This window comes from Robertmurraya beringensis (assembly GCF_042433785.1).
GTDB classification, from domain to species: Bacteria; Bacillota; Bacilli; order Bacillales; family Cytobacillaceae; genus Robertmurraya_A; species Robertmurraya_A beringensis.
Genome location: NZ_JBHLUU010000123.1, coordinates 1 through 57,671, shown reverse-complemented (window position 1 = coordinate 57,671; position 57,671 = coordinate 1). Strand labels below are relative to the sequence as shown.

General features: G+C 39.5%; 55 protein-coding genes, 3 riboswitches and 1 other annotated feature (1 of these 59 running past the window's edge). Of the genes, 20 read left to right on the top strand and 35 right to left on the bottom strand.

The window, feature by feature from the left end; all coding sequences use genetic code 11:
• The 4 genes from ACFFHF_RS20685 to mscL form a co-directional block, all read right to left on the bottom strand.
• Positions 1 to 1,122, bottom strand: partial view of an amino acid permease gene (locus tag ACFFHF_RS20685; protein ID WP_377058944.1) — the 5' portion only. It extends 303 nt beyond the left edge of the window; only the first 1,122 of its 1,425 coding nucleotides appear in the window; it begins with the start codon at positions 1,120 to 1,122; the stop codon falls past the left edge of the window.
• Positions 1,123 to 1,237: 115 nt separating this feature from the next.
• A riboswitch (Lysine riboswitch) is annotated at positions 1,238 to 1,417 on the bottom strand.
• Positions 1,418 to 1,498: 81 nt separating this feature from the next.
• Positions 1,499 to 2,038, bottom strand: coding sequence for a signal peptidase I (gene lepB / locus ACFFHF_RS20680; RefSeq protein WP_340902328.1), 540 nt, complete (start codon positions 2,036 to 2,038; stop codon positions 1,499 to 1,501).
• A 172-nt stretch (positions 2,039 to 2,210) separates the two neighbouring features.
• Positions 2,211 to 2,642 (bottom strand): DUF4395 domain-containing protein, encoded by a 432-nt coding sequence (locus ACFFHF_RS20675; protein ID WP_377058943.1) that lies wholly within the window; start codon positions 2,640 to 2,642, stop codon positions 2,211 to 2,213.
• A 346-nt stretch (positions 2,643 to 2,988) separates the two neighbouring features.
• On the bottom strand, positions 2,989 to 3,378 hold the full coding sequence (gene mscL / locus ACFFHF_RS20670) for a large conductance mechanosensitive channel protein MscL (RefSeq protein WP_160547260.1): 390 nt from the start codon (positions 3,376 to 3,378) through the stop codon (positions 2,989 to 2,991).
• Positions 3,379 to 3,628: 250 nt separating this feature from the next.
• Here mscL and desA point away from each other — a divergent pair, with 250 nt between their 5' ends.
• Positions 3,629 to 4,681 carry a Delta(5) desaturase DesA gene (gene desA / locus ACFFHF_RS20665; protein WP_377058942.1) on the top strand — a complete coding sequence of 351 codons (1,053 nt, stop codon included), beginning with the start codon at positions 3,629 to 3,631 and terminating at the stop codon, positions 4,679 to 4,681.
• Positions 4,682 to 4,716: 35 nt separating this feature from the next.
• Here the strand turns inward: desA and ACFFHF_RS20660 are convergent, their stop codons facing one another.
• Both ACFFHF_RS20660 and ACFFHF_RS20655 read right to left on the bottom strand, forming a co-directional pair.
• On the bottom strand, positions 4,717 to 5,058 hold the full coding sequence (locus ACFFHF_RS20660; protein WP_377058941.1) for a cupin domain-containing protein: 342 nt from the start codon (positions 5,056 to 5,058) through the stop codon (positions 4,717 to 4,719).
• A gap of 88 nt (positions 5,059 to 5,146) precedes the next feature.
• Positions 5,147 to 6,262 (bottom strand): NAD(P)/FAD-dependent oxidoreductase, encoded by a 1,116-nt coding sequence (locus tag ACFFHF_RS20655; protein ID WP_377058972.1) that lies wholly within the window; start codon positions 6,260 to 6,262, stop codon positions 5,147 to 5,149.
• A gap of 196 nt (positions 6,263 to 6,458) precedes the next feature.
• Here ACFFHF_RS20655 and ACFFHF_RS20650 point away from each other — a divergent pair, with 196 nt between their 5' ends.
• Positions 6,459 to 7,589 (top strand): MFS transporter, encoded by a 1,131-nt coding sequence (locus ACFFHF_RS20650; protein ID WP_377058940.1) that lies wholly within the window; start codon positions 6,459 to 6,461, stop codon positions 7,587 to 7,589.
• A gap of 93 nt (positions 7,590 to 7,682) precedes the next feature.
• On the opposite strand, the gene ACFFHF_RS20645 is transcribed toward ACFFHF_RS20650, so the two are convergent.
• From ACFFHF_RS20645 to ACFFHF_RS20610, 8 genes are all read right to left on the bottom strand, one after another.
• Positions 7,683 to 7,979 (bottom strand): 4a-hydroxytetrahydrobiopterin dehydratase, encoded by a 297-nt coding sequence (locus ACFFHF_RS20645; protein ID WP_160547263.1) that lies wholly within the window; start codon positions 7,977 to 7,979, stop codon positions 7,683 to 7,685.
• Between the two features lie 12 nt (positions 7,980 to 7,991).
• The gene (locus ACFFHF_RS20640) at positions 7,992 to 8,588 is read right to left on the bottom strand and encodes a class I SAM-dependent methyltransferase (protein ID WP_377058939.1); all 597 of its coding nucleotides are present in this window, start codon (positions 8,586 to 8,588) and stop codon (positions 7,992 to 7,994) included.
• A complete protein-coding gene (locus ACFFHF_RS20635; RefSeq protein ID WP_377058938.1) occupies positions 8,585 to 9,907 on the bottom strand; it encodes a glycosyl hydrolase family 28-related protein in 1,323 nt (440 codons plus the stop codon). The genes ACFFHF_RS20640 and ACFFHF_RS20635 overlap by 4 nt, the downstream gene beginning before the upstream one ends.
• A gap of 177 nt (positions 9,908 to 10,084) precedes the next feature.
• Positions 10,085 to 11,962, bottom strand: a complete 1,878-nt coding sequence (htpG, locus tag ACFFHF_RS20630) for a molecular chaperone HtpG (protein ID WP_160547265.1) — start codon at positions 11,960 to 11,962, stop codon at positions 10,085 to 10,087.
• Between the two features lie 229 nt (positions 11,963 to 12,191).
• On the bottom strand, positions 12,192 to 12,878 hold the full coding sequence (locus ACFFHF_RS20625) for a hypothetical protein (RefSeq protein ID WP_377058937.1): 687 nt from the start codon (positions 12,876 to 12,878) through the stop codon (positions 12,192 to 12,194).
• Positions 12,875 to 13,621 carry a hypothetical protein gene (locus ACFFHF_RS20620; protein ID WP_160547267.1) on the bottom strand — a complete coding sequence of 249 codons (747 nt, stop codon included), beginning with the start codon at positions 13,619 to 13,621 and terminating at the stop codon, positions 12,875 to 12,877. Before ACFFHF_RS20620 ends, ACFFHF_RS20625 begins: the two co-directional genes overlap by 4 nt.
• On the bottom strand, positions 13,602 to 14,498 hold the full coding sequence (locus tag ACFFHF_RS20615; RefSeq protein ID WP_160547268.1) for an ABC transporter ATP-binding protein: 897 nt from the start codon (positions 14,496 to 14,498) through the stop codon (positions 13,602 to 13,604). The genes ACFFHF_RS20620 and ACFFHF_RS20615 overlap by 20 nt, the downstream gene beginning before the upstream one ends.
• The gene (locus tag ACFFHF_RS20610; RefSeq protein ID WP_377058936.1) at positions 14,498 to 14,881 is read right to left on the bottom strand and encodes a GntR family transcriptional regulator; all 384 of its coding nucleotides are present in this window, start codon (positions 14,879 to 14,881) and stop codon (positions 14,498 to 14,500) included. The genes ACFFHF_RS20615 and ACFFHF_RS20610 overlap by 1 nt, the downstream gene beginning before the upstream one ends.
• A gap of 200 nt (positions 14,882 to 15,081) precedes the next feature.
• On the opposite strand from ACFFHF_RS20610, the gene ACFFHF_RS20605 reads away from it, so the two are divergent.
• Positions 15,082 to 15,570, top strand: coding sequence for a hypothetical protein (locus ACFFHF_RS20605; protein ID WP_160547269.1), 489 nt, complete (start codon positions 15,082 to 15,084; stop codon positions 15,568 to 15,570).
• A gap of 41 nt (positions 15,571 to 15,611) precedes the next feature.
• Here the strand turns inward: ACFFHF_RS20605 and ACFFHF_RS20600 are convergent, their stop codons facing one another.
• Positions 15,612 to 15,839: a DUF2922 domain-containing protein gene (locus ACFFHF_RS20600; RefSeq protein ID WP_377058935.1), complete on the bottom strand. Its 228-nt coding sequence runs from the start codon at positions 15,837 to 15,839 to the stop codon at positions 15,612 to 15,614.
• 28 nt (positions 15,840 to 15,867) lie between these two features.
• Positions 15,868 to 16,089 (bottom strand): DUF1659 domain-containing protein, encoded by a 222-nt coding sequence (locus ACFFHF_RS20595; protein ID WP_377058934.1) that lies wholly within the window; start codon positions 16,087 to 16,089, stop codon positions 15,868 to 15,870.
• A gap of 333 nt (positions 16,090 to 16,422) precedes the next feature.
• Between ACFFHF_RS20595 and ACFFHF_RS20590 the strand changes: the two genes are divergently transcribed.
• The 5 genes from ACFFHF_RS20590 (at position 16,423) to ACFFHF_RS20570 (ending at position 21,788) form a co-directional block, all read left to right on the top strand.
• Complete coding sequence (locus tag ACFFHF_RS20590) at positions 16,423 to 18,495, top strand: peptidoglycan D,D-transpeptidase FtsI family protein (RefSeq protein WP_377058933.1); 2,073 nt, start codon at positions 16,423 to 16,425, stop codon at positions 18,493 to 18,495.
• Positions 18,496 to 18,858: 363 nt separating this feature from the next.
• On the top strand, positions 18,859 to 19,227 hold the full coding sequence (locus ACFFHF_RS20585) for a VOC family protein (protein WP_377058932.1): 369 nt from the start codon (positions 18,859 to 18,861) through the stop codon (positions 19,225 to 19,227).
• A gap of 86 nt (positions 19,228 to 19,313) precedes the next feature.
• Positions 19,314 to 19,556: a binding site (T-box leader), on the top strand.
• Positions 19,557 to 19,606: 50 nt separating this feature from the next.
• On the top strand, positions 19,607 to 20,941 hold the full coding sequence (brnQ, locus tag ACFFHF_RS20580) for a branched-chain amino acid transport system II carrier protein (RefSeq protein WP_377058931.1): 1,335 nt from the start codon (positions 19,607 to 19,609) through the stop codon (positions 20,939 to 20,941).
• A gap of 125 nt (positions 20,942 to 21,066) precedes the next feature.
• The gene (locus ACFFHF_RS20575) at positions 21,067 to 21,513 is read left to right on the top strand and encodes a hypothetical protein (RefSeq protein ID WP_160547274.1); all 447 of its coding nucleotides are present in this window, start codon (positions 21,067 to 21,069) and stop codon (positions 21,511 to 21,513) included.
• Positions 21,501 to 21,788: a YxcD family protein gene (locus tag ACFFHF_RS20570; protein ID WP_160547275.1), complete on the top strand. Its 288-nt coding sequence runs from the start codon at positions 21,501 to 21,503 to the stop codon at positions 21,786 to 21,788. The genes ACFFHF_RS20575 and ACFFHF_RS20570 overlap by 13 nt, the downstream gene beginning before the upstream one ends.
• 34 nt (positions 21,789 to 21,822) lie before the next feature.
• On the opposite strand, the gene ACFFHF_RS20565 is transcribed toward ACFFHF_RS20570, so the two are convergent.
• The 6 genes from ACFFHF_RS20565 to ACFFHF_RS20540 form a co-directional block, all read right to left on the bottom strand.
• Positions 21,823 to 23,268: a PAS domain S-box protein gene (locus ACFFHF_RS20565; RefSeq protein WP_160547276.1), complete on the bottom strand. Its 1,446-nt coding sequence runs from the start codon at positions 23,266 to 23,268 to the stop codon at positions 21,823 to 21,825.
• 152 nt (positions 23,269 to 23,420) lie between these two features.
• Positions 23,421 to 23,567, bottom strand: a complete 147-nt coding sequence (gene sda, locus ACFFHF_RS20560; protein WP_160547277.1) for a sporulation histidine kinase inhibitor Sda — start codon at positions 23,565 to 23,567, stop codon at positions 23,421 to 23,423.
• Positions 23,568 to 24,097: 530 nt separating this feature from the next.
• Positions 24,098 to 24,574, bottom strand: coding sequence for a flavodoxin domain-containing protein (locus tag ACFFHF_RS20555; RefSeq protein WP_377058930.1), 477 nt, complete (start codon positions 24,572 to 24,574; stop codon positions 24,098 to 24,100).
• Positions 24,555 to 25,601, bottom strand: coding sequence for a ribonucleotide-diphosphate reductase subunit beta (locus ACFFHF_RS20550; RefSeq protein ID WP_377058929.1), 1,047 nt, complete (start codon positions 25,599 to 25,601; stop codon positions 24,555 to 24,557). Before ACFFHF_RS20550 ends, ACFFHF_RS20555 begins: the two co-directional genes overlap by 20 nt.
• A 20-nt stretch (positions 25,602 to 25,621) precedes the next feature.
• Positions 25,622 to 27,907 (bottom strand): ribonucleoside-diphosphate reductase subunit alpha, encoded by a 2,286-nt coding sequence (locus ACFFHF_RS20545; protein ID WP_377058971.1) that lies wholly within the window; start codon positions 27,905 to 27,907, stop codon positions 25,622 to 25,624.
• A 139-nt stretch (positions 27,908 to 28,046) separates the two neighbouring features.
• Positions 28,047 to 28,244: riboswitch (cobalamin riboswitch) on the bottom strand.
• 534 nt (positions 28,245 to 28,778) lie between these two features.
• Positions 28,779 to 30,320, bottom strand: a complete 1,542-nt coding sequence (locus ACFFHF_RS20540) for a DHA2 family efflux MFS transporter permease subunit (protein WP_340902302.1) — start codon at positions 30,318 to 30,320, stop codon at positions 28,779 to 28,781.
• Between the two features lie 183 nt (positions 30,321 to 30,503).
• On the opposite strand from ACFFHF_RS20540, the gene ACFFHF_RS20535 reads away from it, so the two are divergent.
• Positions 30,504 to 31,364 (top strand): TetR/AcrR family transcriptional regulator, encoded by an 861-nt coding sequence (locus tag ACFFHF_RS20535; protein WP_377058928.1) that lies wholly within the window; start codon positions 30,504 to 30,506, stop codon positions 31,362 to 31,364.
• A gap of 39 nt (positions 31,365 to 31,403) precedes the next feature.
• Here the strand turns inward: ACFFHF_RS20535 and ACFFHF_RS20530 are convergent, their stop codons facing one another.
• The 3 genes from ACFFHF_RS20530 to ACFFHF_RS20520 form a co-directional block, all read right to left on the bottom strand.
• A complete protein-coding gene (locus ACFFHF_RS20530; RefSeq protein ID WP_377058927.1) occupies positions 31,404 to 32,273 on the bottom strand; it encodes an amidase in 870 nt (289 codons plus the stop codon).
• Positions 32,274 to 32,316: 43 nt separating this feature from the next.
• Positions 32,317 to 32,405: riboswitch (cyclic di-GMP riboswitch) on the bottom strand.
• Between the two features lie 247 nt (positions 32,406 to 32,652).
• A complete protein-coding gene (locus ACFFHF_RS20525) occupies positions 32,653 to 33,423 on the bottom strand; it encodes a YhfC family intramembrane metalloprotease (protein ID WP_377058926.1) in 771 nt (256 codons plus the stop codon).
• Between the two features lie 121 nt (positions 33,424 to 33,544).
• Positions 33,545 to 34,981: a DEAD/DEAH box helicase gene (locus ACFFHF_RS20520; RefSeq protein ID WP_377058925.1), complete on the bottom strand. Its 1,437-nt coding sequence runs from the start codon at positions 34,979 to 34,981 to the stop codon at positions 33,545 to 33,547.
• A gap of 203 nt (positions 34,982 to 35,184) precedes the next feature.
• Between ACFFHF_RS20520 and ACFFHF_RS20515 the strand changes: the two genes are divergently transcribed.
• Complete coding sequence (locus tag ACFFHF_RS20515) at positions 35,185 to 36,513, top strand: flavin monoamine oxidase family protein (RefSeq protein ID WP_377058924.1); 1,329 nt, start codon at positions 35,185 to 35,187, stop codon at positions 36,511 to 36,513.
• 206 nt (positions 36,514 to 36,719) lie between these two features.
• On the opposite strand, the gene ACFFHF_RS20510 is transcribed toward ACFFHF_RS20515, so the two are convergent.
• Both ACFFHF_RS20510 and ACFFHF_RS20505 read right to left on the bottom strand, forming a co-directional pair.
• Positions 36,720 to 37,322 (bottom strand): GGDEF domain-containing protein, encoded by a 603-nt coding sequence (locus ACFFHF_RS20510; protein WP_377058923.1) that lies wholly within the window; start codon positions 37,320 to 37,322, stop codon positions 36,720 to 36,722.
• Entirely contained in the window at positions 37,322 to 37,618 is a 297-nt protein-coding gene (locus tag ACFFHF_RS20505) for a hypothetical protein (RefSeq protein ID WP_377058922.1), read from the bottom strand. Before ACFFHF_RS20505 ends, ACFFHF_RS20510 begins: the two co-directional genes overlap by 1 nt.
• A 207-nt stretch (positions 37,619 to 37,825) precedes the next feature.
• On the opposite strand from ACFFHF_RS20505, the gene ACFFHF_RS20500 reads away from it, so the two are divergent.
• The 4 genes from ACFFHF_RS20500 to ACFFHF_RS20485 all read left to right on the top strand — a co-directional run bounded on the left by ACFFHF_RS20500 (position 37,826) and on the right by ACFFHF_RS20485 (position 42,314).
• A complete protein-coding gene (locus ACFFHF_RS20500; RefSeq protein ID WP_377058921.1) occupies positions 37,826 to 38,518 on the top strand; it encodes a response regulator transcription factor in 693 nt (230 codons plus the stop codon).
• A complete protein-coding gene (locus ACFFHF_RS20495; protein ID WP_340902295.1) occupies positions 38,515 to 39,519 on the top strand; it encodes a sensor histidine kinase in 1,005 nt (334 codons plus the stop codon). Before ACFFHF_RS20500 ends, ACFFHF_RS20495 begins: the two co-directional genes overlap by 4 nt.
• A gap of 100 nt (positions 39,520 to 39,619) precedes the next feature.
• Complete coding sequence (locus ACFFHF_RS20490; protein WP_377058920.1) at positions 39,620 to 40,381, top strand: ABC transporter ATP-binding protein; 762 nt, start codon at positions 39,620 to 39,622, stop codon at positions 40,379 to 40,381.
• Entirely contained in the window at positions 40,371 to 42,314 is a 1,944-nt protein-coding gene (locus tag ACFFHF_RS20485; RefSeq protein WP_377058919.1) for an FtsX-like permease family protein, read from the top strand. The genes ACFFHF_RS20490 and ACFFHF_RS20485 overlap by 11 nt, the downstream gene beginning before the upstream one ends.
• Before the next feature lie 105 nt (positions 42,315 to 42,419).
• On the opposite strand, the gene ACFFHF_RS20480 is transcribed toward ACFFHF_RS20485, so the two are convergent.
• Positions 42,420 to 42,590 carry a Fe3+ hydroxamate ABC transporter substrate-binding protein gene (locus tag ACFFHF_RS20480; protein WP_377058970.1) on the bottom strand — a complete coding sequence of 57 codons (171 nt, stop codon included), beginning with the start codon at positions 42,588 to 42,590 and terminating at the stop codon, positions 42,420 to 42,422.
• Between the two features lie 138 nt (positions 42,591 to 42,728).
• Here ACFFHF_RS20480 and ACFFHF_RS20475 point away from each other — a divergent pair, with 138 nt between their 5' ends.
• Positions 42,729 to 42,980, top strand: a complete 252-nt coding sequence (locus ACFFHF_RS20475; protein ID WP_340902290.1) for a hypothetical protein — start codon at positions 42,729 to 42,731, stop codon at positions 42,978 to 42,980.
• A gap of 134 nt (positions 42,981 to 43,114) precedes the next feature.
• Here ACFFHF_RS20475 and ACFFHF_RS20470 read toward each other — a convergent pair whose 3' ends face one another.
• Positions 43,115 to 44,125: a phosphotransferase gene (locus ACFFHF_RS20470; RefSeq protein ID WP_340902288.1), complete on the bottom strand. Its 1,011-nt coding sequence runs from the start codon at positions 44,123 to 44,125 to the stop codon at positions 43,115 to 43,117.
• Positions 44,126 to 44,333: 208 nt separating this feature from the next.
• Between ACFFHF_RS20470 and ACFFHF_RS20465 the strand changes: the two genes are divergently transcribed.
• A complete protein-coding gene (locus ACFFHF_RS20465) occupies positions 44,334 to 45,314 on the top strand; it encodes an aldo/keto reductase (RefSeq protein WP_340902287.1) in 981 nt (326 codons plus the stop codon).
• A gap of 682 nt (positions 45,315 to 45,996) precedes the next feature.
• Here ACFFHF_RS20465 and ACFFHF_RS20460 read toward each other — a convergent pair.
• Positions 45,997 to 47,001, bottom strand: a complete 1,005-nt coding sequence (locus ACFFHF_RS20460) for a DUF3231 family protein (RefSeq protein WP_340902286.1) — start codon at positions 46,999 to 47,001, stop codon at positions 45,997 to 45,999.
• Between the two features lie 220 nt (positions 47,002 to 47,221).
• On the opposite strand from ACFFHF_RS20460, the gene ACFFHF_RS20455 reads away from it, so the two are divergent.
• The gene (locus ACFFHF_RS20455) at positions 47,222 to 47,506 is read left to right on the top strand and encodes a hypothetical protein (protein WP_340902283.1); all 285 of its coding nucleotides are present in this window, start codon (positions 47,222 to 47,224) and stop codon (positions 47,504 to 47,506) included.
• Between the two features lie 66 nt (positions 47,507 to 47,572).
• On the opposite strand, the gene ACFFHF_RS20450 is transcribed toward ACFFHF_RS20455, so the two are convergent.
• Entirely contained in the window at positions 47,573 to 48,130 is a 558-nt protein-coding gene (locus ACFFHF_RS20450; protein ID WP_340902282.1) for a DUF4256 domain-containing protein, read from the bottom strand.
• Positions 48,131 to 48,298: 168 nt separating this feature from the next.
• Positions 48,299 to 49,258, bottom strand: a complete 960-nt coding sequence (locus ACFFHF_RS20445; protein WP_340906148.1) for a tRNA dihydrouridine synthase — start codon at positions 49,256 to 49,258, stop codon at positions 48,299 to 48,301.
• A gap of 804 nt (positions 49,259 to 50,062) precedes the next feature.
• Here ACFFHF_RS20445 and ACFFHF_RS20440 point away from each other — a divergent pair.
• The 3 genes from ACFFHF_RS20440 to ACFFHF_RS20430 all read left to right on the top strand — a co-directional run bounded on the left by ACFFHF_RS20440 (position 50,063) and on the right by ACFFHF_RS20430 (position 52,409).
• Complete coding sequence (locus ACFFHF_RS20440; RefSeq protein ID WP_340902280.1) at positions 50,063 to 50,989, top strand: SGNH/GDSL hydrolase family protein; 927 nt, start codon at positions 50,063 to 50,065, stop codon at positions 50,987 to 50,989.
• 13 nt (positions 50,990 to 51,002) lie between these two features.
• A complete protein-coding gene (locus tag ACFFHF_RS20435) occupies positions 51,003 to 51,614 on the top strand; it encodes a YpmS family protein (RefSeq protein ID WP_340902279.1) in 612 nt (203 codons plus the stop codon).
• 516 nt (positions 51,615 to 52,130) lie between these two features.
• On the top strand, positions 52,131 to 52,409 hold the full coding sequence (locus ACFFHF_RS20430; protein WP_340902278.1) for a glycine zipper family protein: 279 nt from the start codon (positions 52,131 to 52,133) through the stop codon (positions 52,407 to 52,409).
• 907 nt (positions 52,410 to 53,316) lie between these two features.
• On the opposite strand, the gene ACFFHF_RS20425 is transcribed toward ACFFHF_RS20430, so the two are convergent.
• The 3 genes from ACFFHF_RS20425 to rhaB all read right to left on the bottom strand — a co-directional run bounded on the left by ACFFHF_RS20425 (position 53,317) and on the right by rhaB (position 56,919).
• Positions 53,317 to 54,081, bottom strand: coding sequence for a DeoR/GlpR family DNA-binding transcription regulator (locus ACFFHF_RS20425; protein WP_340902277.1), 765 nt, complete (start codon positions 54,079 to 54,081; stop codon positions 53,317 to 53,319).
• A gap of 144 nt (positions 54,082 to 54,225) precedes the next feature.
• Positions 54,226 to 55,479: an L-rhamnose isomerase gene (rhaA, locus tag ACFFHF_RS20420; protein ID WP_160547296.1), complete on the bottom strand. Its 1,254-nt coding sequence runs from the start codon at positions 55,477 to 55,479 to the stop codon at positions 54,226 to 54,228.
• 18 nt (positions 55,480 to 55,497) lie between these two features.
• Positions 55,498 to 56,919, bottom strand: a complete 1,422-nt coding sequence (rhaB, locus tag ACFFHF_RS20415) for a rhamnulokinase (protein WP_377058918.1) — start codon at positions 56,917 to 56,919, stop codon at positions 55,498 to 55,500.
• Positions 56,920 to 57,671 lie beyond the last annotated feature (752 nt).

Genomic DNA, 57,671 nt, shown 5'->3' with positions numbered 1-57,671 from the left:
CGCAGAGATGGAATTTGAGATCGTTGAGAAAATAAATAACTGTCCTAATGAGTTTGTGATAATCATTGATAACACCGGAATATTCTTCTCGTTTTCCTTTAAGAAGGAAGGTAAAAACAGACCTTGCTTGGCTGCTTGGTATGGAACTTCTGCACTTAGCATCACCCAACCGATGGTAGAACCAAATAAGCTGATTAATCCAATACCTGCTAACACTTTTCCAGAAACAGGTCCAAGCACAGAAACAATCGCATCAATTAATGGCTTGTCTGAAGCGATTAACGCCTCTTGGCTTAATAAGCCCATCACTAATGTACTTACACCAATATAAATCGCTAACGCAATGAATAACCCTAGAATCGTAGCACGCTTGACGTCGATTTGCTTTTTCGCACGTCCCGCAAAAACAACCGCGGATTCCACACCGATAAATGCCCATAAGGTAGCCACTGCTGCGTTACTAATCTGACCCATCAGCCCGACCGTTGCCCCACTCTCATCGAAACGCGGCTCAACCATAGGAAGCATATGGGAAGCCTCAAAAGCAAACAACGCAACAATAATGAAAATGAAGAAACCTGCTACTTTTGACGCCGTTGCCATAAAGTTTAATTTCCCTGCATTTTCTAATCCACGTAAAATAATAAAGTGTGTTCCCCATAATAAAATCGAACAAACCGCAAAAGTTAATGCATTTCCAACCTTTAAAGTAAAAGAACCAACGGTAAATAACTCCGCTTGACTCGTTAAAATAGGAAAGAACGTTGATAAATAACTAGCAAATGTAGTAATGATGGCAATATTTCCTGCTAAGTTACCAATCCAATAACCCCAAGTCGCCATAAACCCAGAAAGAACAGAGCCTCTAGAATTTGGCTTAAAAAGCTCTTTCGCATAAATTTGTGGTCCACCATTTAAGTTCGGCTTTCTCATTCCTAAATTCCCGAACACAAGCGCTGTAACTAACACCCCTGCTCCTGTAAATAACCAAGCAAGAATAACACCCGCCGGACTTGCCGCTTCTGACAGTGAACGTGGCAACATAAAGATACCCGAACCTACCATATTTCCAACGACTAATGCCGTTAGTATCCATAAGCCTAACTTCGTTTGTTTTCCCATGATATTATTCCTTTCTATTTATTATTCCCCAACTCTCAAAATAGAGGTCCCTATAGACATAAAAAAAAACACACCAAAACGTGAGTACAGTGTGTTTTACAATAACCGCATCAGGCCACTGGATAGTTCAACATAGCTTACGAGCTATGACAGTCCTACACCTATTCGATGTAGTCCCAGCTACTATAGTTAGAGAATTATAGTGCTTCGGCGAAAATTCCTTTCAACTGAATTCATGGAGCTTCTCTTGCTCTCATCCAATCTACTCTTACTTTTCGCAACCTCTACCTCACCTTTTATCTGATGAGGAAAATATTTAATTAAAATGCTTTACCAGAATAATTCATGAACGCTTTTATGTCAATGGAATTAATTACTACTGTACCGTTCGAACATCAGAAAATGGATAAAATACAAACTCACTGACGCCAACAATCTTTTCCTTCTTAATAAAACCAAGGCCGTTTCTTGAGTCCATACTGCGAAGTCGATTGTCACCTAATACAAAATAATGCCCTTCCGGTACAAGAATAGGTCCATAATCTCCTGTTAACACACTACCTTGGTCATGCGCCTGCTCTCGATTACTTTCTAAATACTCTTCGCTGTGAACATCACCATTGATCAGTAACTGATCATCCCTAATTTCGATCAAATCTCCAGGCAAGCCTATAATTCTTTTAACGTAATTTTCGCCTTCTCCTTTAATAATCACAATGTCCTCACGATCAATTTTGTCTGTATTGACTTTGCTCACAAATATTTTCTCTTGATCGTGAAGCGTGGGTTCCATCGAGGCACCATCCACAATATAAGGAGCAAAGACAAATGTACGAACGACGACTACGATAGCAAAAGCAATAAACACCGATTTACCCCAGCTAATTATTTCTTGCTTCTTCTTAGTTTCTCCCATCCTATTCTGCTCCCTTTTTATGTAATAAACTTGTTTACATTTTATCATAATCCCTTAGCACCCACGGTGACCAAAGCTCACTCACAGCCCATAAATCGTTAGACAAGATTCTCCAAAAGTTCCTAGAAAAAGTAAAAAAAAGTCAGCATTAGCGCTGACTCCTACCTACAAGTTATGATTGACTCTTCATTTTTCGGTACTGATACATTTTCCACTGATAATGAATAAAGCAACCGATACAAAAACCTAGTAGGGCAACGGTCGCAGCAATCGCGACTAGAATGGTAAAGATATACCCTATCACCGGCAGATTGAAGGCAAACCCCATAAACCCTGCCCCTAAGCATAAAATAGCAATTTTTTGATTAAACTGCTGTTGCTCCCAATCTTCTTGCAGATACTTTGATGGTGCTTTTTTTAAAAACCGCTTCGTTACCTCCATAATCGGATTTATTCGAAAAATAACGCCAAATATACCGGAGAGTAGAGGAATCAATAAAAGCCATTCCATATTAGTAACCCAAGTAAGGATAACGGTAAGTACAATAACCGACTGATTGACTTGCACAAGTGGCTTTGGGATCGTACGAACATCAGCTGACATCTATATCACACCTTTATTATAGGATTAGTTGGTAATTTATTTTAACTAATATCCAAGTATTTGTATACAAATTAGCATGACTCTAATCGAACGAAAAAATGATAATTGGCATAAGTCTTTTCAGTAAAATAAGCGGAGGTTTTCCGGTTAGATACAGAATGGAGCCCATTTCGGAGTAAATAAGATGAGGTTTTCCGATTATACAAAGAAAAAACCCTCATTTTCAAATTTTTAAAGTCAATAAGCGGAATTTCCCCGTCTATTTATCAGCTCAGGTGCTTAACCCTAGATGCGGGAATCAGCAACTCTAATAAAGAAACTCGCCAATTTGGCGAGTTTTCCTTTTTTACACACCCTTTTGTTGCTGTTGTTCCTTTAAAATATCACGAATTTCCGAAAGCAATTTTTCCTCCGTTGTTGGTGCCTTTTCTTCCGTTTTTACTTCTTGCTTCTTTTTAAACTTCTGTAATAATTTCACAAATAGGAAAATAGAAAAAGCAATGATAAAGAAATCAACGACATTTTGTATGAATTGACCATACTTGATGGTTGCATCAGCATATGTATATTGTAGGTTCGTAAAATCAAATCCCCCTAATAAGAGCCCAACAATCGGCATAAGGATATTGTCTACAAGTGAGCTAACGATTTTTCCAAACGCCGCACCTATAACCACCCCGACAGCCAGATCAATCACATTTCCTTTTAAAGCAAACTTCTTAAAATCCTGCCACATTTTATTTCCTCCTATCCAAATGTATACAGATTAGTATATCTTGAAACAGGGAACGTATGTAAACATATGCTCATGAAACAGATGTCTGCATTTTTCGAATTGTCGAAGGATTTTCCGGTAATTCCCTTTAAATTTTTTCTTGCAACATGACATTTGTCATGTTCCACTCTATACATTTATGCCTTTTCATGACCTGCTCATAAACACTACAATAACAGTAGTTAAATTTAAAACCTTGTAGGAGGCTTTTATGAGCAAGCAAAAAACAGCTGAATTAAGAAAAAGCGTTGTCCCTTTTGAAAAGTCAGATATAAGTAAAAGTATAAAACAAATGATTAACACATTTATCCCATTCTTCGGTTTATGGTATTTAGCGTACGCAAGTCTATCCATTTCTTATTGGTTGACATTGCCTCTTGCTATCGTTGCTTCTGGATTTGTGATTCGAATCTTTATCATTTTCCATGATTGCTGTCACCAATCGTTCTTTAGAAATCGTAAAGCAAATGCGATCGTTGGTAACATCAGTGGGATTATAACGATGTTCCCTTACGAACAGTGGAAGAGAAGCCACAATATTCACCACGCAACAAGCGGAAATTTAGATAAGCGTGGCATTGGTGATATTTGGGTAATGACAGTTGAAGAGTATTTAGCTGCTACACCAGCTCAACGCCTTCAATACAGAATGTACCGCAATCCGTTTGTCATGTTCGTTCTAGGACCGATATTCTTGTTCCTTGTGACCAACCGTATCAATGTAAAGGATGCTAAACGCAAAGAACGTCTCAACACCTATTTCAACAATATCGCAATCGTTGTGTTGTATGCATTTATGATTTGGTTAGTTGGCTGGAAAGCTTTCCTTCTTGTCCACGCTCCTATTTTATTTGTTGCTGGCGCATTAGGAATTTGGTTATTTTACGTACAACATCAATATGAAGACAGCTATTTTGAACACGAAGAAGAGTGGAACTATGTGAAGGCAGCTGTTGAAGGAAGCTCTTATTACAAGCTTCCGAAGATTTTGCAATGGGTAACTGGAAACATCGGCTTTCACCATGTGCATCATCTAGCACCTAAGGTTCCAAACTATAATCTAGAACAAGCACATGTATCTACACCACCACTGCAAAAAGCAACAACCGTTACTCTAGGTACAAGCCTTGAGTCCATTCACTTCAAGCTTTTTGATGATGAAAATAAGCGATTTGTAAAATTTAAAGACATTCAACATCTTCTTGAAGAAGGAAAAGCTAGCCTGCAATTAGGCGGAAATCGTCCTACCGCTGAGGAGAAATAATGAGGAAGGCTCACCAGGTCTGGTGAGCCTTTTTGTTAGATTTCTTTTACATATCTTTCATCTGGAATCTTGTTTAGCATCACATACAGGCTCGTATTTCCCTTACCATTAACGAAAGACATTTCCTCTTCCCCAGTAAAATGAATCACATCATGCTTTGCTACAGCCAAGCTTTCTCCATCCACATGGAAGGTTCCTTCTCCCTCCACCACCTGAATAAATACATTTGTCCCAGGATGTTTATGAGCGGGCAGTGCCTGATTTTTCGAAAAGTTTAAGACAAATACCGTACTCTCTCCTTCTTTAAAAATGACTCGTTTCGTAAATTTTCCTTCATTATATGTGATAAAGGTAGATAAGCTTTGTTTTTGCATCATGATCAGTCCCTTCCCTTTTTATAACTCAATCATATCCTGATTCGTTTTGTTTAGATGTGATTTGAATCAATGTTTTCGAGAAATAAACTTATCTGAGCGCACCCTCTACCAGATAACGACTCACATCTAGTACAGTTTCCTCACCAAGAGCGAGCTTTGCGAGCTCGCTACCCAAAAACGGGCCGCTCGTCAGGCCAGAGGCTCCGAGTCCATTCGCGACGAAAACACCCTTAAGTCCGGGAACAGGGCCAATCACTGGTAGAAAGTCGAGGGTAAATGGACGAAAGCCCACTCGTGTTTCAAGTACCGTCGCTTCCTCTAAACCCGGAAATACCTCTAATGCTTTCCCGATAATTTCATTTAACCCACCAGCAGTGACTCTCGTATCAAATTCTTTATGGTCTTCATGTGTCGAGCCAACGACCACCCGACCATCTTCAAACGTGACTAAATATTGATTATTCGGAGGCATAACAACGGGCCACTTAGACGTATCCACACCTGGTAATTCTAGATGGACAATCTGCGCTTTTTGCCCCGAAACTTGAAATTTCACCCCAACGGGCTCCAGCACCTCTCGTGTCCAAGCTCCTGTCGTGACAAGCACTTGATCCGCCTCAAACTCCTTACCATCAACCACCACTCCACTCACACGGCTATCTTCACATACGAGTGAAGCATTCCCACTTACGTATTCCGTACCGAGCTGAACGGCAGCTTTTACCAATGCATCACGCATGAGCCTTCCGTCTACCCTCGCTCCACCGGAAACATAAACCGCTCCATATCCTTCTGCTACGAGAGGAAACACCTCTTTTGTTTCTTCATACGTTAAGATGTTCACCTCGCCGATTTCTGGTGCATCCTCTCTCCGTTTGATGGTCCTATCTGCCATTTGCCTCAGTTTTTCCTCATTTGTATGAAGGCTTAGGGCTCCAACTTTTCGGTATCCCGTATGATTTACTCCATAGGAGGACAATTTATCAACTAATTCAGGATAATAACGTGCACCATGCTTTACTAACTCATACCATGCCTTATTTCGTCTTTGCGAAATCCATGGGCAAATAATTCCCGCTGCCGCATTTGTGGCTTGTCCCACCTCGGTACGGTCAACCAAGACAACACTCTCTCCCTTTGACGCTAAGTGAAAGGCTGCAGAGGCACCTAATATTCCTGATCCTATTACAATCACTCTTCCCATCATGAACACCTATTTCCTATCGTAATAACATTAATATTACTAAACGTTCTTTTTCATCTCAAATTCAAAAAAATAGTAAATCAAAAAGCCATTGTCTATAATAGATTAATCACCATTTTTATATAAATTCGTACATATATTTTGTTTAACACAATGATTAGAGAAACGGGATTTTCCCGAATGGGAGTGGATGGTTATGAGCACACCTCTTGCGGAAAAAGCTCCACCTTCAGAAAAAGAGAAAGAGAAAATATGGACACGTGACTTTATTCTCATTTGCTTATCAAACTTTTTTGTTTTCCTTGGCTTTCAAATGACTTTGCCCACCATTCCTTTATTTGTGGAGAACCTCGGTGGAAATGACCAGCTGATTGGAGTGGTTGTGGGAATCTTTACTTTTTCCGCCCTATTAATTCGACCTTACGCTGGGCATGCGCTAGAAAGCAGAGGACGCCGATTTATTTATCTGGTTGGATTAGGGATTTTCGTCCTATCCACTGGTGCTTTCGGTATGGCTGGAGGACTTGTTTTCTTATTTATTTTAAGAATTATTCAAGGAGTCGGGTGGGGACTGTCCACAACTGCTTCAGGTACGATTGCGACCGATTTGATTCCATCCAAACGTCGTGGAGAAGGAATGGGATATTACGGTCTTTCTGGCAACTTAGCGCTTGCCATGGGGCCGACACTCGGACTTGCGCTAGTAGGTTACCTTAGCTTTACTGAACTTTTCTTGATTTGCGGCGTACTCGGTGCCGTCGCTATTGCCTTATCTTCTCGGATTAGATTTAAACCCGTTGTACCCGTAACTACTTCTGAACCTAAAAAGCTCGACTTTTACGAAAAAACGGCTTTGCCCCCTTCGATTCTGCTTCTTTTTATCACGGTTACATTTGGTGGAATCGCTTCCTTCCTTCCTTTATATACAGTAAAAAAAGGAATTGAAGGAATTGAATGGTACTTTCTCCTTTATGCTATTGCTCTTCTGATCTCAAGAACGTTTGCTGGAAAGCTCTATGATCAAAAAGGGCATCGCTTTGTATTCCCCGCTGGTTCGATCATGATTATGGCTGCCATGATTCTGCTTGCCTGGATTCCAAATAGCACGATCCTTTATTTAGCAGCCATTATTTATGGGTTCGGCTTTGGTACGGTGCAACCGGCTCTTCAAGCGTGGAGTGTTCAAAATTCTCCTATTAGCAGGCGCGGAATGGCTAATGCTACCTTTTTCTCCTTCTTCGATTTAGGCGTGGGAATTGGTGCGATCGTGTTTGGACAAATTGCTTTCTGGTTAGACTACCATAGCATCTACATAGCATCTACATAGCATCAGCCATTTCTGTGTTCATTGCGATACTGCTATATTACACTGTATATGGAAAAGAAAAGGCGAGAGCGCATTAAGCACTCCCGCCTTTTCTTATTCCACAAATTGATCGTAAATCTCATCGAAGATTTTTGCCATTTCCATATCCAGTGAAGTGAGACCACCAGCATTCCAAGAGCTAAGTTTTATCGTTACCACTTTATAATCAATAGAGATAAACGGATGATGATTACGATGTTCCGAATAATTTGCTAACTCATTTACAAAAGACACACCTGTTAAATAGTTTTGAAATCGATATCTTTTGCTCATCCATTTACCCTCGTCCCATTTCCAGCCAGGCAAATTTTTCAGATATGTAATAATGTCTTGGTCTAGCAATTTCTCCATAGCGATTCCCCCTTAAAAAGCTAAGCCATAAATAGAAAATCTCTCCAACCGATTTCCTTCTGAACAAATGACCTCGGATATTAGCTGAAACATGCCCATACTTTCTAAAAAGTCGATATACTCTTCACTTGCATAGTACAAGATCAGCTTGATATCTCGATCATTCTCCTCCACCGACTGAAGGATACGATGAATTATATTCCGGAAAATATGAATAGAGAACGGGTTAAAAAAGTAAAAAATATTCTCCTGCGTTTGGATCGGGTATTCCTCTGCAAAACCGTTAAAAAAGTGAATGGAATGATCTGAGCCATACTTTTTCCGATAATTTTCTCTATTTTTCAAGGCAAGCTGATAATACCCCTCATTCATCTCTACACCCGTTACGGTTGCTCCCGTATAGTGATAAAGGAAGAAATTTAACCTTCCTTTTCCACAGCCAAAGTCAACGATACGGTCCGTTGGTTTGAATTCATGTTCATGGATGAGTTGTTGAAGATGCAAATAGGGTGTGGCTTCATACCGGTGAAATTGCAATGACTTGTAAAAATGGAGTTGTTCACCCGTTGTGACGATATGTAAGCTCTTGTCGAAATCCTGTTCTTTCATGTTAGCTCCTCTGATGTATAAAATTTACCTTTTATCCCACCTGCATGATAAAAACCTTCTATATAGATTTTATGAAGGACCACCTGTTTTGCACGATACTGGATGGCTATGACAGGGTGTCCCTCAAAATCATACGAAGGGTCCCCAAGAATAGTGAATTGGTTCACCACGACATTCCGGTATGCGGAGACCACCATCGCTCTTGGTGTTGACACTTCATATAAGGAAGTAAAGATAGGAGCAATAGCAACCAGATTCATCGCTTTTATGTTATAAGCTGTTTTAGACTGTGGGTCATTTCCTTTATGATGACCGATATGGCGGAAGTTGAAGGCGCGATTATCATGAACCGACAAATGCCCAATGATGGTGACATAGGAAGCAGCGGAAGCATTGTGATGAGCCTTGACTTCCACTCCCCCGAAGCATCTAGTTGTGGTATTGTTCACAAGCCACACGTATCTTGAGCCATCATCGATTTCAATGCCATTTGAGTTGCAAGAGCCCGTTTCATGAGCTCTTCCACTTGGATCACACATATGCGATTTAGATATAAAAATATAATCACTATGATGTGTGGTAATTCCGTCATCTCCAAATCCGTATCCGTTACATTCATCGAGCCAGATATACTGACTTCTTCCTGGACCCATGAATCCATCTTTTATGTAATAGTAAAGCGTAGAAGAAACGTCAAAGGCATGTAACCCAGCATCAATGGCTTCTACCTTTTTCACCCACCCATACTTCACATGAGCAAATGTGAAGCAACTCGATCGATTGTTTCCACTTGCCGTTCTTTCCTCGCTCGGTAGTCGTTTCACATTCCAATCAAGTGTCATACCCTCCACATAAATATGGTGATTTCCACTGATATGATGTTTATTGGTAAGAAGAATCGCGGATTTTAGAGCCTCATGATGGAGTTTAAGTATTGTTTTTCCCTTTCCTGCCCCAACAAGGATCGTGTTAGAGGGAAGTTTAATTCCTTTTGTGACAAATACTCCTTCAGGAATGATGATTTTACAGTTGCCTCGCCCGATTGCTTTTCGAAAAGCATTTGTATTATCGGTGGCTCCATCCCCAACTGCCCCAAAGTCAACCACATTTCTTTCGTACTTTATTTCACTTTGAAGTTTGTGGAATTCGACGTCTAAATCTGGTAGCCATGAGGGGATCGCCTCCCCCTTTTCATTTACGAGGGTGCTCATGTCATTTATGGAAGGACTAGGATGCACGGCAATTTTTCGAAAAAGAGTGTCCGTCTCTTTAATCAGTTGATCCAAAGGGGTTGAGTATTTTGACCAACGCCGAATCAACTCTGGGTTTTGCTCTGGATTATGATGTTTTGTTAGGTGAAGCAGAACCTGTCACCTCCAGGTGAAGATAGTGTATATCTTCATAGTAGTACACCCCTTGATACAATAACAAGGATCGGTGGTATTTTTTTTGAGGGTAAAAAGAAAAGAGCACCCAAATTGAGTGCCCTCACATACTTACACCATAATTTTGCAAATATCGTTTGTAAATTCTACTGGATCTTCAATTGGTAACCCTTCAATGAGCAATGCCTGATTGTAAAGAAGCCCTGTAAACAAGGATAGCTTGTCCTTGTCATTAGCAAACGCATCCTTTAAGGAAGCAAATATTTCGTGATTTACGTTAATCTCTAACACTTTGTCTGCTTTGACATTTTGGTTATTTGGCATCGCTTGGAGAACTTTCTCCATCTCGATGGACACGTCACCTTCCGTTGTTAAGCAAACGGGATGTGATTTTAAACGCTTAGATACACGTACGGCCTTTACCTTTTCTCCAAGCGCTGACTTCATGTATTCAAACAGTTCTTGGTTCTCCGTTTGTTCTGCTGACTCTTTTTCATCTGCTTGCTCTTCAATTCCTAAATCACCACTAGAGACGGACTTGAATTCTTTTTCCTTATAATTCATTAGCATACGAATCGCAAACTCATCAATATCATCTGTGAAATAAAGGATTTCATAGCCTTTATCCGCCACAAGCTCGGTTTGAGGAAGCTTTTCAATGCGCTCTACTGACTCACCTGATGCATAGTAAATATACTTTTGATCCTCAGGCATTCTTGACACATACTCATCTAATGTAACAAGCTTCTTTTCTTTTGATGAATAGAACATGATGAGATCCTGAAGCGTCTCTTTATTGCTTCCAAAATCGCTATAAACACCAAACTTTAATTGGCGGCCAAAGGATTGGAAGAAGGCTTCGTACTTTTCGCGGTCTTCTTTTAACAAGCTTTGTAGCTGACCTTTGATTTTGTTTTTAATATTTTTCGCAATGAGTTTTAATTGACGATCATGTTGCAACATTTCTCTAGAGATATTGAGAGATAAATCTTCGGAATCCACCATCCCTTTCACAAAGCTGAAATAGTCCGGTAATAGATCCGCGCATTTATTCATGATGAGAACACCGTTTGAATAAAGCTCCAACCCTTTTTCATATTCCTGCGTGTAGTAATCAAATGGAATTTTTTCTGGGATATATAACACCGCTTGATAACGAACCGCACCATCCACGCTGATATGAATATGCTTTAAAGGCTTATCAAAGCCGTAATGTTTTTCCGCGTAAAAGTTTTCGTAGTCCTCTGTTGTTAATTCGTTTTTGTTCTTTCTCCAGATTGGCACCATGCTATTAATGGTTTGCTCTTCTGTAACCTCTTCGTATTCCGACTCACTGCCTTCTTTTAAACGACTGCTCGTAGTATCCATTTTAATAGGGTAACGAATGAAGTCGGAGTATTTTTTAACAATGGATTTGAGACGATATTCTTCTAAGAACTCATCGTAGTTATCGTCTTCTGTATTTGGCTTAATGGTAAGGATGATTTCCGTTCCCACTTCACTTTTTTCATACGGCTCGATCGTATAACCATCGGCACCTTCTGATTCCCACTTATAAGCCGTGTCGCTTCCTAGTGATTTGGTGATAACCGTAACCACGTCTGCCACCATGAATGCAGAATAAAATCCAACACCAAACTGCCCAATAATGTCGTGACCATCCTTTAGCTCATTTTCAGACTTAAAGGCAAGTGAGCCACTTTTAGCGATGACCCCTAGATTGTTTTCCAGCTCTTCCTTGGTCATACCAATACCTGTGTCGGTAATCGTTAACTTCCTGCTCTCTTTGTTAGCAGCAATCTTTATAAAATAGTTGTCTTTATCAAAAGTGATGTTATCGTCGGTTAAGGCACGATAATAAATTTTATCAATCGCATCACTTGCGTTTGATAACAATTCACGTAGAAAAATTTCTCTGTGTGTGTAAATGGAGTGAATCATCATGTCTAACAATCTCTTTGACTCTGCCTGGAATTGCTTCTTTTCCATTCTAAAATCCCCTCTCATCAATCAATATACGTAATTCCTTTAGCACTCTACCACTCCGAGTGCTAATCACTATTTAAATATCACAAAAAAGCCCCACCTGTCAACAGATTCGAAAGACCTCCCGGTGACAGACACCGCCCGTGGACAAAATGCCCCTTTTTGTCCACGAAGGGTGTCTGTCACCGTTCGTGGACACTTGGACCGTATTTGTACGCCTGGGGTGGACAGATTAGTTGACGTAGAGGGCATCGCCTTCTATTTTCAACCCTTCAGGTGCTTTTATATACAGTACATCCATTCCAATGTTGCCGTAAGATTCGCCTAAGAACCATTCAACCTTCTCTGAGGAGAATTGTTGAAATGGAAATCCACTTGATATCTCGGCTAAATTTACTGCTACATGAGAGGGATTCTTGATTTCAAGTTTATTCCCTTGTATCTCCATTTGGATGGCACCTTTTTTATCAGTAAGATCCATTCCGTTCACAATGGTTTTTCCCGAGTAATGAGTAACCTGAATTTCTTTTCCCATATCCGGGCTTTTCTCTATAAACACTTGAACATAATAATCATTAATGGTTGTAATCCCCAACTCGTCACCTGTTATTGGAAAGTTCCACTTCTCCACAACATCTAATCCATTCTCTTCTTCAAAGGACCCTCGGAACGCCTCGTTCATCACCTTATCCTGAAGCTCCATACTCTTTTCCACTTCCTCTTCTGACATCATTTCAATAGAAGGACTATTTAAAGGCAGAAGCAAAGAAGCACCAGCTAATAGAATCAGCAAACCTACGTAACCAAGAAGTAGAAATCTTGTGGTTTTCATTCCGATCCATGCCTTTTTCTTCGATTTGGACAGCTGAGAAACGACTGCAGCTATGACCAAGATTAGTAGAATAATGGCTACCATCATACCCCCACCTCCAAACGATTTCCTAACATATATGCGAGTAGAAAAAAGAAAAAGGTAGTGATGACACTTTTAACAGCGAAAAGCAAAAACGAAGCCTCAAGAACATAGAAACTCCCTATATCGACGATTAATGTAGCTTCTCCTCCTAAGTACGCTTGGATGGTAATGACAACAATAAGAAGCACCGGAAGTAAAAATGCGACTATCTTATTCATCTGAGCAAGCATTCCAATAAAATAACCAACGCTCGCAAACAATAAAATATAGAGAAAAAATCCTCCTAAACCCTTACATGCCTCTACCAAAGACAACTGATCTACCGCAATCGATGGTGTTCTCAAAAACTGTGAAACCACTAATCTTAATGCATACGTGGTTAGAAGCCCCGTGAAAGCAGCAATCACACTCGCTGTCGCTAGAAACAGTACATTCGCAAAATTGCTCACCTGTCGAGTCGCAATAAAATTGAAGTCATCATATCTATGCTGCTTGGTGGTCAGCGAGATTCCGTTTGAAAAAGCCCAAATCAATGTAAAAATAGCCACCAAACTACCACTATAGGTTTTTACATCGTAACTAAAGGTACCGGCACTCCCTCCCATAGAGCCCGTTCCGCTAATCGAAAATAACACCCCAAGCACTTGGATAAACATAAGAGAGGTAAAAACGCCCATATACGCTTGCAGTTTGTAGCGATACTGTTTGAAAACAACGTCTCGGATGTTACTCTCTGTCAAATACATGATCAATCCCTCCCTTAGACTTGCTTGTAATATACATACATAAATCACTAACAGAAACAGGTGACAGCTCAAGTTCTAGTAACTTTGCTTGCTGCTCTACTTCTACCCCGCGTTTCACAACAGCATAGCTCTGATCAATCCCAACTGCTTGCTGGAAAATTGCGGTTTCATTTATCAACAACTCTTCCACTACGGAAGTTCTTCCGGTCACACCAACCGCGTATTCTTTCAAATCTTCCACACTTTCATGAAGATGAACGGCCCCTTCTTTTATCAGCAAAATCTCTTCGAATAGTTCCTCCATCTCATTTAACAGATGACTGGATATGACGATCATTCGTGGAAAGGCTAAATAATCTTTTAAAATGGCACGGTAAAAATCCTTACGAACAGCCGCATCCATCCCTGTCGTTGGTTCATCAAATAAGGTTAGTGGTGCTCTAGTGGACAGCCCCATAATCGTGTTGAATGTGCTTCGCATCCCTTTTGAGAGACTGGCGTGGTAGGAATGTAGGGAGATAGAAAAATAATCTAAAAGCCGGTGGGCTAAATCACGATTCCAATTCGGATAAAAGCTTTCGGCTGCCTTTAGAATGTCTTCTAATGTAAGAGCAGGATTAAAGGTGACTTCATCACTCATAAAAATGGTATTAGCAGACACTTTTAAGCTATTAAAGGGCTCTTCCGATAACACGTGGATCTCCCCAGATGTTTTTTCCAGAAAGCCGGCCATCAGTTTTAATAAAGTAGACTTACCCGCTCCGTTTCGACCAATCAAGCCTATAATCTTTTCCCCCTCTAAAGAAAAAGAGACACCTCTTAAAGCTTGATTCCTTCCATATGTTTTTGACAGGTTCTTGCATGTAACAATATTCATTACTCCTTCCCCTCCTTTTGTTCAATCACCTTTTGAATCATTCCCATTAGTTCTTCCTTACTAACGCCTAATTGAAAGGCTTCCCTAACGGTTTCTTCAATAAGCTCCTTTAGCTTGGTGTTGGTTCGTTTTGTGAGGATGATCTTTTTTGCACCTGCAGCCACAAACATGCCAAGCCCTCTCCTTTTGTACAAAATGTCTTCATCTGCTAATAAATTTAACCCTTTTGCCGCCGTAGCAGGATTGATGTTGAACATTTCCGCCAGCTGATATTGAGAATAAATCTTTTCGTCAGGCCGAATGGAGTCCCTTAATATCTCCCCTTCTAGATACTCAGCAATTTGTACATAGATGGGCTTCATACTATTTGAGTTTAAGATCACGTTCCTCACCTCCTATATCCATAAGGTATGCTAGTGCATTACTGATGTAATGTACTATATATTAGAAAATTGGAAAAATCAAGCATATATAGTTTGGTCACTAACTTTTTACGACTTTATTCATTTTTTATTTTTCCCGTCCATATAATGTAATGAATGAATTCGATCATCTAAAAAAATGACAGCTTGGAGGAGACCGCATGAACGAGTTTCTCGAAACAATGCAGCGAAAGCTTGGGGAATTAAATGATCAATCATGGACGGTAGAAAGCCTGCTCAATAAAATTGCAACGGGTACACCTATTCGAATGTCAGAAGAACTAGTCAACCGCCTGCTACATCTTCAGCCATTAGAAGGAACCTCCAATTTACAATGTTCGTTTGAAGGGGAACATCTGGTCTTAACAGGAAATACCAAGGTCATGCTCGTACCTGTTCCTTTCCGACTAGAATTGAAACCTATCATGGCAAAAGGAAGACGGATACAATTTGAGGTAGTCGACTTAAAGCCGAGTCTAAAGGAATCCATGAAAAAGAAGCTCTTAAAAGATGCGGACGGGGTAACATACGAAGATAACAAACTCACCATTAACTTTAATGACATTGAAGTCGTTCGAGACATACCGTTCGGAAAATTAGCTGGGGTAAGAATCAAGGAAAAAGTCCTTTGGTGCAAAATCGTTATGTAGCAAAAAGAGAGTCGGTCCATTTCAACCGACTCTCTCTTATACTAAGCTAATTCATAAGGTGTTACATTTCTCTCAATAACTCTAACTCCTTTAGGGGAAACCAGCTGTCCCTTCGCACTATAAAAGGCATTTGAAGCAACAATTTGATCCATCGCCACCTTCACGGCAGCTGTATCAACAGGTTCCTTTGGAGACTCCAAACTAATCGTCGACGTTTCACCTGTTTCGGTTATGAATTGTAATTCTAATGTTTTGGCCAATTTTTTCACCTCCTATTGTTTAATGACTGAGCCCTACTTACGCGTTTACCAACTCAAAATTGTCAGCTCGTTCAATGTTCACAACTGGTAGTGAACAAAGACTTGCTAATGCTTGACCTGCTTGAAAAAGTTGATCCGCTGTAGCCTCCTTACGCACATTACTAAATGTCTTCGTTTTAATGATAACTTCTCCTTTCGAGTTCAACCCATTCTCAAACAATACTTTAAGCTTCGTATCCATGATTATCGCCTGTGCCATCTCTATCACCTCCTCTCACCTTCTATATAGAAAGAAAAGAGGCATTTGGACAGGTTGTTTATAATTTTTTTTATTAATCCTCATGCTTGTTCCCGTTAGAGTTCATTTCTGTGGATAATGTGGATAACTTTGTTTATAAAATGTGGATAATGTGGATTATTTAAGTTGTATACAGTTTACTAACAGCATTTTCACAATAATAATCCACAATATGTGAATAACCTGTAAATAAATCAAAAAATTGAAACTTTATTGTTATTAAGAACGTCATAGATTATGATGAAAATAGAAATATATACCAGTAGAATCGTTTCCTTCTAAGGAGTGTAGTTCATGATGAAAAAAGCCAGCAAAAAGAGACATGTTCCCTTACGAGTAAATCTCCTATTTTTTATTGTTTTTGTCTTATTCGTTATCCTCATTGTGCGCTTAGGTACCGTGCAAATGGTCCAGGGCGTAGCCTATAAGGAAGAACTCGAAAGAACAAACGAAATCATTGTTAGCCAACCGGTTCCACGCGGAAAAATGTACGACCGAAACGGAAAAATAGTAGTGGATAACATTGCTCAAAACGCGATTACATACACCAACTGGGGAGCCAGTCAGGAGGAAATGTTAAAAACCGCAGAAAATCTCTCCGAACTCATCAAGATGGATACAAAGAAAGTGAGAGATCGGGACAAAAAAGATTATTGGATCATAAAAAATCCTTTATTGGTGAAAGAGAAAATATCCACATCCGAAGAAGAGGCCATGAGAGATTCAACAGACAGTGAAAAAGAATTTAACAAAAAGTATTATGACACGTTGCTAGAACGGATCACTCCCGAAGATCTCGCCTCTCTAAAAGAGAAGGATATGCAGGTGATTTCTATTTACCGTGAATTTGCAAGTGGCTACGAATATACCCCACATCTCGTAAAAAATGTTGGGGTAACTGATAAAGAATTCTCTATGGTTAGTGAGAATCTCAACTTTTTACCTGGTGTAGACACGGTGACGGACTGGGAACGAACGTATGCATTCGAAAATACCTTAAAAACAATTTTAGGAAAAACTACTACTAGTGAAGAAGGGATACCAGCAGAACAGCTAGATTACTATCTCTCACGCGGCTATAGTAGAAATGATCGTGTTGGAAAAAGCTATCTGGAATATCAATATGAAGATGTTCTGCGCGGAAATAAATCCAAAATAAAATACTTAAAAGACAAAGCAGGAAATAATGTAGGAACGGTCCCCGTTTCCGATGGAACGCGCGGCAAGGACCTCATCCTGACCATTGATATGGACTTACAGCTAGCCGTTGAAAAAATACTAGAAGAAGAGCTTCTCGCAACCAAACGGGGCTTTGGCGGAACAAAGTTTCTAGACCGTGCCTTTGTTGTTTTAATGGATCCAAATACCGGTGAGATTTTAACAATGGCTGGAAAGCTTTTAGCGAGAAGCGAAGAAACGGGTAACCTTGAAATCCAGGACTTCGCGCTTGGCAACATTACTACCTCCTATAATGTAGGTTCCTCCGTGAAGGGAGCAACCGTGCTTACAGGGTACCAAACGGGTGCTATTTCTCCAAATACTTCCCTATATGACGGACCAATTGCCATTAAAGGAACTCCCGTGAAAAAATCATGGAGAAATATGGGGACGATTAATGATCTGTATGCATTAGAGCAATCCTCTAACGTGTATATGTTCCGTACTGCCATAAAAATCGGAGGAGGACAGTATGTACCAAATGCTCCTTTAAGCTTAGCTCCGGACACATTTTCAAAAATAAGAGATTCCTTTGCGCAATTTGGCTTAGGTGCAAAAACAGGAATTGACTTACCAAATGAAATGACCGGATTTAAAGGACCTTCAACGAAGCCAGGTTTTGCGCTTGACTTAGTTATTGGACAATATGATACGTACACAACGATGCAGCTTGCTCAATATGCCGCAACGATTGCTAATGGAGGCTACCGCATTCAGCCGCATATTGTAAAGGAAATCCGTGAGCCTGGTACGTCTATTGATAAGCTTGGCCCGGTTTACCAAGAAATACAACCAAATATATTAAATCGGGTCAGCATGAAAGATGAGTGGGTTGAACGAGTTCAAACGGGTTTCCGAAGAGTCATGACCTCCGGAACAGGAGCAAAAGCCTTTGGTTCTGCCCCTTACAGCCCTGCAGGAAAAACTGGTACCGCACAATCCTTCTATGACGGACCAGACCGTGATCAGTACCCTAAAAACGCACCACCTGAAGTGATGAATGTGAGCTTAATCAGCTACGCGCCTTCAAGTAACCCCGAAGTAGCCATGGCCGTCATTGTTCCATGGGTGTACACTGGAGACACAGGTCCCTCCCCGAACTTAACCATCGGGCGTAGAGTACTAGATACATATTTTCAGATGAAATAGACCGAACTCCCGCATGGTGGCGGGAGTTTTTTCGTTGATTGGAGCTTTGTGGGGGGAGTTTTGCCCAGTCATACCGAGTTTTCGATTGTTTCATATGGACTTTTATTAATATGATTGTGGGTTTGGTAATTTATTTGCGATTCTCAGATTTTATTTGCGATCCCGGAATTTTATTTGCGATTCTCCGATTTTATTTGCGATCCTGGTAATTTATTTGCGATTCCCTATTTTATTTGCGCTCGCATGTTTAACCCCACCACACCCAATAAGCCCCCCTTATTCCCCATCATAATTTTTCCATATTTTACTTATCTCCTCTTTCTTCCTACACTTAAACTATCAAACACAGAAAGGACCGATTGTATGAACTTTTCATTTATTAAAATTGATCATATCCAACTTGCTGCACCGGCTGGAAGCGAGGATCAAGCGAGGCATTTTTTTAGCACGATTCTTGGTTTAACAGAAATCGAAAAACCGGCGGCGCTCAAAAAACGCGGCGGTGTTTGGTTTCAACTCGGTGCTCAACAGCAGCTTCATATCGGTATCGAAGATCCTTTTTCTCCAGCTAAAAAAGCTCACCCGGCGTTCGTAGTTCATAACCTGAACTCTTTAAAAGATCACCTACAAACTCATCATGTACCGTACAAAGAGGATACCCTTATTCCTAATGTGGATCGGATTTATATTGAGGACCCCTTCGGTAATCGAATTGAAATCATCGGAGAATAATAATTATATTCATCCAATTAATAAAAATATAAATGTTCAAAATATATTGACATAACATTTTTCATTTGTTAAATTAATAACCATATTACAAATTGATGACGAGAAGAGTAGGATTCAACCCCTTGTACTAAAGAGAGTCGACGCGTGGTGAAAGTCGATGTTCAAGCTGGATCTGAAAATCATCTCCGAGATGCAAAGCTGAACACTAGTAAGCTTTGACGGGTTCCGCCGTTACAAGGATCACGTATGTTGGTACGTTGACTAAGAGCCGACTGCTTTTTTGCAGCGGAATTAGGGTGGTAACGCGAGCTATCAGACTCGTCCCTTTCATTAGGGACGGGTCTTTTTATTTTTCTAAAATAGAAAAGGGGAAAAGAAAATGAAGAAATTTGACACTTTGGTTATCGGATTAATGTTATTCTCTATGTTTTTTGGAGCTGGAAATTTAATCTTCCCTCCGGTATTAGGAGCACAAGCGGGCACCTCTTATTGGCTAGCGATTGGCGGGTTTATTTTAACAGGTGTTGGATTGCCTTTTGCTGTGCTTCTTGCTGTTTCACTAGTTAAAGATGGAGCTGCAGAAATCGGCAATCGCGTCCATCCATGGTTTAGCACGATTTTTATGGTGATTGTGTACCTTTCCATCGGACCATTCTTAGCGATTCCAAGAAATGCAAATGTTGCTTATGAGATGGGAATCAAACCATTCTTAGGAAGCTCCTCCAACTCAACTTTCGTATTATTAGCATTTTCTGCGGTCTTTTTTGCGCTTGTATTTGTAGTGAGTTTAAACCCTTCAAAGATGGAACAATATATGGGGCGCTGGATCACTCCAGTCTTACTCGTGGCAATGGTCACTTTATGTACAATCGGTTTATTTAAGATGGATGGCCATTTGCAAACACCTGCTGAGCCGTATCAAGCGAATGCCTTTTCCACAGGCTTCATCGAAGGATACAACACGATGGATGCTCTTGCCGCTCTTGCTTTTGGAATCGTTATTTTATCTGCGATTAAACAAAGAGGAATTACAGATAAGAAACAATTAACCAAATATACATTGAAGGCAGCACTTGTCGCTGGCGTTCTTCTTTCACTCGTTTATGTAAGCCTAGGACTTATCGGTGGAAAAATGGCTGCTTCTGGTTCATATGCAAGCGGTACTGATTTGTTAACTGCCGCATCCACCCTACTACTTGGTTCAAGTGGCAAGGCACTTCTAGGATTTATCTTTACGTTAGCTTGCTTTACAACTGTCGTCGGTCTTACTGTTGCATGTGGTCAGTACTTCTCGAAGCTTCTACCTAAAGTAAGCTATCGAACAGTGGCCCTTATTGTTACACTCATTGGGTTTACCCTTTCCAATATGGGACTTGCACAAATTTTAAAAGTTTCTGTTCCGTTCCTTGTGACAGCTTATCCGCTAACAATCGTTTTAACCTTGCTCACTTTCTTTAGTCGTTATTACAAAAATATTCGTAAAGTATATGGCAGCGCAATGTTATTTACCGGTATTTTTGCTGTAAATAGTGGCCTTGCTACAGCTGGAGTGAACCTAGGATTTTTACAATCGGTGGCAAAGGCACTCCCATTTGCCTCTGTTGGTCTTGAATGGATCATTCCTGCTTTCGTTGGAACAGCTATCGGATGGCTCCTTGGAATCTTTGAAAAAAAGCCCGTTCCATCCCAACTAGTAGAAACGAAAGCATCCTAAGCCCTCAAAAATAGAATGGAACCTCTTTCCATTCTATTTTTTTTATAAAAAACGAAACCCTTTCATCCTTACTTCGTATACAATAGAGAAGTAGAAATATACATTACAGGGGGAAAACAAAAGGAATGAAAAAGTTACTATCAGCTTTGCTAATGGCAGCACTTATTTTTTCACCAGTTGGAAACATTGTGTTCCAAGATCACACCACGACAGTGGAAGCAAAATCGTATAAATCAGGAAAGAAAAGCTTCAACAATAATTCAAATACAACGACCAATAACAACAATTCATTCTTCCAAAATAAAAAATCGGATTCGACCACAACTAATAAATCTACCACTACAGCAAATAAAGGATTCTTCTCTGGCGGTCTGATGAAGGGACTTATGATTGGTGGACTTGCTGGTCTATTATTTGGTAGTCTATTTGCAAACATGGGAATCTTAGGTTCCATTCTTGGATTCATGGTCAATGTGTTTGCTATTATCATCTTAATTAGTGTCATTCGCATGGTTTTTACCGCTCTTAAAAAGAAAAAGAAGCAAGAGAATACGAACCCATGGAGAAGCTAATTATTCCCGAACAAGATATTATTAATGCAATTTGTGTTTATATCGCTAAGAAAAAGCAAATCAAACCTGAAGCAGTCGAAGTAGAGCTTATGTATGATGATGATTACGGCTTTTCTGCTGAAGTGTTCGTGGATGATCGAAAACAAGTGCTTATCACTGCGAATTTAATTGAAGCGTTACGCCTTTGGATCGATGAATATTTAGGAAGAGATCCATATGCTCCAATCAAGCTACATTTAGACGACAATGAAGGAATCATTGCTTATATTGGATAAAAATAATAACCTCATCCACACTCGGATGAGGTTATTATTTGTTACTAAAGCTTGGTAAAACGATTTCAATCGTTGTTCCTATATTTACTTCACTTGAGATATGTACGGTGCCGCTATGGCCCTCAATAATATTCTTACTTACCATAAACCCTAAACCCGTTCCCGTTTCTTTTGTCGTATAAAAGGGCTGTCCGATCTTGGATAAAATTTCCTTTGGTATTCCACATCCGGTATCTTTGAACCGAATGGTGATACCAGAAGTCCGCATGCAATTTTCCATCTCAATATGTAATGACCCTCCGTTAGGCATGGCATCAAAAGAATTTTTCATAAAATTAATGAACACTTGCTTAATTTGGTTCTCATCACAATGAATCATTGGTAGAAGACTTTCGTGCTTTAAATCCACCTGAACACTTTTCATATTGGCTTCTGCATCTAATAGTGAAATACATTGCTTTAAGGTTAAGCGTAAATCGGTCTCTTTAAAATTGTTTTTTTGTGGCTTTGCTAGTGATAAGAGTTCACTTAAGATCAGTTCAATTCGAGCGATTTCTGACTCAACGATTTCATAATACAGCTGTTTTTCATTGGAGTTTTGCAGAAGCTTTAAAAAGCCTTTAATTGCTGTAATAGGATTTCGAATTTCATGTGCAATCGCAGCTGACAACTGTCCAGCAATTGAAAGCTTTTCCGACTGAATCATTAGTTCTTCCGCTTGTTTTCGGACTGTTATATCACGAAAACTAACAACGAGCCCGTTCTTGCCCCCCTGATGGTCCTTAATCGGAAAGCTTGTAATCATAACATCCATTGTCATTCCATTTTTCTTCTTAACCGTTGTTTCGTACCCTTCCACACATTCTCCACGAAGGACCTTTTCCTTTAATGGCTCTTCTTCTTCATCTGCAAAAAATCTAACATCGCGCATTCTAATACCGATTAATTCCTGAAGATTCCAACCAAACTCTTCCTCAAACTTAGTATTAGCTTTTGTTAGAACCCCTTTTTCATCGAAGATTAAAATAGGGTCTAAATGATTATCAATAAAAGATTCTAGCTGGGAATGATTCGTCTCCACTTGTGGATCCATCTGTTTACTAGATGTGATATCAACCACTTGGCCAATAATATAATCCGCTTGTGACGTACTAACTTTATGGGCATTGATGGATCCCCAAACCACATGACCTTTCTTATGTACAAACCGCTTTTCTACTTGAAAAGAATCTACCTCTCCAGCTACTAACATTCGATAATTTGAATCTATTGTTACATAATCTTCTTCATATAATAAACATCTTAGCCCTAATTGAACGATTTCTTCATTTGAATATCCTGTAAAATGACAAAAGGACGAGTTTGTTTGCACGATCTTACCATTTATCCCTAACAGCACCATTCCTAATGGGGCATGGGTAAATGCCTCAAACAATAGTTCTTTATCCATTGCGAGTAATTCCAAGTAAGTTTCTGTCAATTCCCTATCCCCTATGAACGAAAATTAGCGGATTCCCTTAAAGGTTTGCTCCTGCAAATTTATAGAATCGCCCTTACTTCTCATTAATTTAACCTGCCATACCTGCTCGTAAAGGTAACTTGTCTATCTAATAGTATCTGGCTAAAGGTCAATCACTGCTCAATTGAATAGTTTTCTACTAATTGTCTTAATTTTCTTTTGTCTACCTCTTCCTCTAATAACTGTATAAGTTCATGATCTAAAGCCAACTTCAATGCTGCAGCATAAGCATCCATCAACTCTTTGTCTGATATTTTCAAAACTTACTATACCCCTTTTTCCATAAACTTGCTGCAATCCGAAAGAATTTAATAGTTATGATCATGACTTCATGAAGCGTAAATACTATTAGATTGTTTCTTCTCCCTTACGTAAGTCGTTTATACTAAAGGTAGAACAAGAATGAAGGTCGTCCCTTCCCCAGGTTTACTCGAAACCTCTATAATTCCACCATGATTTTCTACTGGTCTTTACCGGTTTCTATTTCATCTCCTGCTAGTAAAAAACTAACAAGCTCATTCATTTGTTTATCCGTCATCTGCTTTACCCTCACTCTTTATTTTAACAAAGAATGGTATTTTTAAACAAATCTTTCATTTTTACTCATTGAAATTTACATATAATTCTAGTTTAATATATTCAATTTTCTATAATTAAACACAAAAAAGAAGGATCTGCCTTGCGCATGCAGTCCCTCTACAAAAATAGAGACCCTCCTTTATACCCAAATTATATATATGGTAAACATTGAATATAAAAAAAGGTAGTAGGCAAGAGCCCACTACCTTTTTCACACCGTACTATAGGTACGACTTTGAATTTTTTCTATCATTAACTCAGCCAGTTTTTCACATTTTTCATAATCCTTAAACTGTGGCTGTAATTCTACTTTTAGTGTGGCTACTAAGGAAGTCTGCACATAGAGCATATCCCTAAACTCATCCACCGCTCCACAAAAGGAAGGGTAAAAGGAATCCCCCGTCCCAACCACTCCTGTGGCGAGCTCTCGAACATGTTGACGTTCTATTTCTTGGTACACAGGCTTCATTTCTACTGGAATTTCTCCATTGCCCCATGTGTAAGTTCCGATGACCAACCCATCATAGTCATCCATGTTCGCACGGAGAAAATCTTCTACTTGAAATAAATCCGTAGACATTGATCGTGATTGAAGGCAGCTTGCTACCATACGAACAAGTTCTTCTGTATTCCCCGTGACGGATGAATAGACAATCGCTACTTTTCCCTTAAAGTTCGTCAAAGCCATTGGACTGTGTCACCTTTGTATAGGTACGGGATTTCTGCTCAAAAAAGTCTGACTTGGTTTCATTAATCATTTCGTCACTAAACACTTGAATCCATGGCATTGAATTTTCACGGTCACCATAAAGATGATCCAGACCCAATTGACGAAGCCTTTTATTGGCCAGATACTCCACATATTGTCCGAACTCTTCCAGATCAATTCCGTTCATCTCTGCTAATATTTCTCCCGCCCATTCCTTCTCCAGCTCCACCGCTTCTTGGATGCGATTCTTTGCATATTGAATATTTGCTGGGTTATTGAGCTCTGGATTTTCCGTTAACATAATTCGTACAAACTGAGAAATAAAATACGCATGCTGCATCTCATCTCTTTGGATATAGCTAATCATCGTACTTGTCTTTAACATCTTTTGCTGACGAGCAAGATTATAGAAAAAGGCAAAGCCCGCATAGAAGTAGATTCCTTCTAAGATGATGGAGTTGATGGCTAGCTCGTATAAATTCTGTGCATTTGGATGGGAACGGAATTGTTCATAAGCATCCAAAATAAGTTGGTTTCTCTTTTGCACGATCGGGTCATCCTTCGCTTGATTGAAGCGCGCATTTTGTTCACTTACTGGAACCAATGAACTTAATATATAGGAGTACGATTCATTATGAACAGCTTCCTGCTGAGCAATGACCGCAAAGATGGCCTTAAAGCTAGAATCGGTCACATAATCGAGCACTTGACTCATCGTTGGTGTTTGAAGGCTATCAAGGGAGGCAAGCTGCGTGTTCACCCGTAAAAAGATATCCTTTTCATGTGAAGATAATGAATCCCATTGTTTAATATCATCTTGCATATTGATTTCTTGTGCCTTCCAAAAATTAGACAGCAAGGTTTGATACAAATCATACATTTGTGGATAGGCGATATCATTCCAGTTTAAGAGACCGGAAGATTGTCCGTTAATAATACCTGTTGAACGATTTGGAAAAGTAGGATTCAACAGTTTGATTTTATTTAATGGGGCATTGATTGACATGGTCCCTTCTCCTTTCAAGCTTAGCTATGGCAAGCTTCACATTCTTCAATCTCTGACTGTGAGGTACTTCTCACATAATACGTGGTTTTTAACCCTTGCTTCCATGCTTCTACGTGTAAGTGGAGCAAGTCCTTTGCTTTGATATCGTGTCTGACATATAAGTTAAAGCTGATGGACTGGTCAATATGGCGTTGACGTGCAGCGTTTTGGCGAATGCTCCACACTTGGTCTAACTCATGCCTTGCTCTACGGTAGTAAGCGTATGTGCGATGGTTTAAGTCAGGTGCGGTTACCTTGAACTTAAAGTTCTTCTTCTCTTCTGCATATTCCACTGCGTACAATGGATCAATTCCATCGGTGGAACCACCAATTTTTGCCGTTGAAGAATTCGGGGCAATCGCCATCAGCCAGCCATTACGAATTCCGTTTGTTTTTACTTGTTCCTTTAATTCACTCCAACGCTCGGACGTGTAATTTCTTCGCTCGAAATACTTTCCTGTAGCCCATTCAGACGTCTCAAATTGACTGAATGCTCCTTTTTCCTTCGCAAGCTCCATAGAAGCTTGAATCGTATAATAGGCAATATTTTCGTATAGTTCATCAGCAAACTGGACCGCTTCCTCTGATTCCCAGTGGATCGATTGTAAGGCTAATAGGTGATGCCATCCAAACGTACCTAGGCCGACCGCTCGATATTTTTGATTCGTTAATTCGGCTTGTCCGACTGGAATGGTATTTAGATCAATCACATTGTCTAGCATCCGCACTTGAATTCTGATTAATCGTTCAAGCTCATTGGCACCATAAGACTTTGCGAGATTGATCGAGGAAAGATTACATACAACAAATTCTCCCGGCTTTCTTACGATTACTAGATTGCCATCTTCGTCCTTGTATTCTTTTACAATCGTTGTACTCGACATGTTTTGGGCAATTTCGGTACATAAATTACTGCAGTAGATAGACGTTCTTCCTTCTGCACGCTTATTTGGATTTTGACGATTGACCTCATCTCGATAGAACATGTATGGTGTACCTGTTTCTAACTGTGCGACCATGATTCGGGCCATAATATCCATTGCACGGTAGGTTTTTCTTGGTAAAAGAGGCTGATTCACCGCTTCTTCGTATTTTTCCGTAAAATACTTTCTATCATTTTCATCATAAAAGTCTTCAAGTCCAAGAGGTGTTCCATTTTCGTCCTTCCAGCCCATCAGCTGCTTTACTTGGTGTGGACAGAATGTATGCCATTCCCCGATGCTTCTGCCATTTTCATCTTTTTCTAAAAGTTTTTCCATAAATAAATCTGGAATGGTGACTCCAGTGAAAATATCGTGAGCCTTTCTTCGTTCATCTCCGTTATTGGTTTTTAGCTCAAGGAAGCCATTCATCACGTCTTTATGGAATATATCTAAATAAATGGCGACTGCTCCTTGTCTTTGCCCCAATTGATCGACACTTACAGCCGTATCATTAATCAATCGAATCCAAGGTACAACACCAGAGGACATCCCTTTGAACCCTTTGATATCGGAACCTAACGCACGAACCTTTCCGTAATAAATTCCGATTCCACCGCCTTCTTTACTTAAGCGAGCGATATCCCAATTGTTCAAATAAATCCCGTCAAGCGAGTCATCCACTGTGTCAATAAAACAAGAGGACAGCTGACCAAAGTTCTTCCCTGCATTGGATAAGGTTGGTGTTGCGACAGTCATATATAAATGGCTTAATGCCCAATAAGCTTCTTTTACTAACTCTAGTCTCTGGCCTTTCGATTCGTTCATCATGATAGTCATGGCAATCACCATGAATCTCTCTTGCGGCAATTCATATACCTTTCGATCATGATCTCTTGCAAGGTAACGATCGGCAAAGAGGAACAGACCAATATAGTTGAAAAGCTGATCTCGTTCCGGATTGATTCCCGCTGCTAATTGTTTAATTTCTTCCTCTGTATACATTTGCAGCAGTTTTGGAGAGTAAATTCCTTTCTCCGTTAACGTTGCTAGCAAATCGTAAAAGTCCCCATATGTATATGTGGAATCGTAGTTTCGGTTTTGTGAAGCTTGTTTGTATAGTTCCGTTAAATAGATTCGTGCGGCAACAAAAGTCCAATCCGGCTGGTCCATCGCGATTTTATTTAAAGAATAAAATAAAGCTTGTTGGCTCACTTCTTTTTTTGCTGCCTCTAATTCATTGATCATTTTTGTTATCTCTGTCGCGTCTAACTGATAAGTTGAAGAACACTCTTCAATCGCTCTTAACACCGACTTATAATCTTCATGTACATCTACTACTGTCATGCTCGTCCCTCCTGAAAATAAAAAATCCGCTAAGGTGGGTCCTTGAGCGGATGAAACGATTTCAGCAAAAGACAAACAGGCAAACACGATTTTGTCTTCTGTCGCCATCGTCTCATCTTCCCAAGTCCCCGAAGAAGTTGAAACATCTTAAGTAAGATAGGTCTCCTGACTTATGCTTCACTCTACTTTGAACCCTTCCCATTTAGGCAACTACTTCTCGTAAGCAAACTACACAGTGGTTTGTTCATTTTGTCAGCATTTACAGGTGCGGGGGCAGTTCTGGTCTTTCACCAGATTCCCTATTAAGCCGTGCGGCATCTTATCTTAAGGCAACAACACTATATATAGTTGGAATTTAATTTTATATACCCATATCTAGATAATACAAATTTAATACTAAAGGTAGTTTAGTAGATTAGCAAGTAGAAAATGTTTGTTTTGGTAAAATATTGTTGTTGACTTCGGGAGGACATGGGGTCTGTAGCTACTCACTATCGGCTGTGGATCAGGTTAAGCAACCGATCTGATAAATAGACGGAGGTATTCCGCTTAATTAGTAATTTTTTCTAAAAAAGACCTAAATAGACGGAGAGATTCCGCCTATTGTCTCAGAAAAATTGAAAATAGGGGTTTTTTCTTTGGATAAGCGGAAAACCTCCACTTATTTACCCCAAAACGAACTCCGTTCTACATTTAACGTAAAAATCTCCGGTTATTTTACTTTTGCTGGTTACTTGATTAAGGATAAGACAAATTTCAATATCTTCATGAACACCGTACTTCAAAACAGACGGTGAAGGTATCCCAATCAAAAGCACAACTAAAAAAGAAGAACTCCTTTTCATTTTCAAGGAGTTCTTCTTTTTTATATTTAATTCTCAGCTAACTTCGCCGGTACCACCTTTGGCGCCTCTTTTCCTTCTAGAGGATCCTCTGCTTGAGTGGCACGCTTGATAAAGAAAGCGAGAATGAAGGCAACAATTGAAATCCCTGTAGCCACTAGGAATGCATCGTTTATTCCTTCGAGCATCGCCTTCATCATGATCTGCTCTTTCATTTGAGCGATCATTTCAGCAGTTGGCTGTGCGACTCCTGCTCCTTGACCGGCTGCCGTCTTCATCGCTTCGTCAGCTAGTTCTTGAGCGTGTGTTTCTGTACGATTGGACATAACTGTAACGAGTAATGCGGTTCCGATTGCCCCAGCCACTTGGTTTAACGTATTGTTCATTGCTGTACCATGTGGATAGAAACGCGTCGGAAGTTGATTTAATCCGTTTGTTGAAACAGGCATCATAACAAATGACATCCCGATCATCCGGACCGTGTAAAGGATAACTAAGTGGGTATAGCTTAAATCTACCGTTAACTGACTAAACTCATACGTAGTGATCACCGTGATTCCTAAACCAATAAGCGCCAATACTCGCCCACCAAATTTATCAAACAATCTCCCCGTAATAGGAGACATAATCGCCATGGCGATGGCACCTGGTAGGAGCATTAGCCCTGCGTCCAGTGGAGAAATTCCACGAATCGTTTGAACATAAATGGGAATAAGGATCATTCCTGAGAACAATGCCATGTTGGTTACCATGGAAATAGTAGATGACAAGGCAAACATTGGGTATTTAAACACTCCAAAGTTTAACAACGGAGTGTCTTGCTTCATTTGTTTTAAAATAAATGTTACTAGCGAGATGAAACCGACGGCAATCGCCAGGTACACATGCGGACTGTCCCAGCCCTTGCTTCCTGCTGAGCTGAAGCCGTAAAGGATTCCACCAAATCCAATACTTGATAAAAGTAAGGAGAAAAAGTCTAAACGAAGATTACTCTTTTCTTTCTTATCTTTTAAAAGGAAGAATCCGATTAATACCACTACTACTGAAATAGGGGTAATAAAGTGGAAAAGCATTCTCCAATCATAGTGCTCAATAATCCACCCTGATAAGGTAGGTCCAATCGCTGGCGCAAACATGATAATTAAACCAAATACCCCCATCGCTGTTCCTCTTTTTTCAATTGGGAAGCTAACAAGCATGACGTTCATAAGCAATGGCATCATAATGGCCGATCCGGATGCCTGAAGCATACGTCCTGCTAAAAGAATCGGAAATTCGTGAGCCACACCAGCAACTAGTGTACCGATCGTGAATAAACTCATAGCGACTAAAAATAAATTACGAACAGAATATTTCTGTATTAAGAAGGCCGTAGCCGGAATTAATATCCCGTTAACGAGCATAAAGCCTGTAGTTAACCATTGAACCGTGGCAGCTTCTACCTCTAAATCCTTCATGATGGATGGCAAAGCAATATTTAATAAGGTGTTATTTAAAAACGTGATGAAAGCCCCAATTAACAGAACTCCAATAATTCCGTATGGCGGCCGTTTATCTTGTTTTTCAGCCATGTATGTTCCCCCTATACTATAAGTCCAATAAAATGTACTTCAGTTATATACTTAACATATATTATACCCTCAGTACAAAAAATGCAATGGAAAAACACAGCTAAATAATGGGTTTGTAACCTTCAGAAAAATAAGTTACTATACTTTTATACAGTGAGTCCAAATATGAATTCAGGTGATACGATGAAAGATAGGAAGCAACATGTTATCGATACAGCACATCAGCTTTTTGTAGAAAAGGGATTTCAAGCAACCTCCATTCAAGACATTTTGGATTATAGTAGTATTTCTAAAGGAACCTTTTATAATTACTTTTCTTCCAAGAACGAACTACTTATGGCCATTTTCCGAGTGATACAAAAAAAGTTTGAGCACGAAAGAAACGAACTCTTAATTGGAAAAGACCCGTCAGATATTGAAGTGTTCATTAAGCAAATGGAGCTGCAAGTGAAGACGAATCGAGCGAGTAAACTGATTCCTTTATACGAAGAAGTACTATTTTTAAATGATTCTGAGTTAAAAAAGTTTATTAGTGATTTTCAGTTACGAATGTTACGTTGGGTATACGAACGCTTTGATGAAATTTTTGGAGAGAGCAAGAAGCCTTATCTTCTGGATGCTGCCATTATGTTTACAGCTATTTTCCACCATAACCTTAAGTACGAGAGAATGGCGAATAGCTTAAAGAGTAATCCTGAGCGAGTAGTCAGATATAGTGTCAATCGACTTGTGGCGTTAATGAAGAATGTCGGGGAAACCGGTGAGCAACTTCTTTCACCAGAACTGTTGGATGATTGGTCTCCAACTTGTCATAAAAAAGATAAATCTTATCAAGAAAAGCTGACTCTAGAAATTATGTCATTGAAAAAAGAAAGCATGAATATGCCCGACTCTGTGAAATATATTGAGCTACTTGATTTTATTCTAGAAGAACTTTTGCAACCTAATAATCAGAGGCAATTTGTAGTAGAAAGTGCTTTAACAACCTTAGAGGGGCACTTAGGAAAAGCAAAACTGCAACAATTACGTTCTTATATTAAGTAAGAAAGCTAGCAGGTTTCTGTACCTGCTAGCTTTCTTTCGTTATGGTTTCATGGTTTTCCAGCTTCCCACATGGTGGATAGCCATTCCCTTATACCCAGGGCTTGTTCCGTAATGTGAGGCAACGGAAGCCAGCTGTTCGTTCATGTAGGCTTCCCCTTCTTCAAAAAAGGAAATCATATCGCCTTCGTCTGTTGCCCCTGTTTCTACACCGATGACTAATGCCTTATGGTGTTTGCCAGCAAAGGCTACTTCATTTTTTACAATTTCAATGATGGCAGGAGCACTGTCACGGTAGGCCATAATTGTTACACTATTCGTTTTTGTAATAACCCACTCTGCTAGATTTCCTTTGCCATACGTATTGTTATAAGACACTTCATCAAACCAGAATGGCAGGTCGGCTTCAAGTGGCAGTTTTAAACCTGCAGCAGAGGTATTCGCTTTTGTGATTAACTCTTGAAAGCTTTTGACAGTTGCCGCTCTATTCGTATTCCAACCGCTATATAAGTAAGGCTCTACATCTAAATGAATGCCTGTAAATTTTTGCGAAGCGGTTGATCCTGCTTGATAGGTTTTCAACCAATTCATTAACGCATCTTGATTTCGATATCCTTTTGGAGCTACCCAGCTTGGTGCTCCGTCTAGAGCATATACTTTTATTCCTTTTACGGATGCCTTCGTAATAAAGCTACGATATACATTCATAGGGATATCACGGTCAATTTGTACATACACTTTGTTGATTTGCTTTTGTTCAAGAAAGCTTAAGGTTCCTGTTTCATTGCTCACAATGTCCCACGGATTCCAAAGCCATGTGGAGCGATCTACCGTAGAAGCACTCATGTTTGATCCAAAGCCTCCCATTGAAAAAAGCAACACCATAATCATAGATACAACAAGCTTTTTCATTTTACGTTCCCCCATTCTGCAAGCCGAGGCTCACAAAATGAGACCTGGCAACCTGACGACCATTCGCATGATAAGCGATTAGGCTCACGGCTTTGCGTCCTTCCCTTTCGGTAAAGTTTGCCTTTTACAGTTTTTCTTTTAGGCTCTTTTCTAAAACATTGTTGCTATATACACACTTTTCAGGAAATTAACTCTATGTTTCAACAGCTAATCAGAATAATTTCATCCTTAGAAAAGAGCTACTCTCCAAATAGACCAAAAAACCCAGCGTTATGCGGGGAAAAATCCGGCATTTGGGATTTTTCCAAAGCAACTAACTGTACGAAAACAGTCATCTTTTATTATACTTTATCAAAACCGACTTTTGCCTCAGGTATTTTTACCCAATCAGCAATTTTCTTAATCTTTTTATAATGAAGAAAGATAGAACTCCGATGAAGGCAATGTATAACTCAATGATCCATAAGCTCTTAATGTATCCAGTTTGGAAGAAGGCTAAAGGAAAATCAATCGCCGCATGAGCAATTATAGCAAGCAGTACGTATTGAAACTTCTTTTTAATGACCGCTAGTAAAACAAGTAAAGTGAAAGCGATTTGCATAAAGAGAGCAAAGAAACGCTCTGGTATTGCCCATAAGTAGTGAGAGATTCCTTGATTTAATAACGTCTCTTTAATGGTTGCTGCCTGATCACTTGGAAGACTGGCTCCTATAGATGAATCAAATGTACCTGCATTGATCATCGTTGCAAATAGAAGAAATGGTACCACCGTTGAAAGGGCAATAACTACGGCTTCAATGCCACCCCAGCCTACCCCGAAAGACAGGCCACCCCTGTAATCCTGATATTTTTTTAACAGCCAGATAAATAAGATACACCGTCCCAATTCCTCGAAAATCCCTGCAGCTAAACCGCCATATAATCCAAATAACCATGGATGGTCCGCATAGTTTGGAAAACTGGTTATGACGAGAACATGAAGAAGTTTCTCTAATACTTGAGTGATAATAACAAACCCAATGCTCCCTATTATTAACGGCTTCAGAGAAATGCCTACCTGTTTTTTTGTCATCAGAATGGCACTCACAAATAGAAGAATGGAAAATATGATAACTGCTACCATGCTCAAGATCACTGCATTGCTAATCATAGTAAATCCCCCTTGTTTTTATTATCATTATTGATAATGATAATATTAAATCATGAGTAAGATTCTGTCAATTGGTTTCGTTCTTTTTTTGTCAATTAAAAAAGCACCCCTTAGGAAGTGCTTATTTTCTGGCTATATGAACCTTTAATTGTTTCCCTTTTACCGTGGTATGTTTCATTTCGGACAACACCTGTGGCCCTTTGCCATTTAGGATTTCTACATAAGAGGCCGTGTCAAGAATCGTGATAATTCCGATATCCTGTGCAGAAATACCCTCAATTTTACAAATGGTTCCGACAAAATCCACGGGGCGCAGTTTCTTTTTCTTTCCGCCATTAAAATAGAGTTTGGTGATATCCTTATTGAGTTCTTCACTTTTTAGTTGCTTAATCTCCGGCTCTGAACCAATCTTCTCCTCAAAGGCAGATCGTAATCTCTCCACCTGCCCCGAAGCAGGTTTCTCCTTCTGTGGAATGTGAAAACCAATAAGCTGCTCTATTTCTTCTAACAGTCGTCTTTCTCTTTCTGTAACAAAAGTTGTAGCCTTGCCTTTCATTCCCGCCCGGCCGGTTCTTCCTGTACGATGCACATAGCTTTCTTTTTCGTATGGAATATCAAAGTTCACTACGAGTGAAATATTTTCGATATCAATCCCGCGGGCGGCCACATCGGTTGCGATCAGGTAGCGAAACTCTCCCCGTTTAAATTCACTCATCACATCTAGACGATCTTCCTGAATCATTCCACCATGAATTTTATCGCAATCATATCCAAGTTCTGTTAAATGATCGACAACCATATCCACACGGTCCTTTGTCCGGCAAAAAATGATACAGCTATCCGGGTTTTCGATAATCGTTACGTTTTGCAATAATTGCAGCTTTTCCTGTTCCTCCACCCAATATAAGGAATGCTCAATTAATCCAGTTGAATTGCTTGAAGGTTCAATCTCCACCTCGACAGGTCCTTGCAAATAGTTTTGGGCTAGTTTTTTTACGGTATCTGGAAGAGTGGCTGAAAAGAGCATAGTGATTCTTTTGTCTGGAACCGCCTGTATAATGGCCTCTACTTGCTCGATAAAGCCCATATTTAGCATTTCGTCCGCCTCATCAATGACAAGGAAACGAACTTGATCGAGTAGAAGGGTGCCTTTTTGAATATGATCCAGCAGTCGACCTGGTGTCCCTACAACGACATGAGTCTTTTGCTTAAGCTTCGTTTTTTGATACATAAAGGATTGCTTTCCGTATACTTCTACGGCATTGATTCGTTTTAACCGGCCGATATTTATAAAATCTTCTTTGATCTGTACAGCTAACTCTCTAGTAGGAGTAAGCACGAGAGCTTGCGGTTTATTTTCTGTCCAATCAATCATTTCACAAATCGGAATAGCAAAGGATGCTGTTTTTCCACTTCCTGTGCGTGACTTTACGATCACGTCTCGCTCCTCTATGACAAGCGGAATAACTTTTCTTTGAACTTCAGTTGGATGTTGATATTGTAGGCTCGCTAACGTACTCAATATTTCTTCACTTAAGGTGAAATCTGTAAAATCCATAAAACAGCCTCTTTTCAAAATTTCTTTACAATACTAATTTTACCGAACGTATTCTTTTTATTAAGCCAATATGTAAAGTACATTTCATTTGAACACATATTCATTAAAATGTACATGTTTCTTTAGGAACAGAGGGAAAATACATTCACGATGTCTAAATCTTTTGTTTTCAGCAGCTAAATCTTTTACGGGAGGCACTCATCGTGCTAAATCATGTAGATGTAGTAATTGTGGGAGCTGGACTATCTGGTCTTGCTGCTGGATGGGAGTTAAGGAAACATGGAAAAAGCTTTGCTATTTTAGAAGCTCAAAGCCGTGTTGGAGGTCGTGTATTAACGATTACCCATGAAGATTCGACGATTGACCTTGGTGCCCAGTGGGTTTCTCCTTTTCAACCTCGGATACAAGCATTGTTAAAATATTTCCAAATTAAAACCATCCCTTCCTATAACGAAGGAAAAACCATATTTGATTTGCATAATAAGCGAATGCTCGGTATGAATAAATTCCCTCCTCTTTCCCCTCATGGAAGGCTGGATTTATTACTTACTCAAAGGAAAATCCAGGAATTCACGAAGCTCCTAACCAAGGAAGGGGTACGGCAATCATGTATTTCGCACAAATGTGACAGTATTACGATCGACAATTGGATAGAAGGGCAAATGTTTTCTAAGTTGGGAAAATCATTCTTTAAAATTTTCTGCGGAGAGCTCGCTTCACTCGAACTTAATGAATTATCCTTTTTAGATATCCTGTGGTTCATTCAGTCTGCGGGTGGTCTTGAAAAGATCTTGACGGGGGAAGATGAGTGGATAACAAATGGTGCCCAAACCTTGCCTCGTCTCATGGCTGAGGCTATGCACGAGCAGATCTTCATGAACCAACCTGTAAGAAAGATCGTCTGGGGAGGAAATCGTGTAACCGTTCATACCGATTCTAACGTTTGGAAGAGTAGAAAAGTGATTGTTGCCTTACCTCCTACTTTTAGTGCAAGAATACAGTACGACCCTCCATTACCTGCTTTGCGCGAGCAGCTTTGTCAGCGTGTTGGACAGGGATCGATCATTAAATCCGTCATCGTATACGCCACACCTTTCTGGAGAGACCAAGGCTTATCGGGTAACTCCTACAATGATTACGGACCCATTCGAGCCACCATGGATAGTTCCACTCCTGGCCAACCACAGGGAGTTCTAACCGCATTGATAGGTGGTAAATACGCAAGAAGGATAGGTCAACTACCTCCACTAGAGAGAAAAAAGGAAATAGTAGCATGCCTTGGTCTCCTATTTGGAAACAAGGCCCTCGACCCGATTGCCCTGTATGAGAAAGATTGGTCAGAAGATCCTTGGTCAAGAGGAGGCTATGCTGCCCACTTTGCAACCGGAGTGATCACTGAATACGGGGCTGCATTAACAGAGCCGGTTGGACCTCTCCATTGGGCGGGAACAGAAACAGCAAATGAATGGCGCCTCTACATGGAAGGTGCCATCGAATCAGGAGAACGCGCCGCAAAAGAAACCCTAAAATAAAAATCGGTAAAAAAAATGGGTGTCAAAAATGGGTGTCTGTCACCCTTCGTGGACACTTTTGCTTTTTTGTCCACGGGCGGTGTCTGTCACCCTCCGTGGACACTTTTGCTTTTTTGTCCACAGGTGGTGTCTGTCACCCTCCGTGGACACTTTTGGCTATTTTGTCCGCGTGGGGTGGACAAATAGCCCCTTTTTCTATATTTTGATTAATTAATTTGACTAAGCCTCGTATCTTCAAACCCTTCAATCGATAAAAAGCCTCGACTCACTCCATTTCTTCCGTTTCTTTTGGCTTCATAGAGAGCTTTATCACAGGCAACATACATTGTTTCTAGTTCTGTCTCTATGGTCGGGATGATGGTTAGTGTACCCATACTTATCGTGTATGAAAGCTCCCCTTCTGTCAGAGACTGCTTCTCTATCCCATTACAAATTTCCCATGCTAACTTCATGGCCTCTTCCTCATTTGTTTCTGGTAGAAGAATCGCAAATTCGTCCCCACCAAAACGACTAAAATAATGGCCTTCGCTGATATACTCCCGAATCTGCCTGCTCAATTCACGCAGCACCTGATCTCCTACGTCATGTCCGTATTTATCATTAATCCGCTTAAAATAGTCAATATCAAACAAAAGAATAGAGATCGGTTTCTTATTCTTAGAACCGTCCAATAAGCACTTTTTCGCTTCTTTGAAAAATACTCTTCGATTCAACGCTCCTGTTAAATCATCATAACTGGCTAATCGAATCAGCTCTTGATCCGCTTGTTCTTTTAATATGAGAATAAATCCGGTGTTTCCAATCAGCATCACCAGATAAAGTTGGTAAACACGTTCAACAACCTGAGAATCGCAATCATTTCAAACGAAGTCCCTAAAAACAGTAGAGTGTTAGCAACTGAGATGGTGAACAAATCCGAAATGCCACCCCGTAAGGTTAATAAGGTCCAAGCAAGGGCCTGAACACATTTGGCCAAGAAAAAAGTCGTAACCGTCTTGTCCGTTCGATGGTCTCGCCAATAAGCACTAATTAAAAACACAGTAAAAACATGGCCCGTAACCAAAATAACAAAGATTGTTTTCATATCAAGAGAGAAGCCCATCATGTATCACGCACCTGAACAAATAATATACCGTTCTATACTACTACACTTTAGGGTGTCTGACACCCTTCGTGGACAAACATAGTAGTTTTGTCCGTGTGGGGTGGACACTCAAGGGAAGTACCCCTTTATTTGTTATTTTTTTACATGCAAATAATTTTCTTTTGTTTGTGGTTTCGTTACAATGATGAAGAAAGTTGGTGACAATATATGTTTAAGATTCTTCTAATTGAAGATGATTCTAGTCTTTTTCATGAAATCAAAGATCGGCTGACACAGTGGTCTTATGAGGTTCACGGGATCGAAAACTTTGCCCTTGTTCTCGAGGAGTTTACAAAGGTCAAGCCTGATCTAGTCATCATTGATATACAGCTTCCTAAATACGATGGTTTTCACTGGTGCCGCCTGATCAGAGCCCATTCCAATGTGCCGATCATCTTCCTCTCTTCACGTGACCACCCGACCGATATGGTCATGAGCATGCAGCTAGGGGCAGACGATTTTGTTCAGAAGCCCTTCCATTTTGACGTGTTAATTGCGAAAATCCAAGCCATCCTTCGCCGAGTCTACAACTATAGCAATCATACAGTCATTTTGAAAACCTGGTGCGGTGCTACAGTGGATTACGAGAAAAATACAATAACAAACAACAACGGATCAATCGAGCTGACCAAAAATGAAATGTTCATTTTAAAAATATTAATCGAAAAAAAGAACAGCATTGTGAGCCGCGAAAACATCATTAAAAGCCTTTGGGACGATGAACGGTTTGTTAGTGATAATACACTAACGGTAAACGTCAATCGATTACGAAAAAAACTGGATGAGTTACAGCTTGGCCACTATATAGAAACCAAGGTAGGTCAAGGGTATATCGCCATCGAAGAGGGCACTTTACCATGATCCAAAAATTCGTAACCGAACGACGTAGTTGGATAATCTTTTATGTCTTCATCCATCTCTTAATGGTCTTTGTCGCTTTTCTCGATTCTGCGATTCCGCTCAAACCCATTTTATACATTGTGTTTTTATCCATTCTCCTCTTCTCGATCTTCCTTTTCATCAGATATCAAAAGGAGACTCGTTTTTTCAAAGGAATTGATGAGTGGGAGAATAACTTAGATTTGTCTCAAATTCCTCAAGCAGAAAGCCCCTTTGAGGAAATGATAGAAAAAAGTGTCTATAAACAAACGGAATTGCTAAGAAATCAGTTCAATCACCATCAACTCTCATTAGAGGATGAGAAGGACCAGCTGTTAGCCTGGATTCATGAAGTAAAGACTCCTTTAACAGCCATGCATCTCATTATTGACCGCATTCCTGATGAAAAAACAAAGGCCAGTCTCACGCATGAATGGCTACGAGTTCACCTATTACTCGACCAACAACTTCATCAAAAACGGCTTTACTTTATTGAGAATGACCTTTTTATTGAAAAATTAGATCTTCACACTCTGGTGATTCCAGAAATCAAGACCTTACAATCTTGGTGTATCCAAAAAGGCATTGGCATAGATATTAATCTACAAGAACGAGAGATCCTTACAGATGCGAAATGGTTCGCTTTTATCCTACGTCAACTGTTAACCAATGCCGTTAAATACAGCAACCAGTCAGATATTTACATAAGAAGTTTAAAGAAAGACGATCATATGGTCATAGAAATACAAGATTGCGGGCGCGGGATTGATCCACGGGACATGACACGGATTTTTGAAAAAGGGTTCACGTCTACTTCCACCCATCAAGATCATTCGGCCACGGGCATGGGATTATATTTAGCGAAAAAAGCGGCTGATTCCCTTCTAATACAAATATCAGTTCAATCGACTCCAGGTGAGGGGTCAACTTTTATGCTCACTTTACCTAATCGTAATGAATTCGTAAAAATAACAGGCATGTGACAAAGATGTCACATGCCTGTTTCAAATGTTAGCTGAATCGAAGGATGGGAGCTCCCCACCTCATTTATAATCAAGTCATTGAAGGAAGGAGAGAATAAGATTGAATATTCTAGAAGCCAAACAAATACACAAAAGCTACGGAAATAAATTTAATAAGCAAGAGGTCCTAAAAGGCATCAATATGTTCATTGAACAAGGAGAATTTGTCAGTATCATGGGAGCCTCTGGATCTGGTAAAACCACTCTATTAAATGTGCTTTCCTCGATTGACCATGTGAGCCAAGGTTCTATTTTTGTGGAAGGAAAAGAGATTACACAGATGCGTGATAAAGAACTCGCCCTTTTTCGCCAAAAGAACTTAGGCTTTATTTTTCAAGATTACAATTTATTAGATACACTGACAGTCAAAGAAAACATTTTGCTTCCTTTATCCATTACAAAAACACCCAAAAAGGAAGCCGACCAAAAGTTTACGGAAGTGGCCCTTGAGCTAGGAATCGCTGAGCTTCAACATAAGTATCCGAATGAAATATCCGGCGGGCAGAAACAACGAACATCCGCTGCGCGTGCGTTCATTCATGATCCGAGCCTCATCTTTGCTGACGAGCCAACGGGTGCACTTGATTCAAAGGCTGCGTCCGATTTATTAAATAAGCTTAGCCAATTAAACCAAAAGCGAAAATCCACCATCGTGATGGTCACGCATGATCCTGTTGCTGCGAGCTACTGTTCAAGAGTCATCTTCCTGCGAGACGGACAAATCTATACCCAACTAAACCGAGGTTCAGAAACAAGGCAAGCCTTTTTCCAAGATATTATGAAAACACTAGGAGTGTTAGGAGGGGTGCAAGATGACCATTAATCAACTCATCCTTCGCTCCTTTAAAAAGAATATAAAAAACTATTATCTGTATGTATTTGCCTTGATTTTTAGCGTCTCTCTTTATTTTGCGTTTGTCACTCTACAGTATGACCCTGCGATGGACGCCGCTAAAGGGAGTATTAAAGGAGGAGCCTCCATTCGTGCTGCGTCCGTCCTTCTTGTTGGAATTGTTACTGTTTTTCTTGTATATGCCAATATGATCTTTATTAAAAGACGCAGTAAAGAAATCGGACTCTTTCATTTAATTGGCATGACGAAACGAAAGATATTCCGCATTCTTGGCGTGGAAAATGCTCTTCTCTACTTTTTATCGCTAGGCATGGGTATTTTCGTTGGATTTTCATTTTCTAAATTAATCATGATGATCCTGCTAAAAATTACGGGAGTAAATGCTGTTACGACCTTACATTTTTCAAGCCAGTCATTTATTCAAACCGTCATTGTGTTTACACTCATTTTCTTATTCATTCTTGGGATGAATGCACTTTTTATTCGAAAACAGACGATTTTATCCTTATTTCGAGTAACTTCTTCTGCCGAGCAAAAGGTACAAAAGCTATCTGTATGGGAGATGTTCATGGGCATTGCGGGGATTTCACTCATTGCCTTTGGTTATTTTGTTTCCACCAAACTGTTTAGCGGTGACATTACAGAGATGAATGAACTCTTTATTGCCATGGTGATTATTTTAGTATCCGTTATTCTTGGAACCTATTTCTTTTACAAAGGATCTGTTAGCTTTATTTTTAACCTGATTCGAAAAAAGAAGGACGGATACTTAAATATTAAGGAAGTTCTCTCCTTATCTTCTATTATGTTTCGCATGAAGTCGAATTCGTTCCTGTTAACCATTGTCACTACGGTATCTGCACTTGCCATCGGATTGTTATCGTTAAGTTATATCTCCTATTATTCGGCAGAAAAATCAGCTGAAGATAATGTAATAAAAGATTTTGCCTTCACTAGTCAAGAAGATGCACAAATATTTAAGAATGCATTGAAGAGTAAAGATCTTCCTTTTGAGGAGACGGTTATTGATGTGGTGATGGTTCATGCGAATCTGAAATCAATCATACATTCCGGCGAAGTAATGGATGTGGACTTAAGTAAGATGGCGTTGCCTGTGGTTAGTGAAAAATCGGTTCCTGGGATGGATGTGTCGCCAACTGAAACGGTGTTTACAGGATACAGTGATATGCTATCCAAATTCATGTCTCTTGAAGACTCTGGAAAAATTGAATTTCACAGCAAATCCGGATCTATTCCGCTTGATTATATTGGATTAAGAGATGAGTATATTGTTTCCTGGTATTTTACAAACGGTGGTCAGCCGGTTGCCATCGTGGATGATTCCTTGTTTTCTACCCTTCAACAAGACTTCGATCCTGAGGTTCAGCGAGAATCTTCTGTCTTTATCGGGATTGACATGAAGAAAGAAGAGACGATCCAACAAGCCAATGAGCTTTATCTGGACCTAGGACTTGATGAAAATTACATGAATGATTCTCAGCTACAAATGAGCACAGACCAGAAACTACTCATGGGGCTCTTGATGTTTATCGTTGGTTTCCTTGGTCTCACCTTCCTTATTACATCCGGGTGTATTCTTTACTTCAAGCAAATGGACGAAAGTGAAGATGAGAAATCAAATTATACCATCTTACGTAAGCTCGGTTTTACTCAAGGAGACTTAACAAAAGGCATCGGTCTGAAACAGGTCTTCAATTTTGGTATTCCTTTAATCATCGGTCTGTCTCATAGCTATTTTGCGGTCCAATCCGGCTGGTTCTTTTTCGGGGCAGAGCTTTGGACCCCTATGTTACTAGTTATGATTCTTTATACAGGCCTATACTCCATTTTTGGATTTCTGTCCGTGCTTAATTATAAAAAAGTGATCAGAAACGCCCTTTAACTTTATATATAAAAAAGGATAGATGAGCATAATTAAATTGGCTCTATCTATCCTTTTTTTGTACGATGGCTAACCGAACCCTTTTCTTTAAGTATGAGTAAAGGATTATTTTAATTTTTGATTAAAACACTCCTCACAAATAAATGTACCTTCATTTCTTAAATATGCCTTAACTTCAGTGAAGCCTTTTCGCTTTGGATATCGCATCTTAACAAAAACAACCTCATCTCCTTTTATTTCTTTCTCGCAAAAAGTACATCTTGGTTTATCCCACAACACGAATATTCCCCTCCTCAAAAAATCCCTTTCCTTCTACCTATACGAATATCCCGTTGTAAAGGTTTCCTATTGGGATACATAGTACCGTAAAAACTGAAAATAATACCAATGAGGTGATTTAGAAGGAGATGACATATGGAAAATGTAGCTAATGTTGTTCATATAGGAGAATTAATAGCTGTCTCTAAAGTTTTTCAACTCAACCCTTTTCGAATGGTAACATTAATAGAAAAGGGGGCTATGGAAGTGTTCGAAACGAAGGAAGCCTTTGTAGCAAAATACGGAATCAAGGAAACTTATGACGAATTAGAAAATTGGTGTGAGTTAAACAATGGGAAGATTTTTACCAAACCTATAGTAGAAAGTGAGTACAATAGCAGTCACTGACGATGTCTTTCAAACGTATTAAGGGTCGATTGAAAAAAGGTGCTACCTATGTAAAGGCAACACCCTTTCTGTCCTTCTACTTTAAAACCATGACTATATCCAATATTGGGAGATACTCCAATGCCCCCGTTCGTTTACAATCTTTGTCTAGCCGACCTGAACTTTTCATGATGCTTGAAAATCCATGAAACCCTTCGTGCCGCCTTACGAATATACTTTTTTACCGTATCGATCGAGTCCACCCCGTCCCAAAACCGGCCGAGGAAATGGATAAACACATCTAGACTTCGAAGCTGGATTAAAAGAGGAATAACATGAATTTCTTCTTCTGTCAGCTGAATTCTACTGCCATATCCAGTGAGGAAGGCAGTAATCTTTTTGAAAATGATGGTTTCATCCTCTTCATCATCAATAAAATCGGAAAGAGCAACTGCCACTTCCATGACTCGTAAATCATGGGTAACAAATTCAAAATCAAGAATGGCGGAAATCTTTCCATCTTCTCCAGAAAGAATGTTAGAAGCATTTAAATCTCCATGGACGAACTGATGCGGAAGTCTTTTTAAAAATGGGACTTGGGCTTGAAATGAAACTAGTTGTTTGTAAATAATGAATAATTCTTGAGCGACTTCCACAAAGTCCACAGGTGGATTTAGGGAAAAGTCTTTCATCTGATCCAAAGAACATCTTGGGTGTGTATGATCCAGATCATAATATGGTCTATATACGGGCCCTTGATTTACAGTGACCTCAGCAAGTTGTACAGTAAGTTGCCCAGCCGCCTTACCAAATGAATAGATTTGCTCGGAGTCCTCTAGAGCAGGATTTGTCCCATCGATAAATGGAAACATTGCTGCAAGAGATCCGGACTGAGTTTTAACAATGGTTTGGCCATCATTTGTTCTTAACAGGACTGGGAGGGATAAGGACATAGGCCGTTCGGTTAATGCTAGTAATACCGCATGTTCGAAGTTTACTTTGTCTTCATCTTGGTGGGTTTCATAAATTCTCAATACATATTTCTCATTGTTTGCCAGAATAAATAGAGTGGTGTTGTTTTTCCCACTTGGGCCGGGAACACTCTCCCAGTTATCAAATGGAAAGTACAAAGGAACGGTTTCTTCCATATAGGATATTTTTTTCATTTTAATCCAAAATCCTTTTTAAAAAGAATCTATCACGTACAGGAAAAAGAAGATAGTATTTTTGGATAGAATTTATGATAAGCGGACTTGATAGAAATAGGCAAAAACTTAGTAGGAATAGGATAAGAGATTTAAAGGATGAATGGCATAATTATTTCTAAAAAGGTCACGGTACATGTGGCAATAATTGAAGAGAGGGAATAATCAAATGGAGTATGTGAAACTTGGTAATACAGGCATTGATGTATCTCGATTTTGTCTTGGATGTATGGGTTTTGGGGACGCAAATAAATGGGTTCACCAATGGGTATTAAACGAACAGGACTCTCGCCCCGTAATAAAAAAAGCGCTTGAATTAGGGATTAACTTTTTTGATACTGCCAATGTATACTCACTTGGCACCAGTGAGGAATATCTTGGGCGAGCTCTGAAAGATTATGCAAATCGTGATGAAGTCGTCATAGCCACAAAAGTACACGGGCAAATGCACAAAGGTCCAAATGGTTCTGGACTTTCTCGAAAAGCTATTATGAGTGAAATTGATCATAGCCTGAAGCGTTTGGAAACCGATTATGTTGACCTTTATATCATCCATCGTTGGGACTACCAAACTCCCATTGAAGAAACAATGGAAGCCTTACATGACGTAGTGAAGTCTGGAAAAGCAAGATACATTGGTGCTTCTGCGATGTTTGCTTGGCAATTCCAAAAAGCTTTACACGTGGCTGAAAAAAATGGGTGGACGAAATTTGTCTCTATGCAGAACCATCTCAACCTCATTTACCGCGAAGAGGAAAGAGAAATGCTCCCTCTTTGTAAGGAGGAGAAAATTGGCGTGACTCCATATAGCCCACTAGCATCAGGGAGATTAACGCGCGACTGGTCAGTAACTACACATCGTTCAGAAACCGATCAAGTCCAAAAGTCTAAATACGATGCAACTTCAGAAGCTGACCGATTAGTGGTTGAACGAGTAGCTTCTATAGCCGAGAAACACGGAGTGCCTCGAACACATATTGCACTTGCTTGGCTATTACAAAAAGAAACCATAACATCTCCAATCATCGGGGCAACGAAAATATCACATCTTGAGGATGCTGTAGGAGCTTTATCGGTTAAGCTTTCACCTGAAGAGATTGCATTCCTTGAAGAGCCCTATGTACCTCATCGAATCGTAGGTCATAGTTAGTTTCGAATAGTTAGAACCAACCCAATTCTACCCATGGTAGGTTGGGTTTTTAACGTATTGCAGGAGTTTTTCGGACTAGACTTGATGGAATTTGTGCTTGGGTGTCCGAATCCAGTGATTATTCGGACTGGACTTGTTGGGTTTTAGGACTTGGGTGTCCGAATCCAATGGGGATTCAGACACGTCTTGTTAGGTTTTAGGACTTGAGTGTCCGAATCCAATGGGGATTCAGACACGTCTTGATGGGTTTTTGTACTTGGGTGTCCGAATCCTGTGGGCATTCAGACACGTCTTGATGGGGTTTAGTACTTGGATGTCCGAATCCAATGAGGATTCAGACACGTCTTGATGGGGTTTAGTACTTGGATGTCCGAATCTAATGGGGATTCAGACACGTCTTGATGGGTTTTTGTACTTGGGTGTCCGAATCCTGTGGGGATTCAGACTGGACTGGTGAGATTTCGCACTTAGGTGTCCGAATCCAATAGGGATTCAGACAAGTCTTGATGGGTTTTTGTACTTGGGTGTCCGAATCCTGTGGGCATTCAGACACGTCTTGATGGGTTTTTGTACTTGGGTGTCCGAATCCTGTGGGCATTCAGACTGGACTGGTGAGATTTTGCACTTAGGTGTCCGAATCCACCATCTACAAGCTTGAACAAACTCCCCAATTCCCCTTCGCCTAAACATTTCTGTTCCTTAATGCTTCTCTATCAACATTTTGTGGTGGTTGTTCTAACCATCTGTTTTCAATCATCAATTTAACACCATCACCTGCGTATTGAAGGATTTCACTCATTAATCTTGTATAGTGTCCACCTATATCCTTTCGAAGACTTGTCCCAATCCCTGTCCCATAACCAGCAACACTAAGCGCAGATAAACTATTAATGTGAAACATCATTAGCTTATCTGAGAATGGAGGTTCAATTGATTGAGATATGGTTGAATCCCACGAACTAGGCATTGCGACTCCATCGTCTACAAGAATTTCTCTAAATACCGTTTCATGTTTAGCTGCTATTTCTGCTCCTCTTTCCATATACTTTCTCACTTCTGAAGACTTAGCTGTTTGGGAAAACCCCGCTACGAATGTTCTGCCAATAGAGTTTGTTTCTGTATTTTTAGAGATATGAGCTAACTCAATGACAGTTAACGGTCTATGTTTCCCGACGATACTAGATAGAAAGGATTCACTTTGAAGGTTCTCAGCTTTTTCCATTGGTGGTAGAGTAGGTGAACGAATAAATGCCCCCTTCTTCAAAAGGATTTCACATGAATCATTATAAAGTTGCATAAACATTTGGGAGGTTTGTGAAAAGAATTCCCTTACATCGTTTCTTGCCAATACTTCGAGCAAAGCTGAAGATGCAGCGGTTCCTGCGGCAGCCATGTATTTAATGTAACGTAGAGCAAAGAGGGCAGAATATAAACGATCCGCTTCCAGATTAACATCCTCTTGCGAAAATCCAATCGGAATCCCATGCTTTTCCTTTTCAAAGATTTCCTTGACCCCACTTACAACATTACGACAATTTGATAAGGCAGATTGAATAATTTCGTTACTCTCTTTATCTTCATTCACATTTGCAAAATGCTGGATAACACAATGCGACATGGAGTTCTGCATATAAGCACTCCACAAGGCCGCTACTTCAGATGAAATTAGTTTTGCGCTATGTTCCATTTTTAATTGTAACTCCTTTTTTATTTTTACTATGTCCAAAAAGAGTAACAAACTTTTGTTTCATTTATTAATTTCTCTAAAGAGTTATCAAATTCACACTTTAAAATCATTATAATATAGTATCAATTATAAATAGAATGTGATAAAATTAATAAGCAAGAACATGACATTCTTTCCTAAAGGATTTTAAATAACATTTATAGTATGGGAGGGTTTTATAGTGAAAGAAGAAGTTGGAAAAATGGCGTTAAGAGAGGTAACGAGAGAAGAGTTTCTAGAATTGGCTCAAAATGGCGCTCGTGAATTATTTGATCTTGAACATTATAAAGTGTTTGATGGATCAAAAGGCGATGAACAAAGTCACTTTGTTTACGATATGAGAACTCACCGTTGTTTTTTAATAGATATAAATACTTGTTATGAGTTAGTAACAGCTTTCTATTGTGGTGGAAATAAGTCGACGATCTATCAAAATATAAACGAGATTGCATCATCAGTAAAATAACAGAACTTGGATGAAAATATGGGAACCCGTCAAACGGAGTTCCCTTTCTTGTTTAACAAACCACCCTTAAACCCTTAACGAAGCACGGAACCCTCTAGCAGCATAGTAAGAGTCCGCACCATTATGGTACACGAAAACATGACCAAAGCGACGATCGCAAAAAAGGGCACCACCGAGTGCTCTAATATCAGAGGGGGTTTGTACCCAGCTTGATGTTTTCAAATCAAAATTCCCAAGCTTCTGCAACTCTCGATATTGTTCTTCCGTCAATAGTTCAATCCCCATAGCAGTGGCCATATCGATGACGTTATTTTCCGGTTTATGATTTTTCCTTGACTCCAGCGCTTCAAGATCGTAACAAACGCTTCTTCGACCTTTAGGACTTTCCGCTGAACAATCATAAAATATGTATTCGTCGTTCTCCTGATCATAACCAACCACATCTGGTTCCCCACCGGTTCTTTCCATTTCGTTGAGCGACCACAGTTTCTCCGTTCTAGCTTCTAGCTTTTCTTGGATCTTGGCCCATTCAAGACCTTCATGACGATTCAAGTTTTTCTCAAAACGTGTTTTCAAACCTTTCAATAAGTCTTCCTGTTGTTCTAGTGACAACTCCTTTGTCATACTAGTCCCCCCTTATTGTTTTTTACTTACATAGTTTAAGTATATATAAACATTCGTATGATGATAAAGGGTTTTCAGAAACCATTTTCGTTCAGTCATGCTGGAAAATCCCTTCCTGTTGTGAAAAGGAAAAAGGCGACCTCCTTCTTGAAGAATCGCCCCAATTTTTTAAGAAAAATCAAAGTTATCAAGCAATGCACGCACTTCATCTGTTGATTTTGTGTTCATCAATTGATTTCTTAATTCACCCGCTCCACGGAATCCTTTGACATAAATTTTGAAGAAGCGGTGAAGTCCTGTAATGGAACGTGGCACTAATTCCGCATATTGATCTTGAAGATCAAGCTGCAGTCTTAATAGATCAAGGTATTCTTTACTACTATGCTCTCTTGGCTCTTTTTCAAAAGCAAAAGGATTTTTAAAAATACCTCGCCCGATCATAACGCCATCAATACCATATTGTTCAGCAAGCTGCAGCCCAACTTTACGGTCAGGAATGTCTCCGTTGATCGTTAGTAGCGTATTGGGGGCGATACGGTCACGTAATTTTTTGATTTCCGGAATGAGCTCCCAATGCGCATCTACTTGGCTCATTTCCTTCCTTGTACGCAAATGAATAGAAAGGTTCGCAATATCCTGTTTGAAAATATGGGTAAGCCACTCCTCCCACTCCTCAACCTTCTTATCGCCAAGTCGTGTTTTCACACTGACAGGCAGTCCGCCCGCTTTGGCTGCTTGTATAAGTTCTGCCGCCACGTCTGGACGGAGAATAAGGCCACTACCTTTCCCTCTCGATGCCACATTCGGTACAGGGCAGCCCATATTTATATCGATGCCTTTAAATCCTAGCTCTGCCATGCCAATACTCATTTGACGGAAATATTCGGGATTATCCCCCCAAATATGTGCCACCATTGGCTGTTCATCTTCTGTAAAAGTCAAACGGCCGCGCACACTTTTCATGCCCTCTGGATGACAATAGCTATCCGAATTTGTAAACTCTGTGAAAAATACATCCGGTCGACCGGCTGCACTTACAACGTGACGAAAAACAACATCTGTCACATCTTCCATTGGTGCAAGTACAAAAAATGGCCGTGGTAAATCACGCCAAAAATTATCTATCATTTCAAACTCAAATCCTCTCTCAAACTCATGGTCCATAATTAATAAAGCCAAGCTTCTTTTACACTTATATCATGCCTAATATCTTATTATCAAACAAAAGTATATTTGATCATTTATAATTGTGAAAAACGGTAGTATTTTCTTTTTATAAAAACGGTTCCGAATGGTATCGGACTAAAAAAGATAGTAAAATAAACGGAGATTTTTCCGTTAGATGCAGAATGGAGCTCGTTTCGGGGGAAATAAGTGGAGATTTTCCGCTTATGCAAAGCATAATCGCGTATTTTCGCGTTTTTCGAGGCAATAGGCGGAATCTCTCCTTCTATTTTAGTTTTTTTTAATAATTATTACTAACTAAGCAGAATTTCTCCGTCTATTTATCAGTTTGAGTGCTTACCCTTATCCCCCCACCCAATAAGTGCGGATCCTCTTGAATCTACTTGAACCCTCAATACGCCAAGCAACAACCAAATGATCACTTGGTTAATAAGGTCACCAGAATTTCTGGTTGACCTTTTTCCATTTGTCATACTATCGACATAAGATGTATTAATTAGAAATGGTGATATTTCCTATACAGCTTACTTATATTAGACACCGTGTTTAAAAAAGTGGAACTAAGGATATTAGTTGAATATTGTGGGGGAGTTTTCAATAAGAATTTACCAATATTTAATACCTTAAGAAAGTGACAAAAATATATAAATCTATTATTTTACTAGTCAATGAATGGTAAAATGACTTGTTGGCTTGATAAGATGTAGGAGACACCGATATTACTATAAAACGGGTGGTGAGGATTACTTGAAGAAAAAGAAGGTATGGATCAGTACTTCTAGTGTTATTTTTGCTTGTTTCCTTCTTTATTTTTTTCTACCGTCTTTTAGTCAACAGAAAGAAGAACCTGTGAGTGTTGCATCAAATGTGACTAACGAATCCGTTAGCCTTTCTGTTGATACTAAAGCCGAGGAAGAAGAAGCAACCGTCATTAATGATAAACCAGTAGCAGAGGCCATTAAAGAAAAAGTCAGAGAAATGATCGAGGGTACAATAAATTTCTTTAGTCATGATAAAAAAATCGTTTCTATTGGAGATTCACTCACTCAGGGAGTCGGGGATGAAACAGAGAGTGGCGGTTATGTTGGTATTTTAAACCACACATTCGAAGATCAAAACATGAATATTACCATCGAAAACTTTGGAAAAAGAGGGAATCGAACGGATCAATTGTTAAAAAGGTTGGAAAATGAAGAGATTGTATCCGCTATAAAAGATGCTGATATCGTTTTAATCACCATCGGTGCAAATGATATTATGAAAGTAGTTAGAAGTAATTATACAAACCTTAATATAGAGCCCTTTCAAGAAGAAAAGGTTAGCTATGTTGAGAGATTAACTGCTATTTTCCATAAAATAAGTGAACTAAATCCAGATACTCAAATTTATTTGATTGGATTTTATAATCCATTCGAGCGTTACTTTGGTGATATTGAACAGCTAGACATGATTATGAATGATTGGAATCAAGCCGGTGAATTAGTTACAGAAGAGTTTGAGAATGTGTACTATATCCCTACAGAAGACTTATTCTCTAATTCTACTACCAACCTGTTAGCTGATGATAATTTCCACCCGAATACGAGTGGGTATAAATTAATGGCCAAGCGCGTTCTCGAGTATCTAAATGAATATTATGAAGAAACTGAGTTACCACATGAGGATATCGAATAGAAGGTGAAATGGGATGGAAATACAACTAAAAACAAAACCGTCATGGAAACAATTATTTTTAGGTATAGTTGGAGCGAATGTATGCTTTGTTTTATTTTTCTTCATTTTTCTACTATGGCCCGTATCTGATACAGAAATATCTAAAGAAGAATTACTTGAAGAGGAACCCGGGGCCGAATTTACGATTTCTTCGAGTAAGCAAAATTTGGATGAACTAGTGAATCAATATGTAGATAATTATATGAAAGATAAAGATGATAAATATACAGTTAAATTTGATGAAAATGTCCAATTATTAGGTTCAATCGAAGCCTTTCAGACCGACATCCCCATATCTATCACATTAGAACCCTCGGTACAAGAAAACGGCGACCTTGTGTTGTATGCTTCTGATATGTCACTTGGATTATTGGGACTGCCAGAAAAAAAGATTCTTGAATATGTGAAGAAAGAATTAGATACACCTGAATGGGTTAACATTGACCCTAAAAATCAACTGATCTATATTGGCGTAACACAAATGGAAGTGAAAAGTAACTTTAAAGTAAAGGTACAAAGTTTTGATTTAAAAAATGACCATATTACGTTCAAAATTAAAGTACCGAATAAAACATTAGGTTTATAGATTAACAAACGTTCCCGAACGAAAAAGCGGATTAAGTATTGCTATATAAGACATTGAGCCTTATCTATGAACTGATCCCATTTCATCCAACTTCATTATGTTTTTTTGAGACCTCTTGGTAAAATGAGGTCTTTTTTCTTTCACTGAATTGTCCACAAAATAAAAATGAAACCATTTTCCTTTCATACCGTATTCCATTACTGAGGTGATATATATGAAAGAACAAATATGCTTATATTGTAAAGGAACTAATTTCGTTGAAGCAACCGACTATATAAACCTTCGTCCATTGAACTCAAAGTTAAAAATAGGATCAGAAAAAATTTACACAGTATGCCTGAATTGTGGAGAAGTATTTTCTATTAAAATTAAAAATCCATCAAACTTATTAAAGTAAAAATTCAATTAATAAAACTAGAAATCCACCCCTAAACATGGAGAGTAAAACTCTTTCGGCTGGGTAGTATATGGTTAGGATGGTGTGCCTACATAATTAATCAATAAGGAAGTGAGTAGATGAATCAGAGTAACGAGCGCAATAACTTCGGTGATGAAAATGTAGAAGAAGTGGACAACAATCAAAATCCCAGTGACTCAAGTGAAACAACAGGAACACTGAATGGAGCCGTTGCCGGTGCGATGATCGGCGCTCCATTTGGCCTAGTTGGTGCTGTGATAGGCGGTGTTTCAGGCGGTGCGATTGGTAACCAGATGGTTGAGGGAACGGAAGCAGATGACCAGTCAGATTTTGAAAGTCGTGATGGGAACAATCTTAATGACTCATTAAAGGAGTAGCCCTTTTGATAGAATTGGTTAATCCGAATTCTTGGGGAGATTTGGACAGGACTTGAACGAAAGCTCTCTTTGGAGTTCGAATCCAAAGGTTATTCGGACAGACCTAACAAGAAATTACCTTTGGGAGTCTAAATCCTAAGGGAATTCGGACAGGACTTGACTCGAATTCGCTCCTAGCTGTCCGAATCCTAAGGGAATTCGGACAAACCTAACAAGAAAACTGTCTTTGGTTGTCCAAATCCTAAGGGAATTCGGACAGGACTTGAACGAAAGTGCTCTTTGGAGTTCGAATCCAGAGGTTATTCAGACAGACCTAACAAGAAACTGTCTTTGGTTGTCCAAATCCTGAGGGAATTCCGACAGAACTTGACTCGAAATCGCTCCTAGGTGTCCGAATCCAATGGGAATTCGGACAAACCTAACAAGAAATTACCTTTGGGAGTCTAAATCCAGTGGGAATTTGGACCGACACGCTAGTATGAAATTGTGTTTCCCTTCAAAACAAACTTGAATATCCCTTGTTTAAAAGAAAAACAGCGTAAGACCATTCTCACGCTGTTTTTTTGTGTAATTATATACCTGCTAACTCAACACTACAGGAGCAGCAATTTCTTAAACATGTCAATCACTTCAATCACCTCATCAGCACATTGCTCATCTTTATTTCCTCCTTCAATAATTTGTTCACTTCTTTACATAGGAGTTTTTAACAATACGAAAAGGTTTTCATGATACCTTTCCGTTTGATCTCTTAAATAATTATCTTACTCCCCTGTTCTAATATAACCAACACAAATGCAGATATGCATTTGTGTTTATATTTGATCTTTAACATTTTAGACACAAAGGCATTTTGTTTGATTCTGTTAATAATTAAAAAACAGACCTAACTTGGTCTGTTTCCATCTTAAATATCCACAAATAGTAATTTAACTTCCTTTTCCTCAAGCCTTTCTCTTGTCCGATCATCCATGTTTGAATCCGTAATAATGCAATGCACGGCTGATAAGGAGTTTATCTGTGAGAACGCTCTTTTTCCAAACTTGCTTGAATCCGCCATTAAGATTACTTTATCGGCAATCTGGATCATATCCTTTTTTAATAACGCTTGCAATTCATTCGTATCACTAAGTCCACCATCTGGATGAATCGCCTTACATGAAAAGAACATTTTATTCACATGGTACATCTTCAAGGAACGTTCTGCTAGAGGGCCTACATACGAAAGAGAAATCGACATCAGGTTTCCACCCGTTGAGATGACTCGGATTTGTTCCTTTTTACTAAGCTCTAAGGCTACTTTGATCGAGTTTGTTAATACCGTTAACGGCATGTCTGGAAGCTCTTTCGCCATATACCAAGCGGTTGTGCTCGCATCAAGAACGATCTGGTCCCCCGGTTCCACCATTTTCACCGCTTCTAATGCGATGGCACGCTTCTCAGCCGCCCTTGTAATTTCTCTTTCCACATAAGAAACTTCATTGTCTTCCTTTTCAATACTCACGGCACCGCCATGACTTCTTTCGAGCAAGCCATCTTTTTCTAATTTTTCAAGATCTCTCCGAATGGTTTCTTCCGTCACTGAAAAAATTTTGCTCAGTTCGGACACTCGAATACTTAAACGTTCATTGACTAGATCAACAATTTTCCTCTGCCTTTCAGCTACTAGCACTGACGTACACCCTTCCCCTATTGAACGTTGATTTATATTTGTTTATTTTTATTTTTATGTTAATTTCATGTTAAATTATAGCATATTCTTTGAAAAACAAAAAGATAGTAGACCCTATAAAGGAAGATCTACTTATCTTTTTTGTTATCTTTTTGATAATACTTCTTTTTCGTAGGCTTTTACTTCTTCTAACCAAGCCTCTTTTACAGGCACACCCATTTGTTCACAATAGTAATCCCAAATCGCTCCGAACGGATAGGTTTTGAATTCTTCCATTAATGCTAGTCTTTCGGTAAAATTGCCTTCTTCTTGAAGTTGTTTTAATTTTTCGTTTGGCACAAGCATCGCGTATAACAATGCCTTCACCATGTTTCTTGTACCGATTGTCCAAGCCGCTACACGGTTGATACTGGCATCAAAGAAATCAAGACCGATGATGACTCGATTCAGTGCATCGTTACGTACCACTTCAAGGGCTATTTCTTTTAGTTCATCATCTAAAATTACCACATGGTCACTATCCCAGCGTACCGGTCTTGATACATGAAGAGCTACCTTATCACTATATAAAAGCATTGAAGAAATTTTGTTTGATACCGTTTCTGTTGGATGATAGTGTCCTGTATCTAGTAAGCAGATTTTATCGTTCTTTAATGCATAGCCTAAATAGAATTCGTGAGAACCAACCACATACGATTCAGAACCAATTCCAAATACTTTGCTTTCTACCGCATCCAGATTGTATGACTCATCAACAGGAACAGCGAAAATTTTATCTAAAGAATCTTTTAAACGTTGTCTTGGAGTCAGTCGATCACTTGGGATATCCTTATAGCCATCTGGAATCCAAATGTTTGTTAATGCTGGTGTTCCGAGTTCTTTTCCGAAATACTCTCCGATTTTTCTACTTCCAATACAGTGATTAATCCAAAACTCACGAATCTCTTCATCTGGATGTGAAAGCGTTAATCCATCTGATGCTTTTGGATGGGAGAAAAGGGTTGGATTATAATCTAGCCCTAATCCTTGTTCCTTCGCCCAAGCTACCCAATTTTCAAAATGCTTCGGCTCTAGCTGATCACGTTCCACTACTTCCCCGTTGGTTTCTGCGTAGATCGCATGAAGATTCACACGGTGCTTACCTGGAATAAGAGAAAGTGCTTTTTCTAAGTCGCTACGCAATTGCTCAGGTGTCGTTGCCTTTCCAGGGTAGTTTCCAGTTACATCAATTCCACCAGAAAGTTCGCTAGGATTCACTTCAAAACCTGCTACATCATCGCCTTGCCAGCAGTGGATAGAAATAGGTACTGATTTTAGTTTTTGTAATACGTCTTCTACATCGATTCCCCATTTTGAGTATGCTTGCTTTGCTAATTCAAAGTTTTCCTTAATCGTCATGATATTCTTCCTCTCCGATTATGAGTTGGCTACTGATTTAATAGGTTCGTATTTTTTTACTTCAAAAGATTGTTTGATGACAGAACGTGCTTCCTCTAGATCCGTAATTTCACCTAATGCCATCAATTGAGCTACGATATTCCCAATAGCTGTGGCTTCAATCGGACCAGCGAGCACTTCTTTGTTTGTCACATCCGCCACAAGCTGATTCAGCATTTCATTTTGACAGCCACCACCGATAACATTGATCTTGTCAAATGACTTCTCAAAGATGCTTTCAATTTCTCCGATGGTTTCTTTATAGCTAGCGGCTAAACTATCATACACACATTTCGCCACTTCCCCAGGTGTACTTGGAACACTTTGTCCCGTCTCGATGCAATAATTCATGATTTCTTGGATCATGTTGTCCGGCTTTAAGAATCGATCATCGTTGACGTTAACGATTGCACGGAAGTCTCCCGCCTCTTCCGCTAGTTCTACCAGTCTAGCGAACGAGTACTCGTGATTGTAATTTCGCTTAACCTCTTGAATCATCCAAAGCCCCATAATATTTTTCAAGAAACGGAAGCGATAGTCGATGCCGCCTTCATTTGTAAAATTGTAATCTAGCGCTTTAGTGACACAGATAGGGAAATGATTCTCCGTTCCCATTAACGACCAGGTTCCCGAGCTAATATAAATGGTACTCTCCTCTTCTGGTACAGAGATAACCGCCGATCCGGTATCATGTGTGGCAGGGAGAATCACGTTCATATCAAAGCCAAGCTCCGTTACTAGCTCTTCCTTCAAGTTCCCTAGAATCGTCTTTGGCATCTGTATTTCATGGAACATGTCCTTATTTATGCCTAATATATCTAGCAGCTCGTAATCCCATTTTTTCGTAAATGCATTGACTAGCTGTGTGGATGTTGCGTTTGTATATTCGTTCGATTTTTTCCCTGTTAGTAAAAAGTTCAAATAATCCGGAATCATTAAAAAGGATTTTGCTTTTGCTAAGATGTCAGGATGATTTTTTTTCAAGGAATATAACTGATAAATCGTGTTGAACTTTTGAAATTGGATGCCTGTTTCTAGGTAAAGGCGTTCCTTGGAGATGAGCTCGAATACCTCTTCCATCATGCCATCGGTTCGTGGATCACGGTAGGATACGGCCTCCGTTAGCGGCTGGTCATTTTCATCTAGTAAGACAAAATCTACCGCCCATGTGTCAATCCCGATGCTATCTGGTTGGATACCAAGTTCACGGCACTTTTTTAATCCTGTTTTGATTTCATCAAACAGTCGATCAAGCTCCCAGCAAAAATGATTGCCTTTTTGTACGATTTGATTCTCAAATCGATATAATTCGCTTAACTGTAATTGTCCATTTTCTCTATGGCCTAACATTAATCTTCCACTTGAAGCACCAATATCAACAGCAATACTGTACTTGTTCATCCTCAACGCTCCTTTAGGTGTAATCGCTTACGATACTACTATCATACTAGATTCAGAGAAATATCCTATAACGGGATTTATTTAATTTATTGACCTTATTTGCAAAAAGAAAAGCGGAGGCATCTTGGTCAGGGGGGTCTGGGAAAAGACGAATCGCGCAGGAAGTCCTGCCTTCTGGAGCGAGTTGGCTTATGACCTCGAGGGTCAAGGAGGCGGAGCTGGACAACGAAAAGCGAAAGGGCCCGTTTAGCGACGTATGGACTCCTCGAAAAAGTTTTATGACGCGAGCGTTTCTGTTTTTATAGCTCTCGCGTCATAAAACTCTTCTTAACACAGATGCTTCTATTTTTCTCGGCTTTCATGTCATAAACCTCTTCTTATGACACAGATGCTTCTATTTTTCTCGGCTTTCATGTCATAAACCTCTTCTTATGACGCGTAAGCTTCTATTTTTCCCGGCTTTCACGTCATAAGCTCATGCTTTCCCTTTGTGGAAATGTTGGACAGAGAAAAGCAGGGGCGACATGTCATAATGCTCTCTCTCCTGATGGTAGGCCTCCTTCAGGAGAGAGTTTATTAAAAGTCCTGCTAGAGCTAGAGTTTTTTAAGGGCTATATTTATTTTCTTTTTCTGTGAAAATAAATATGGGTTTAAACAAGATCAGTTGTGTTAATGATATTATTAATGCAATTTTTGCAATAGGAAAGCAGAGGTACCTAAATTTATGGTATCTCGAATATCTTTTTTAACTT

Coding starts and splice junctions, on each gene's coding strand:
- ACFFHF_RS20575 (WP_160547274.1), top strand. CDS start 21,067: ATGAAAAAGTTACTATCAGCTTTGCTAATGGCAGCACTTATTTTTTCA.
- ACFFHF_RS20605 (WP_160547269.1), top strand. CDS start 15,082: ATGAACGAGTTTCTCGAAACAATGCAGCGAAAGCTTGGGGAATTAAAT.
- ACFFHF_RS20470 (WP_340902288.1), bottom strand. CDS start 44,125: ATGAAAAAAATATCCTATATGGAAGAAACCGTTCCTTTGTACTTTCCA.
- ACFFHF_RS20435 (WP_340902279.1), top strand. CDS start 51,003: ATGGAAATACAACTAAAAACAAAACCGTCATGGAAACAATTATTTTTA.
- ACFFHF_RS20495 (WP_340902295.1), top strand. CDS start 38,515: ATGATCCAAAAATTCGTAACCGAACGACGTAGTTGGATAATCTTTTAT.
- ACFFHF_RS20525 (WP_377058926.1), bottom strand. CDS start 33,423: ATGATTAGCAATGCAGTGATCTTGAGCATGGTAGCAGTTATCATATTT.
- rhaA (WP_160547296.1), bottom strand. CDS start 55,479: ATGACGATTAAGGAAAACTTTGAATTAGCAAAGCAAGCATACTCAAAA.
- brnQ (WP_377058931.1), top strand. CDS start 19,607: ATGAAGAAATTTGACACTTTGGTTATCGGATTAATGTTATTCTCTATG.
- ACFFHF_RS20530 (WP_377058927.1), bottom strand. CDS start 32,273: ATGAAAAAGCTTGTTGTATCTATGATTATGGTGTTGCTTTTTTCAATG.
- ACFFHF_RS20465 (WP_340902287.1), top strand. CDS start 44,334: ATGGAGTATGTGAAACTTGGTAATACAGGCATTGATGTATCTCGATTT.
- ACFFHF_RS20520 (WP_377058925.1), bottom strand. CDS start 34,981: ATGGATTTTACAGATTTCACCTTAAGTGAAGAAATATTGAGTACGTTA.
- mscL (WP_160547260.1), bottom strand. CDS start 3,378: ATGTGGCAGGATTTTAAGAAGTTTGCTTTAAAAGGAAATGTGATTGAT.
- ACFFHF_RS20675 (WP_377058943.1), bottom strand. CDS start 2,642: ATGTCAGCTGATGTTCGTACGATCCCAAAGCCACTTGTGCAAGTCAAT.
- ACFFHF_RS20450 (WP_340902282.1), bottom strand. CDS start 48,130: ATGACAAAGGAGTTGTCACTAGAACAACAGGAAGACTTATTGAAAGGT.
- ACFFHF_RS20550 (WP_377058929.1), bottom strand. CDS start 25,601: ATGTCAATCAATGCCCCATTAAATAAAATCAAACTGTTGAATCCTACT.
- ACFFHF_RS20475 (WP_340902290.1), top strand. CDS start 42,729: ATGGAAAATGTAGCTAATGTTGTTCATATAGGAGAATTAATAGCTGTC.
- ACFFHF_RS20585 (WP_377058932.1), top strand. CDS start 18,859: ATGAACTTTTCATTTATTAAAATTGATCATATCCAACTTGCTGCACCG.
- ACFFHF_RS20505 (WP_377058922.1), bottom strand. CDS start 37,618: ATGATGGGCTTCTCTCTTGATATGAAAACAATCTTTGTTATTTTGGTT.
- ACFFHF_RS20655 (WP_377058972.1), bottom strand. CDS start 6,262: ATGGGAAGAGTGATTGTAATAGGATCAGGAATATTAGGTGCCTCTGCA.
- ACFFHF_RS20545 (WP_377058971.1), bottom strand. CDS start 27,907: ATGACAGTAGTAGATGTACATGAAGATTATAAGTCGGTGTTAAGAGCG.
- ACFFHF_RS20540 (WP_340902302.1), bottom strand. CDS start 30,320: ATGGCTGAAAAACAAGATAAACGGCCGCCATACGGAATTATTGGAGTT.
- ACFFHF_RS20460 (WP_340902286.1), bottom strand. CDS start 47,001: ATGGAACATAGCGCAAAACTAATTTCATCTGAAGTAGCGGCCTTGTGG.
- ACFFHF_RS20650 (WP_377058940.1), top strand. CDS start 6,459: ATGAGCACACCTCTTGCGGAAAAAGCTCCACCTTCAGAAAAAGAGAAA.
- ACFFHF_RS20500 (WP_377058921.1), top strand. CDS start 37,826: ATGTTTAAGATTCTTCTAATTGAAGATGATTCTAGTCTTTTTCATGAA.
- ACFFHF_RS20570 (WP_160547275.1), top strand. CDS start 21,501: ATGGAGAAGCTAATTATTCCCGAACAAGATATTATTAATGCAATTTGT.
- ACFFHF_RS20430 (WP_340902278.1), top strand. CDS start 52,131: ATGAATCAGAGTAACGAGCGCAATAACTTCGGTGATGAAAATGTAGAA.
- ACFFHF_RS20590 (WP_377058933.1), top strand. CDS start 16,423: ATGATGAAAAAAGCCAGCAAAAAGAGACATGTTCCCTTACGAGTAAAT.
- ACFFHF_RS20640 (WP_377058939.1), bottom strand. CDS start 8,588: ATGAAAGAACAGGATTTCGACAAGAGCTTACATATCGTCACAACGGGT.
- ACFFHF_RS20625 (WP_377058937.1), bottom strand. CDS start 12,878: ATGATGGTAGCCATTATTCTACTAATCTTGGTCATAGCTGCAGTCGTT.
- ACFFHF_RS20615 (WP_160547268.1), bottom strand. CDS start 14,498: ATGAATATTGTTACATGCAAGAACCTGTCAAAAACATATGGAAGGAAT.
- ACFFHF_RS20445 (WP_340906148.1), bottom strand. CDS start 49,258: ATGATAGATAATTTTTGGCGTGATTTACCACGGCCATTTTTTGTACTT.
- ACFFHF_RS20645 (WP_160547263.1), bottom strand. CDS start 7,979: ATGGAGAAATTGCTAGACCAAGACATTATTACATATCTGAAAAATTTG.
- desA (WP_377058942.1), top strand. CDS start 3,629: ATGAGCAAGCAAAAAACAGCTGAATTAAGAAAAAGCGTTGTCCCTTTT.
- rhaB (WP_377058918.1), bottom strand. CDS start 56,919: ATGAACAAGTACAGTATTGCTGTTGATATTGGTGCTTCAAGTGGAAGA.
- ACFFHF_RS20510 (WP_377058923.1), bottom strand. CDS start 37,322: ATGCTGATTGGAAACACCGGATTTATTCTCATATTAAAAGAACAAGCG.
- htpG (WP_160547265.1), bottom strand. CDS start 11,962: ATGGAAAAGAAGCAATTCCAGGCAGAGTCAAAGAGATTGTTAGACATG.
- ACFFHF_RS20595 (WP_377058934.1), bottom strand. CDS start 16,089: ATGGCACAGGCGATAATCATGGATACGAAGCTTAAAGTATTGTTTGAG.
- ACFFHF_RS20660 (WP_377058941.1), bottom strand. CDS start 5,058: ATGATGCAAAAACAAAGCTTATCTACCTTTATCACATATAATGAAGGA.
- ACFFHF_RS20555 (WP_377058930.1), bottom strand. CDS start 24,574: ATGGCTTTGACGAACTTTAAGGGAAAAGTAGCGATTGTCTATTCATCC.
- lepB (WP_340902328.1), bottom strand. CDS start 2,038: ATGGGAGAAACTAAGAAGAAGCAAGAAATAATTAGCTGGGGTAAATCG.
- ACFFHF_RS20620 (WP_160547267.1), bottom strand. CDS start 13,621: ATGTATTTGACAGAGAGTAACATCCGAGACGTTGTTTTCAAACAGTAT.
- ACFFHF_RS20535 (WP_377058928.1), top strand. CDS start 30,504: ATGAAAGATAGGAAGCAACATGTTATCGATACAGCACATCAGCTTTTT.
- ACFFHF_RS20485 (WP_377058919.1), top strand. CDS start 40,371: ATGACCATTAATCAACTCATCCTTCGCTCCTTTAAAAAGAATATAAAA.